The organism is Streptacidiphilus sp. MAP12-33, from assembly GCF_041261265.1.
GTDB lineage: Bacteria > Actinomycetota > Actinomycetes > Streptomycetales > Streptomycetaceae > Streptacidiphilus.
The window spans coordinates 1-55,783 of record NZ_JBGCCA010000047.1; the positions used below are offsets into that span (position 1 = coordinate 1).

A 55,783-nucleotide genomic window follows, 5' to 3' on the forward strand; every position below is an offset into this window, starting at 1 on the left:
CCCGCGGGGTCCCGTGGGTGCCCTGGTATTCGGCCCGCTCGGGTGCCCCCGGGTGGGGGCTGCCCGGCCGGGCCCTGGGCCATTCCCGGTAACACAGCCCCCCCAAGCCCGCCGGCGGCCCGCCCCGCGCCGCGGCGCGCCCCGACTGCGGTCTTCGGCTGCTTGTGTGCCAGGCATGGACCCTGTGCCGGCCGTGAAGGCCAGACCCAGGGTCAGCCCTCTCGGGCGAATACCGTGCCGACCTCGGTCACCCCGGTGACCCGCCGGTGGCCGCCCTCGCCCCGGTCCGTGATCATCTCGTTCTCGGCCAGCGTCCGCAGTACCTGCCGCACGTCATCCAGGGGCATGCCGGAGCGCTCCATGATGTCCCGGTCCGTGGGAAAGTGCCCTTGGTCCTCGACAGCGTCGGCGATCACCCGAAGCACCGCCCTCAGGTCTTCTGCCGTGACATCCCTGTCCACCTCTCAACCGTAGGCCGGGGCCGGCCACTCCGCCTCCGGAGCGGCGCCGTCAGAACATCACCTCGGACGGAAGCGCTCGGTTCGTGGGGCTGGCTGCGCACCAAGGGACGTCTCGGGCTGGGTATCTCGGACGTCTCGCGCGCGAGTCCGGCGAGTCGTCGGATCGCGGCGGTCGTGCCGGTCGCGTGTGCGGACCCGACGCGCGGGTAGGTGTCGGTCGTGCCGAGAGGCGATGCGCTTCGGCACGCACCGGTTCGGAGGTGGTCATGGCGCGGCTGACGACTCACCGCGGTGACATGGTGGTTCGGCCCGCGTATGCTCCGGCGGCACTTTCCCGCGCGCCGGCCTCGCACCATCGCGTGCGTGGGCGGGCGAGGGTCCCCGTCGGGGCTGGCCGGCCGTGACGGTCTCCGCTGCGACGGCGCAGCCGGCTGGTCCGGTGGCGGGAGTCGTGACCGCGGCGACCCGATCGGGGGACGGGGTCCTCCAGGAGTGGGGTGTCGATCCCCACCGAGGGCTGAGCGCGGAGGAAGTCACCAGGCGCCAGGCCCAGTTCGGTCCCAACGCGGTCTCCTCGCACCGGGCCCGGTTCTTTCCCGTGTTGTGGCACCAGCTGCGATCCCCGTTGCTGGGCCTGTTGCTCGGTGCCGCCATTGCCTCCTTCCTGGTCGGCGAACGCAGCGATGCAGTGATCATCGGCGTGATCGTGGCCGTGTCGGTGGGCCTCGGCTTCGTCAACGAGTACCGGGCCGAGAAGGCCGCTGAGGCGCTGCACTCGCAGATCCGCCACGAGACCGTGGCGGTGCGCGACGGGCGGGCGGTGTCGGTGGACGTCACGGCCCTGGTGCCGGGGGACCTGGTGGAACTGCGTCTCGGGGACGTGATCCCGGCCGACCTGCGGCTGTTGGAGGTCACGGGCCTTGAGTGCGACGAGTCGGTGCTGACGGGGGAGTCGCTGCCGGTGGTCAAGGACACCGGCACCGTACCGGGCGGGACCCCGCTGGCGGAGCTGTCCGGGTGCGCCCTCATGGGGACGGTCGTGCGGACCGGCGGTGGGCGTGGCGTCGTGGTGTCCACCGGCGCGCTGACCGAGTTCGGAAAGATCGCCGCCGGGCTCGGCACGCACCAGCTCGACACCGAGTTCCAGGTCGGCCTGCGCCGCTTCTCGCTGCTGCTGGTCTACGTCGCCGGCGCGCTGACCACGTCGATCTTCGTGATCAACGTGGTCCTGCACAAGCCGATCATCGACGCGCTGCTGTTCTCCCTCGCCATCGCGGTGGGCATCACCCCGCAACTGCTGCCCGCCGTCGTCTCCACCAGCCTGGCCGCGGGCTCGCGGCGGATGAGTCGCCGAAAGGTCCTGGTCAAGAGGCTGGTCTGCATCGAGGACCTCGGCGATGTCGACGTCCTGTTCACCGACAAGACCGGCACCCTCACGCTGGGCCGCATCGACTACATGCGCGCGGTGCCCGCAGGCGACTCGGATCCCGGCGAGGTCCTGCGCTGGGGGCTGCTGTCCACCGAGAACGTGGCGCAGGACGAGCAGGACGTCGGCGGCAATCCGCTCGACCAGGCGCTGTGGCGCTCTCCGGCGGCAGCCGGGGAGCGGACCGCACTGGTCGGCTACCACCGCCTCGCGGTGCTCCCCTTCGACCACGAACGCCGCATGGTCTCCACGCTCGTACGCGACGCCTCCGGCCGGTCGACCGTGGTCACCAAGGGGGCTCCGGAGAGCGTCCTGGAGCGCTGCGTCGAGGTGCCGCCCGCCGCGCGCGAAGCGCTGGCCGCGGAGTTCGCCGCGGGAAACCGGGTGGTCGCCGTCGCGACCCGACCCGCCGCCGCCGGGCCGCCGGTGATCCGGTCCGAGGACGAGAACGGCCTGCGACTGGCCGGCCTGTTGGTCTTCCTGGACCCGCCCAAGCCGGACGCCGCCGTCGCCCTGGGCAGACTGGACACCCTCGGCATCGCCGTCAAGGTCGTCACCGGCGACAACGCAGCAGTCGCCGCCAAGGTCTGCCACGACCTGGGACTGGGCGAGGGCGACGCCATGACCGGCGCCGAAGTCGACGCGCTGGACGACACGCAGCTCGGCGAGGCGATCACCGGGACCACGATCTTCGCCCGGGTCAGCCCCGAAGCCAAGGCCCGCATCGTGCACGCCCAGCGGCTCAGCGGCGGCGGTGTCGCGTTCCTGGGCGACGGCGTCAACGACGCGCTGGCCCTGCACGCGGCCGACGTGGGCATCTCGGTCGAGTCGGCCACCGACGTCGCCAAGGACGCCGCGGACGTGATCCTCCTGGAGAAGGACCTCGACGTGCTGGCCGACGGCGTGGCCGAGGGCCGGCGGATCTTCGCCAACACCATCAAGTACGTGCTGATGGGCACCTCCAGCAACTTCGGGAACATGGCCTCGGCGGCGGGCGCCTCCCTTTTCCTCTCCTTCCTGCCGATGCTGCCCTCGCAGATCCTGCTGAACAACCTGCTCTACGACAGCAGCCAGCTGGCCATCCCCACGGACAACGTGGACGAGGAGCAGTTGCGCAAGCCCTCGCACTGGGACATCGCGTTCATCCGCCGTTTCATGATCTCCTTCGGGCCGCTCAGCTCGGTGTTCGACTTCGTCACCTTCGGCGTCATGCTCTGGGTGTTCCACTCCGGTCCCGCGCAGTTCCGCTCCGGTTGGTTCGTGGAGTCACTGGCCACCCAGACCTTGGTGATCTTCGCGATCCGCACCCGGCGCATCCCGTTCTTCCGCAGCCACCCCAGCCTCCCGCTGACCCTTGCCGCCCTGGGGGTGGTCGCGGTGGGCGCGCTGCTCCCCAGCACTCCAGTGGCCCACACGCTCGGCTTCCAGCCACTGCCCGGTGGGTTCTTCGCCGCGCTCATCGGCATGATCATGGCCTATCTCGTCCTGGTCGAGATCGGCAAACGGCTTTTCTACGGCGCCGCGGCCACCTCCGCACCCGCACGGCACCGCTACGGCGCCCACCGCCATCTGCGTCGCCGCGCCGCCTACTTCAGCACTGCCGCGCGAACCACCCCCGCCTCCGGCCGGCCATGACGGACTCCTGCTGCGCCGGCCGTGCATCGAGGCGGACAATGGAGGGGCTGCGGTGTGGTCGGCCGAGGAGAAACCGTCACCTCGAGTGAGGGGCATTCCATGGAACAGGCCGCCATCAGCGTCGCCGGCCTCAGCAAGCGCTTCGGGTCCGTGATCGCGTTGGACCGGGTCGATTTCGAGGTCCGCCCGGGGGCGGTGTTCGGCCTGCTCGGGCCCAACGGTGCGGGCAAGAGCACGGCGATCCGGATCCTGACGACCATCCTGCGGCCGAGCGCCGGCCATGCCGAGGTGCTGGGGCGCGATGTGGTGAGGGAGGCCGCCGCGGTCCGGCGGCTGATCGGACTGGCGGGTCAGTACGCGGCCGTGGACCCGAACCTGACCGGGCGTGAGAACCTGCGGCTGATCGGCCGGCTCACCCAGCTGCCCCATGCCAGGATCCGGCCCCGCGCGACCGCGCTCCTGGATCGCTTCGACCTCACGGCGGCGGGCGACCGCCCCGTGCGCACCTACTCGGGCGGGATGAGGCGCAGGCTGGACGTCGCGGCCGCGCTGGTCCCCGAGCCACCGGTGCTCTTCCTCGACGAGCCGACCACGGGACTGGACCCGCAGAGCCGCAACGCCCTGTGGGAGCTCATCCGCGAACTCGTGGACGACGGGACCACCGTCCTGCTCACCACGCAGTACCTGGAGGAGGCGGACCGTCTCGCCGAACGGGTCGTGGTCGTGGACAAGGGCCGCGTCATCGTCGACGACACCCCGGCCGCGCTCAAGGCGCGGCTGGGCAACACGGTGATCGAGCTGGGCATGGGAGACCAGGAGCGGGCGGCGAGAGCACTCTCCGTCATCGGCGGACGGATCTCCCCGGCACCGGAGTCCGAGGGCGCGCGGCTCACGCTCGCGTCCCGTGACGGCTCCGGGATGCTGCTCGAGGTGTTGCATCTGCTGGACACCAACGCACTCGCCCCGCGGTCCGTCGCGGTACGCGAGTCCAGCCTCGACGACGTCTTCCTGGCCCTGACCGGCCACCGTGCGGAGACCGGTCGGGCCTCCGACTCCCCCACCGAGGGAGACTCACCATGACCGCGACCACCGCCCCGCGCGCCCTCGCCGCCCCACGGCCCGGCAGCCGGATCGCCGCCACGGCCCGCGACGGTCTCGCGGTGGCCTGGCGCAACCTCATCGCGCTGCGCCGCGTGCCGAGGCTGCTGGTGTTCTCGACGATCCAGCCGCTCGTCTTCGTGCTCATGTTCCGCTTCGTCTTCGGCGGGGTGGTGGGGCCCTCGCTGCCGCCCGGCGTCTCCTACGTCGACTTCCTGCTGCCGGGGATCTTCGTGCAGACCGCCGTGTTCGGCTCGATGAACACGGCCATCGGGTTGGCCACCGACATGCAGACAGGCTTGATGGAGCGGTTCCGCTCGCTGCCGATGGCGCGTTCCGCCGTCCTGGTCGGCCGCACGACGGCCGACCTGGCACGCAATGTCTTCGTGGTGGCGCTGATGACCGCGGTCGGCTTCGCCCTCGGGTTCCGGATCCACGCGGGGGTCCTGGCCTTTCTCGGGGGCGTGCTGCTGGTCCTCGCGTTCGGCTTCGCGATGTCGTGGATCTTCGCTGTGGTGGGCATGGCGGTCGGCGATCCGGAGACCGCGCAGGCCGCCGCCTTCCCGGTGCTGGCGCCGCTGGTCTTCGCCTCCTCCGCCTTCATCCCGCTGCACACCATGCCCGGTTGGCTGCAGGCCTTCGCCGGCCACCAGCCGGTCTCGCAGACCGCGCAGGCCGTGCGCGTCCTGGTGCTGGGCGGACCGGCCGTCGGCGCGGTATGGCAGGCGCTCGCCTGGGACGCGGGCATCGTCGCGGTCTTCGCGCCGCTGGGCGTGTGGTTCTACCGCAGAGCGGTGTAGCGCTGTCCGACACCGCACCAGGATGCGACGTGCCGCCGCCCTGGAGCGGCGGACGGCGGCGTCCGGCGTCGGTGCTTCGCCCCCGGCTCTCCTCGCTTCGGGGTGCGAAGCGCAGTAGGTTGGAGTGGTCAGAGCGTCCTGGACCCCGGCGTCACCTTTTCGCGCGTCGCGCGGTGCATCACCCGGAGTCGTCGTGGACCCGACCGGCACGTCCGCAGCTCTCGCTCCCCAGCCAGTTCCCGCCCCATCCTCGGTCGAGACCCGCGGCTGGGACGTCCCTGCCCGGCAGCCGTTGGTGGTGGTCGCCTGGTGCGACCGTCACTTCGCCGCAATGCTCAGTGTCCTCGTGATGATGACCGACCAGCCGCGTAGTTGGGGCGAAGCCCTGGCCGAGGCGCTCACCGCTCCCCGTTCGGCCGCCCCGGACGACGCGGCGCCGGGGCGTTGTCCCTCGCACAACCTGTTCGGGCATCGTTGTCCGGACGGAACCTCCGCCACCGATCGGGTCGAGTTGACCCTGCTCCTCATGGACGGTCATAGCCCTGCCGAGGGCGCCCGGATTCTCAGGCTGCCGGAGCTCTCGGTCAGTGCGGAACTGCAACGCGCCCTGCGCGTCCTCAGGGACCCCTGCGAGGGCACGGAGAGGGGTCAGGAGGATGGCAGGGGGCCCAGTGTTTCCGTGCCGTCGACGAAGGCCCGTGCCAGTTCGGACAGCGGCCGGTTGTGCGCGCGGGCGTAGCCGCGCAGGGCGGTGAAGGCCTGCTCCATGTCGATGTCGAGGCGTTCGGAGAGCTTGCCCTTGGCCTGTTCGATCAGGACCCGGCTGTTGAGGGCCGTCTGCAACTGTTCGTTGAGCAGGGTGCTCCGTGCGGCCGAGCGTTGCTGTAGCACGCTGATGGTGGCCACGTCGGCCAGTGCCTGCCCGAGGGGGGCTGTGGCCTGCCCGAAGACGCCGGGGCCCGCGCTGAACAGGTTCAGGGCGCCGACCACTTCGTTGCGCAGCCGCATCGGCAGTGCCTGCACCCCGGTGAAGCCGCGCAGACGGGCCTGCCGGACGAATCGCGGCCAGCGGTGTGCCTGGCCTGTCAGGTCGGGGACGGTCACCACGGTGTTGCCGCGGAAGCACTCCAGGCAGGGACCTTCGTCGTTCTGCAGCTGGAAGAGTTCCAGCAGGCGCACCTGCTCGTCCGAGGCCGCCATCACCCTCAACTCGCCGTTGCGGTCCGCGAGCAGGACGCCGGCCGCGCCGGCCCCCAGCACCTCGACGCAGCGGTCGGTCAACAGGCGAAGGAAGTCGATGAGGTCGAAGTCGGCGACCAGGTTGTCGGCCAGCTCGACGAAGGTCCTGGCGAGCAGTTGTTCGTCCATGAGGATCACCCTGGTTCGAGAGTAGACCGATTCGGCGCGTGCGGGCGGTGCTTCGGGGCTCAGGCCGGGGGCCGTCAGGCCGTCCGGTCCGGCTCGTCGTCGGGCGGGAACCTGAGCCGGCGGTCCACCACCGCCGCGGCGACGTCGGACAGTCGCTCGCCGTGCGCATAGGCGTAGGCGCGCAGTCGGAGGAAAGCCTGTTCGATTCCGACTCCGAGCTGTGCGGTGAGCATGCCGCTGGCCTGGTCGATCTGCGCGCGGTAGCCGTCCGGCGCGTCGCCGTCGCCGATGGTGAGGCCCTCGCGTCGTGCGGTCAGGGTGCCGAGCAGGACCCGGGTGGCGCTGTCGGCGAACCCCATCGCCTCCGCCAGCTCGTCGGGGCTGAGGTCCAGCGGCGTCGGGGCATACAGGTCCAGCACGCCGGGGCGGATCGCGCCGAGCTGGAGCGGGAAGGAGTAAACGGCACCGGCGCCGGCCTCCGCCGCGGCGGAGGCGAACACCGGCCACCGCACCTGCGCCCGACCGCCACGCAGGTCCGCCGTGGACACCGAGGTCTGCCGGGTGAACGCATCCATGCACGGCCCCTCGCCGAGCGTCAGTTGGAGTTCCTCCAGCTGCTCGCTGATGTCGTCGGTGCTGCACAGCGGATAGCTGGCCACGGTGGGTGACATGGCCGACAGGCCTGCGCCGCCGACCGGCAGCGCGGCCACGGCCGCCGTGCACACATCGACCACGGCGATCGTGGCGCCCCGCCGGCCGGCCTCTTCCGCCACGAGGATCGCGATCCGCGCCGCGCGGTTCATGGGCATCATTCACCACCTGGGGGACGGCGGCACCCGGTCAAAGGGGGCTTCGACCGGGCGTCGCCACCCTTGGCTCTAGACGGCCTCGGTCGTCCTCGCGGGTTCCGGCACGTGCAGCGGCTTGCTCAGGGTCGGGATGCCCGGCGAAGTCGGCCTCGCGGACGCGGACGCGGACGTGGTGGCGGTGGCGGCGGCGGCCTCGCGGGAGAGGAAGGAGCCGAGTTCGCCGATGGTGCTCATCAGCGGCGCGGGGAAGACGACGGTGCTGTTCTTGTCGACGGCGATCTCGACCAGGCTCTGCAGGTTGCGCAGTTGGAGGGCGAGCGGGTGCTCCATCATGGTGTCGGACGCCTCGCCCAGCGCGGAGGCGGCCAGGGCCTCTCCCTGCGCGTTGATGATCTTGGCGCGCTTCTCCCGCTCGGCTTCGGCCTGCTTGGCCATCGCGCGCTTCATGGTGTCGGGCAGTTGGATGTCCTTGAGCTCGACCAGGGTGACCTCCACGCCCCACTCGGTCGTGGTGACGTCCAGGATCTGGCGGATGTCCAGGTTGATGCGGTCGGTCTCGGACAAGGTCTCGTCCAGCGTGTGCTGCCCCACGACCTTGCGCAGCGTGGTCTGGGCGATCTGGTTGATCGCGGAGCTCACGTTCTCGATCGCGATGACCGACTTGACCGCGTCCACGACGCGGAAATAGGCGACCGCGGAGACGTCGACGCTGACGTTGTCACGGGTGATGATGCCCTGGGACTGGATCGGCATGGTGACGATCCGCAGCGAGATGTGGTGCATGACGTCGACGAACGGGATGATCAGGCGCAGGCCCGGGGCGCGCGCCCCGGTGATCCGGCCGAACCGGAACACGACCCCCTTCTCGTACTGCCGGACGACGCGGATCGACATCGCCAGCCCGATCAGGATGAGCACGGCGAGCACCACCACGATGATGATCAAGGCGGTCATTTCGGCTCCCTCGGAATGCGGACCCCACGTCCATGGAACGTCGGGGCCCTGGGAAAGCGTCGCCGCAGCGGACCACCGGGAGGCGCAGGGCTGATCTGCGGCCCTACCGTGAGCCTGCTCCGCCCGCAGCACCCGGGACAGGGCCGAACGGGCCCTGCTCCCGCCGTGACCGGCCCACCCGAGCGCGGCCGGGCCCGCCGGTGCGGGGCGCACGGGAAGCCGAACCGTCGTGGCGTCCGTCACCGGGCCTCGTGGTCACAACGACCTGGGCTTGTCCCGCGCCTGCGCGGTCGGCGAACCGTCGATGCGCGTCGGCTGCACGGCTCGCTGCCGGGCGGGCCGTCCATCTGACGCATGAGGCAACCCGCCCCGGTGCGGGGCCACCAGCGTGCCGCGTCCCGGCTCGCCGGGTGCGGGGATTCCCAGCAGTTCGTAGACCGCGGCGCCGTCGACGGTCTCCTGCGTCAGCAGCAAAGCGACCAGGCTGTCCAGCTGGGCGCGGTGCTCGCTGATGAGTTTCGTCGCCGCCTGCTGGGCCTCGCCGAGCAGGCGCGCCACCTCGGCGTCGACGACCGCCTGGGTGGCCTCGGCGTAGGGGCGGCTGGAGAGCGGGGCGCCTCCTCCGAGGAAGACCGAGCCGCCCTGGGGGTAACCGACCGGGCCGAGCGCCGGGGAGAGCCCGAACTCGCGCACCATCTTGGTGGCCAGTTCGGTGGCCTGGGCGAGGTCGTTGGCCGCGCCGGTGGAGCCCTGGCCGAGCTCGACCAGCTCGGCCGCCCGCCCGCCCAGCCGCACCGCGAGCGTCTCGGTCAGGTAGTCCTCCCCGTACAGGTGCCGTTCCACCAGCGGCAGTTGCTCGGTGGCGCCGAGGGCCTGGCCGGCCGGGAGGATGGTGACCTTGGCGACGGGATCGGTGTGCGGCAGGAGCGCCGCGACGAGGGCGTGTCCGGACTCGTGCACGGCGACGGCGTGTTTCTCCGAGGGCAGCAGCACGTTGGAGCCCTCGCGGCGGCCGAGCAGGATGCGGTCGCGCGCGGTCTCGAAGTCGTCGGCGGTGAGGGTGTTCCGGTCGGCTCGGACCGCGGCGATGGCGGCCTCGTTGGTCAGGTTGGCGAGGTCCGCTCCGGAGAAGCCGGGCGTGCCGCGGGCCACGACGTCCAGGTCGACTCCGGGGGCGAGGCGCTTGCCCCGGCAGTGGACGGCGAGGATCGCGGCCCGCTCGGCGAGCGTGGGGAGCGGGATCACGACCTGCCGGTCGAAGCGGCCGGGCCGCAGCAGGGCCGGGTCCAGCACTTCGGGCCGGTTGGTGGCGGCGAGCACCACGATGCCCTCGGCCGGATCGAAGCCGTCCATCTCGGACAGCAGTTGGTTGAGGGTCTGCTCCCGCTCGTCGTTGGACACGGGGGCCCCGCTGCCGCCGCGTCGCCCACCCAGGGCGTCGATCTCGTCGACGAAGACGATGGCGGGCGCGCGCTTGCGTGCCTCGGCGAACAGGTCGCGCACGCGCGCGGCGCCGACCCCGACGAACATCTCCACGAAGCTGGAGCCGGCCACCATGAGGAAGGGCACCTCCGCCTCCCCGGCGACGGCGCGGGCCAGCAGCGTCTTGCCGGTGCCCGGCGGGCCGACCATGAGCACGCCCCGCGGCGCGGTCGCGCCCGCGCGGCGGTAGCGCTCCGGGTGCCGCAGGAAGTCGACGACCTCCGCGATCTCCGCCTTCGCGCCCTCGTAGCCGGCGACGTCCGCGAACCTCGTGGCCGGCCGCTCGGTGTCGAAGACCTTCATCTTCGACTTGCCCACACCGAGCGCGCCCTGCATCGCCGCGCCCGCCCGGCGCGAGATCCGCCGCCAGAACCAGACGATCAGCAGGAACGGCGCCAGCAGCAACACCCAGGTCAGCACCTGGGAGCCCACCGAGGCGCTCGACGACGAGGTCGTGGCGTCGATGGTGACGTGCCCGGCCTCCAGCCGGTCCAGCAGCGCCGGGCCCGCCAGCTGGACCGGCACGGTCGTGACGTACGTGTGGCCGTTGGTGAGCGTGCCGGTGGCGGACCCGTTGGTGGCCAAGGTGACGTCCTTGACCTGATGGGCGTCCACGTCGGTGAGGAACTGCGAGTAGGAGAGCGTCACCTTGGCCGGATGGCTGCCTGGGTGCAGCGAGGGAACAGCCACCCACACCACCAGCGTCATCAGCATGGCGATCGGCCACAGCCAGTTGCGCCAACTCGGCGGTGGCGGGGGCGCCGTCGGCGTGGGCTTGTCCCCGGGGGGCGGCGGCGTCACCTGCCGCGTCATGACGGCCCTCCCGGTGCGCGCGCCGGCGCCCTGGCGGGGCCGAGACCCATGGCAGTGGACAGCATGGGCAAAACCTTCCCGGAAGACGGCGAATCCTCGTTGCAGCTCCCATCCTGCGACCGTCCCAAGCCGTTTTCGTAGGGCCGGGTCGGCCGGATCGAAGGGCCGAACGGGCCCCACCACCGTGAACGCGGCCGAGAGTCCGGCGGCCCCTCGTGGATCGGGTCGGCTCGCGCCGTTCGGAGGGCCGATGTGTACTGGACCCGACGGTCGCCACCCGTGCCGTAGCACGTCAGCGCGGACGCGAGGCCGGGGCAGAACCGTCGCGGTCTCGACCGCACCACCGGAGGAACCCATGTCCACGAGCCGCCGTGTGATCCGGTTCTCCGACCTCGGCCGTGAGGATATGGGCCGTGTCGGGGGAAAGAACTCGTCGCTCGGGGAGCTGATCGTCAACCTCGGCCCGGCCGGTGTCCGCGTGCCGGACGGCTTCGCGACCACCGCCGACGCCTACCGGGAGTTCCTCGACACCTCTGGTCTGCGACAGCGGATCGCCGACCAGATCGGCCTGCTGAACGGTGGTGTGCCGCTCGCCGAGGTGGGCGCGACGATCCGCGCCGCGATGCTCGGCACACCGTTGCCGCCCGCCCTGGAGCGGGAGCTGACCGAGGGCTACACCCGGCTCGGCCGCGAGGCCGGCCGCGAGGACCCGGACGTCGCGGTACGCAGCAGTGCCACGGCCGAGGACCTGCCGGAGGCGAGCTTCGCGGGACAGCAGGACACCTACCTCAACGTCCGCGGCCACCAGGCCCTGCTGGACGCCTGCCGACGCTGCTACGCCTCCCTGTTCACCGACCGGGCCATCGACTACCGCGAGCGGATGGGCTTCGACCAGCTCGCCGTGGCGCTCTCGGTCGGCGTGCAGCTGATGGTCCGCTCCGACCTGGCCGGGGCCGGGGTGATGTTCACCCTCGACACCGAGAGCGGCTTCCCGGACGCCGTCGTGGTCAGCGCGGCCTGGGGGGCTGGGTGAGATGGTGGTCAGCGGGCAGGTCGACCCCGACGAGTACGTGGTCTTCAAACCGCCGCTCGCGAACCCCGGACTCGACCCGGTCATCCACACCGGGATCGGCGCCAAGCGCGTCAAGGCCGTCTACGCCGACCAGGGCCTCACCCGCATGGTGGACACCAGCGCCGAGGAGCGCGTGGGCCGGGTGCTGGACGCCGCGGAGGTGTGCCTTCTCGCGCGCTGGGGCGTGGCCATCGAGCGGCACTACGGCTGCCCCATGGACATCGAGTGGGCCAAGGACGGCCGGACCGGTGAGGTGTTCATCGTCCAGGCGCGTCCCGAGACAGTGGTGTCCCGGCGGCGCGCGGCGATGCTGCACCGCTTCCGGCTGACCGGCTCGGGGGAGTCGCTCGTCGAGGGGATCGCGGTCGGCGAGGCGATCGGGGTGGGCGCGGTCTGCGCGCTGACCACGCCGGTCGAGCTGGAGCGCTTCCCGGCGGGGGCCGTGCACTGGTCCACTCCGACCAGCACGGATTTCGGCCGCTCAGTGCTCATCGCGGGCTCCTGTCACAGGTGGGCGCTGCCTTAGGCTCTTGTCACCTCCAGCTTCGCCCCCAGGGTCCCTGGCCCGCATCCGCGCAGCCGCCCCAACGTCCTCCTGACTGGATCGCGCGGCAGGCCGGTGGCGGATCAGTGGCGTCCGACGTCGCGGGCGAGCTCGAGAGCGAGGATCCGGTCGAGCCACAGGAACGCCTCGAACCTGGCCCCGTCCTCGAGATCCGGGTCGAGGGCGGTCAACCGGAGTAGGGCCGGCAGGTCGTGGGTGGCCGGTCCTGTGTCGAGCGCGGCACGCACCTGCTCGCGCAGGGCGGGCGGGACGGGCGCGGACGGGGCCCGCGACCACGCGGCGACCAGGACCCGCCAGCCCGCGAGCTCGGCGGCGGAGTCGCGCAGGACATCGAGGTCGATCCGGGCCGCTTCCTGGTAGGGGGTGCGTAGCAGGGCCAGCCGCCGCGCGAGCGGGTCCTCCGTGGGCTCGAACGCCATCGCGTCCGGCACGCCGGTGCCCACGGTCACCCGGCCCACCAGCAGGTCCACCCCTGACCGGGAGTCCGGTGCGGGGCCGCCGGACCGAAGGTGCACGTCGGTGGCCGGGCTGTCCTCGGCGGCGGGGACATGGATCCCGTAGCCGTGCAGGGCCCTGTCCAGGGCCTCGGCCCGGTCCGGCGGGAGTTCGGGCACGGCCATCGTGGGGAAGACCTGTGTCCCTGCGGCTTCCACGGTCCGCAGCAGGACATCCGCCACCAGCAGCACCCGGAGTTCCTGCCACCCGGCCCGCCGCCCTGGGCAGTCGAGGCGAACGCGCAACCGCAGGCCGCGTCGGCCCGCGGGCGGAACCTCGACGGGCCGCCCGGTGCGAGCGTCGAGCACGTGCACCACCTGGCTGACGCTACCCGCATCAGGGCCCGTCCGCAGGCGAAACGCCCCGCACGCGGAGCGGGGCAGCGGCGGACCGTGTCGGTAGACTCGCCATGCCCTGGCTTCCTGAACACCTCGGTCGGCGGTTGAGCCGGAACCGGAGCTCGTATGACCGCACACGGGTGCGTCGCGTTCCGGTCCGTCGCGCCGCGTGGGCGGTAGCCGTGCGCATCGGCGTCCTCACCAGTGGCGGTGACTGCCCTGGACTGAACGCCGTGATCCGTTCGGTCGTCCACCGGGCGGTCACCGCGTACGGGGACACCGTGGTCGGGATTCTGGACGGCTACCGCGGCCTGCTGGAGGGCCGGGCGCGACCGCTCGAACTGGACGACGTGCACGGTGTCCTCGCCCGGGGTGGCACCATCCTCGGCTCGGCCCGGGTCGAGCGCGAGCGGATCCGCCAGGGAGTCGAGCAGAGCGCGAAACTCGCGGCGGTCCTCGGCATCGACGCCCTGATCGCGATCGGGGGCGACGGCACCCTGACCGCCGCGGAGCTGTTCAGTGGGGCCGGACTGCCCGTCGTGGGTGTACCCAAGACCATCGACAACGACGTGGAGGCCACCGACGCAACCTTCGGCCACGACACCGCGGTACTCGTCGGCACCGAGGCCATCGACCGGCTGAAGACCGCAGCGGAGTCCCACCAGCGGGTGATGGTCGCTGAGTTGATGGGCCGCCATACCGGCTGGATCGCCCTGCACGCGGGCATGGCGGGCGGCGCCCACGGCATCCTGATCCCGGAACGGCCCTTCGACATCGAGGAAGTGTGCCGTCTGATCGACGAACGCTTCACCCGGGGGAAGAACTTCACGGTGCTCGCGGTCGCCGAAGGGGCGACCCCGGCTCCCGGCACCATGGAGTTCCAGCACGGCGGCCGGGACGTCTACGGGCACCAGCAGTTCGGGGGCATCGGCCACCGGCTCGCCGCCGAGATCGAGAACTGGCTGGGCAAGGAGGCGTTGCCGGTGGTGCTGGGACACGTGCAGCGGGGCGGCACCCCCACCGCACTTGACCGGGTCCTGGCCACCCGATTCGGCTGGCACGCCGTCGAGGCCGTCCACCAGGGTGCCTTCGGCCACCTCACCGCGCTGCGCCACACCCGGATCCGGCTGGTGCCGCTCACCGAGACCGTCGGCAGGTTGAAGACCGTGCCGCCGGGCCAGTGGGTCGAGGCCCGCGTCGTGCTGTGACCGGGCAGCGCGTGTGGGCGGCGCGGCGCCGGAGGCGCGGGGTCGGAGGGGCCGTCCACCGCCATCCGGGCTGGCGTGGAACGTACCCGCAGCGTGGGCGCGGAGCTGACCTGAGGCGCTCGACTCTGCCGCGTTCGGCCGCCCCGGCGGGGGCGGCGGAGAGGTGGTCGTGTGGACGCCGGTGAGTCGGCCGTTCGGGTGGCCCGTCCGGCCAGTGGGCACGAAACGGTTCCGTCCCCGGCGGACCTGCGGATCGAGGCGTGGTCTCCCACCATCACGGTTGCCTCGCCGAGGCGGTCTGCGGCATGGTCGAGGCGATCGCGGACATGGCCTGCCTCGACCCGGCCGGTCGCCGAACGCGCTTGCGTGTTCGCCGCCGCGAGCCCGGCGGACCTGCTCGTGGACGTCCTCGACGAGGTCGTCTATCGGCTGGACACCCACGGCGAACTGCCGCTCGACGCGGCGGTGGACCAGGTGCGCGTGACTGCGGACGGCTGCCGTGCGGCGGTGCGCCTCCGGATGGCCGCCGGGACGGCGACGCTCGTGGGTGCGGTACCCAAAGCGATCTCCCTGTACGGCCTCTGCTTCGCCAAGGACCCCGAGGGTTGGCGGTGCCGGTTCGCTCTCGACGTCTGACCCCGCCCGAGGGAGCCGGCGCCCGACGGAGCAGCAGTCGGGGGACCGAGCAGCCCGGACCGGGAGGAACGGAGCCTGATCAGGACGTTCAGATTGGCGCTCGCGGGGGACACGATGCTCGGCCGAGGCGTCGCGCGTCGGCTGGGGCCGCATCCGCGGGCCGCCGCGGTCCTCTCCTCCTGGGGGATCACGGCGTGGGCACGACGGCCACCGGGCAGCGGGAGTACTGGACGACGGTCTGGCCGACCGACCCCAGGCGGCCGAGCGGTCCGGTGGGGCTGCCGTGTCGGCCGACGACGACCAGCCGGGCCTGTTGGGAGAGAGCGACCAGGTACTTGGCCGGGGTGGAGTGGACCGTCTCGGGACGCAGTCGCACCTGCGGGTAGCGCTCGATCCACTGGTCGAGCAGCCGGTTGAGGACGCGGTCCTGCTCGGCAGGAACGCGGGCCTCGTCCGCCAGTGGGCCGACGTGGTCGGAACCGCCGCCGGTGAGGGTGTGGTGCCAGGCGTGCACGACGCGCAGCCGGGCATGCTCGCGCTGGGCGGCCTCGAAGGAAAAGGCCAGGCAGGCGTCCGCACGGTCGGGTCCGTCGACGCCCGCGACCACTTGTCCATCACCTCGCTCAGGCTGTTCCGATCCGCTGCCGGGCACGATTACGACGGGACAGTCCGCCGTGGCAGCGATGCGCAACGCGGTCGAACCGACCAGCAGACCCGGGAAACCGCCCGTCCCACGCGCCCCGACGACCAGCAGCCGCGCGCCGGTGCTGTGCCGTTGCAGCGCTTCGTGCGCGTCCGCGTCGGCGGCCGCGGTGGCCAGTTTCAGCCCGGGGTTCCAGCGCTCCAGTTCCTCGGCGAGGGTGTCGAGGCCGCGCCGCACGCCGTCCTGGAGGAAGCCGTCGCTCAGCAGATGCGCGTCGCCGTGTGCGGCGCCGATCCAACCGGTGACCAGGAGCAGGGGAGCGTCGCGCAGGACGGCCTCCTGCGCGGCCCAGGCGACCGCGCGGGTGTGCTGGGCCGGGTAGTCGACACCGGCGACCACAGCGGAGGACGGCGGAGTGGACATGGCGCTCCTTCACGCGCCGCCCACGCTCGGCAAGGCCCGCGCGGTGCCGTGCCCGGCGGCGCTTCGGACGTTCGCTCGGGCAACTGTCCTCCTCATCGTGGGGCACCGGGCCGCACCCCGCCCGCCGCGCGGTCAGGGGCAGCGTCCGTTCGGGGGCGCCTCGCACGTCTGCCGGCACCGGTCGTTGGTGACTGAGCTGATCACCTCCTTCGGCGCCGGTCTCGCCCGGGGCACCGCGCTCCTCACCTGGCCGGCGCTCGAAGCAGAAGCACGGCACTGGAGTTGGACCAGCGCGTGGCCACGCTGGTCACCGGACAGGCGTGATCAGGCCGTAGTGCCCAGGGGATCCGTCGGGCGAGGCTGTAGCTCTTGTGCCGGATGACGCGGCGCTCCTCCGGGTCGCGGGGGAGCCGGTCCGGCCGGTGCTCAGGGCCGTCCCCGGTCCACGGGTTCTCCGGTGGGACGGAGGAGCGCCGGTCGGGGTGCCGGTGGTGCCGGGCCTGCTCGATCCGGGTGCGGAGCCGGTGCTGGAGCAGGTCGATGGCCTCCCGCATGGTCGCGGCGGCGACGTGGGCCCGCACCGGGCCGCCGAGCAGCTGGACCGTCGCCTGGGCGAGCGAGGGCCTGGCGATCGTGTGGTGCGCCTCCTGGGTCAGCTTCACCCGCACGGCCAGGACGGGCTCGTCCACCCGCCGCAGCAGCGCGAGCAGTTTGGTTCTGGATCACTTTTGGTGCTGATGCCACGGAGGGTCACCGGGCCCGCGATCATGAACGGTCGTGACCCACGATCTGCTCCAGGACCTCTGGCTCCACCAGACCACCGACGTCGCGGTCAGCGCCGTCACCATCCACGCCGACCACATCACCGTCCACGCCGCCACCACCCGGGCGGGCGCGCACTGCCCGACGTGCGGGACCTCCTCGGGTCGCGTCCACAGCAGCTACTTTCGCAGGCTCGACGACAGCGCCGCAGGCCAGCGCCGGGTCATCGTCGAGTTACGTGTCCGCCGGTTCCGCTGCCGCCAACAAGCCTGCGAGCGGGCAACGTTCGTCGAACAGGTCGAGGGCATCACCTTCCGACACGGGCGACGAAGCCAACAACTCCAGGCCGCGCTGCAGCGACTCGGGCTGATGCTCGCCGGCCGGGCCGGCTCGCGCCTTGCCGAGGCGTTCGCCGTCCCGGTCAGCCGCTCCACGCTCCTTCGCCTGATCCGTGCTCTGCCTGAAGAAGCCCCGCCGGTGCCGCGAGTGCTCGGGATCGATGAGTTCGCCCTGCGCAAAGGCCATGTCTACGCGACCATCCTGGTCGACATCGAGACCCGCCGACCGGTCGACCTGCTGCCCGACCGCACCGTCGAGACTGTCCGCTCATGGCTGGCCGCCCACCCAGGAGTGAAGGTCATCTGTCGCGACCGCTCTGCTCTGTATGCCGAGGCCGGGCGGCTCGGCGCCCCGGACGCTATCCATGTCGCCGACCGCTTCCACCTGTGGCAGAACCTCGCCGACGCCGTCGGGAAGACCGTGCTCCAGCATCGAGCCCTGCTGCCCGAACCACCGCTACCCGCCGGGCCCACCGAGCCCGCGACCTTGCCGGTCACCGCGGCCGAGCCCCGCCGGACCGGACGCCTTTCGGACCGCGTCCGCGAACAGCACGCGGCCGTCCATGCTCTGATCAGCGAGGACGTCAGCCTGCGCGCCATCGGACGACGACTGGGCCTGGCCCGCGGCACCGTCCGCCGCCTGGCCAACGCCGCGGACCCCGACCAACTGCTGGTCGGCCGCTGGACCGGACGCGCCAGCATCCTCGACCCCTACAAGCCCTACCTCAACCAGCGGTATGCCGAGGGCTTCACCGTCGCCCGCCGCCTGTTCGAGGAGATCCGGCAACGCGGATTCCCGGGCCAGGAGCAGATCGTCCGCGTCTACGTGCGGCAGCTGCGGGAGGCGTTCCCTCACCAGGACCTGCCCCGCCGCAAGCCCTCCGTGAGGGACGTGACCGGGTGGATCACCCGCCACCCCGACCGGCTCGACGCCGACGGCGCGCAGCAGCTCAAGGAGATTCTCGCGCGCGTCCCGGCGCTCGCCCGCACCGCCGAGCACGTCAGAGACTTCGCCGAGCTGATGAACGACCGCCGAGGCCACCAACTCAAAGACTGGATCGCCCGAGTCCAACAAGACCAGGTCCCCGCGCTGCAGAGCTTCGCCGCCGGCCTGCTGCAGGACCTCGACGCCGTCGTCGCCGGGCTCACCCTGCGCTACAGCTCAGGAGCGGTCGAGGGCCACAACAACAAGATCAAGATGCTCAAGCGTCAGATGTTCGGCCGCGCCAACTTCGACCTGCTGCGCAAACGCGTCCTCCACGCGACATGACCCGGGTGGTGGCGGCGTGGACGGTGATGTGGTCGGCGTGGATGGTGACGGCGCTGACCGCGACGTCGGTGGTCTGGTGGAGCCAGAGGTCCTGGAGCAGATCGTGGGTCACGACCGTTCATGATCGCGGGCCCGGTGACCCTCCGTGGCATCAGCACCAAAAGTGATCCAGAACCAGCAGTTTGGCCCGCGCGTAGTCGGGTGCGGCGAGGGAGACAGCGCCTCGGGTCTCCACCTCGACCTCGACGGCGGGCGGGGACGGAAGTCGGGTCATCGGTGCGGTCCTCTCAGAGTGCTGACGGGTTGCCGGCAGGAAGGCTCCGGGGCGGCTCACGGGTGGGGCACGACGACGACCGGGGCGTGTGCGTGGTGCAGGGCCGCGTGGGCCGTGAAGCCGAGGTGCCCTCCGGGCGCGTGCTTGCGTGCGCGGCGCCCGATCACCAGCATCTCGGCCCGCTCGGAGGCGTCGACCACGGCCTTGGCGGGCCCGGCGCCGTCGAGGCGGACCACGACGGACACCTGCGGGTACTTGTCCTGCCACGGGCGCAGCGTCTGCACGAGGTGCGCGCGGGCGGCGTTCTCCAGCGTCTCGGAGTCGATCGGCGGGACGATCGTTCCGGGCGTGGCCCACAGGGCGGGCAGGTTCCAGCCGTGCACGGCCACCAGGCGCGCGCCTCGGTCCTGGGCCCGCGTGAACGCGAACTCCAGCAGCTCGTCGGCGGCCTCACCGGGGCCGACACCGACCACGACGTCGCCCGCACGGCTGGTGCCCTCGGCGCTGTCGCCGTCCACGTCGGGACGCACGACCACGACGGGGATCGGGGACCGGCCCGCGACCGCGAGCGAGACCGAACCCACCAGGAGGCCGGTGAAACCGCCCAGGCCACGGGTTCCCAGCACCAGCAGCTGCCCCTCCCGCGCCGCTTCGAGCAATCCGTCGACGGGCGAGGCCCCCAGCAGGACGGTGTCGACCTCCAGCTCCGGATACCGTCCGCTGATCTCCTCCTGGGCACGGGAGAGCAGGGCGTCGCCCTCGTCCCGCAGCTGCTCCAGGTAGATGCCGACGGTCCGGGGCCAGACGTGCACCAGCCGCAGGGCCGCGCCGCGGCACTGGGCCTCGGCGGCAGCCCAGCGGGCGGCGGCGAGACTCGTCGGGGAGCCGTCGATCGCGGCGAGGACCGGACGTGCGGTCATGGCGGGGTTCCTCCCAGCTCGGTCGGCCGGACTCTGTCGACCGGCACAACCTCACCCTGGCTCGCGGCGGTACGGGCGGCCGAGGGCCACAGGTCCCTGCGGGGCGGCCGGACGGCCCTGGTCTGCGGAGGCCGCCTCACGGTCGTGGGAGTGACGCGGCCTGTCTCGTCGCGGCCGGAGACCCGCCCCGCGGCCCGCTGCCGACTGGACAATTCGGTCGAGGGTGCACGAGATCCGCTGCCGCCCGGTGACCCGTTCAGCCGCAAGCTCGCGCTGCCCCGCGGGCGTCGGATCTCCCGCTACCGAAACCACACCGTTCGGTGTGGTGGCGCTCGCCGACCTCGCTGTCGGCTGCCGACGGAGTGATTGACCGCGTCGCGGCCCCGCTGACCTCAGTCCGCCGAGCGCGCCCGGACGCGGTGGCGCGCGTCCGACGGCTACGGGCGAGCCGTCGTTCGTGTTCCTTCTGTCGTGTCCTCGATGGTCACGTACAGTGCGGCCAAGAGGGCGATCTCGGACATCCTCGAGACGGAGGGAAGGGGCGGGCATGGGGGAACTGGACGGCAGGACCGCGCTGGTGACGGGTGGCTCGCGGGGGATCGGGCGCGCGGTCGCCGTGCGGCTGGCCGCCGAGGGGGCTCTGGTGGCGGTCCACTACGGCAGTGACGAGGCCGCCGCCGCGGAGACGGTGGCGCTGGTCGGGAAGGCCGGCGGGCGGGCGTTCGCGGTGCAGGCCAGGTTCGGTGAGAGCGGGGCCTTGGACCAGTTGTTCGAAGAACTCTCCGCCGGGCTGGCGGACCACGGTGCCGACGGCCTGGACATCCTGGTCAACAACGCGGGTATCCACTCCGTCGGCACGATCGGGCAGCTCACCGAGACGGAGTTCGAGCGGATTCTTGCGGTCAACGTCAGCGCACCGCTCTTCGTGGTGCAGCGGGCATTGTCCTTGCTGCGGGACGGCGGACGGATCGTCAACGTGGGCTCGGCAGCGACCCGGATCGCCAACCCCCTGCAGATCGGCTACACCGTCAGCAAGGCGGCGCTGGCCGCACTCGGCCCGTCGCTGGCCAACCAGTTGGGGCGGCGCGGGATCACCGTGAACACCGTCGAGCCCGGGGTGGTGCTGACCGACATGACCGCCGGGTGGACGGGCGCGCCCGAGGCCATGGCCGGACTGGAATCGATCACGGCGCTCGGGCGGATCGGCGAGCCGGAGGACATCGCGGACGTGGTGGGCTTCCTGGCGGGTCCGAGGGGCCGATGGGTGACCGGCCAGACCGTCGACGTCTCCGGTGGTACCTATCTCGGCCCGCTCATCGGGACGTGAGGCCTGTTCACCGACGGCGGTCGCGGTACAGACTGGCCCAGCCCTGGTCGCCGCACCGGGCCGCGCGTTCCCCTGCGCCGCGCGGTCCGGTGTGGGCGTGCAGCGGCTCCCGCGCTCGTCGGGGGAGCGGGCGCGGGAGCGCTCCCAAGAGGATCCCGTGCTTCCGGAGGGCTGTCCAGAGGCCAGGGGCAGCACGTTCGTGACCGGCCGGTTCAGGCGTGGACGAAGGCCGCCGTCAGCAGTATCACGACGGCCAGCGTCAGGGTCACGAGCGCGATGCCGGCGGCCAGCTTGCCGGGGGACACCGCCGGAAGATCGTCCGCCCGGTCCAGGTCGAGGACGTGGCTGCGCCGGCAGGCGATGCAGGGCCTGGACGGGTAGGGGACGCGGACCGGGCGGCTGCTGAGGCCGGGGAGCGGGAAGGTGGCCTGGACGCCGGGCGAGGTGGGAGTGAGTCCGTGCAGGTAGATCGCGGTGCGTTCCGGGTCGAGGATGCCCGCGCGGTCGCTCTCCGGGTGCGCCAGCGCCGTCACGACCTGCGCCGTGGCCAGGGCCACGAGCTGGATGTCCACGCGCGCGCCGCGTGCCGCCTGGGTGTCGGCGGCCCCCCGTCGGAACGCCGCCGCGCACTGGTAGCACGGGGTGGGCCGGTCGGGGTCGACCCAGAGGATCTCGCCGACCTCCGCGTCGCGGATCCGCGGGTCCACCCACACGCCTGGGAACACGGCCGGCCTGCCGACCTCCAGCGCCACGAGGTTGACCAGCCGCTGGCAGTCGGCCGAGTCGGTGGCAGCCACCACCACGTCGGCGGCTGCGACCAGGGCCCGCTGCTCGTCGCGGGGAATCAGCGTGAAGTCGGCCTGAAGGCCGGCGGCCCGGCAAAGGGGGAAGTCGCGGCTGATCCGTGCCGCGAGAGCGGGCGCCTTCGGCTGGTCCAGGCAGGGGGCTCCGAGCGGGTGCCGCACCAGGTTCTCCACCGCCAGCCGCTCGGGATCGACCAGGACCAGGGGGCTGAACCCGATCCGGGCGAGCTCGTCGGCGAGGAAGCCGCCGACGGCCCCCGCGCCGACGATCAGGACGGCACCCGTGAGCGGATCGTGCCGCGCCCAGACGCGGTCGTGGTCGAGGCCGGTCAATCGAAGATCCAGCGCGCCACCCGGACCGGGCGCGGCAGGTCCTCCGTCTCGGCGTCGGAGCTCCACTCCGGCTTCAGTTGGCCGGTCTCCGTGTCGAGGAACCACTCCTGACCTGTGTCCCGCGCCTCTTGCGGCGTCAGTTCGGCTTCCTGCAGGGTCTCCGGTGCCGCACCCATGAGGATCCCTCCTTCCAGCCCTCGCGGGCTGCCGCGGACCGTCGAGGAGGAACAGGTCCGTTGCCTCCACGCTACCGCGCGGTACGATCCTCGGCTCCTTGTGGTGCTTGCCCGCCCCGGCGTCATCGAGTCGCCTTCTGCTCGGCGTCCCAGGCGAGGGGCCGGCGGCGACCGGCGCCGACCTGGCTACTCGGGAAGGTCCAGGGGGTTGCCGGGACGCCAGACCACCTGGGGGCCGAAGCCGCGTCTGGTCCGGCTGAGCAGGCCCGCGATCTGCTCGTGCAGCAGATCGCGGACCCGCTCCGGCGTGCCGGGCGGCAGGTAGACGGCCAGGGTGGAGCCGGAGCCGAGCGCGGTATCGCGGGCAGGCGGAATCGCGAGCACCGGGTCTCGGTGGACCGCCGCGCGCGCAGGGGGGTGGTGACGGCCCGTCGTGCCCGCTGAGGGAGTAGGGGTATGGTCCACGCGGGCGAGGGTATGCCAAGGACCCACGAGTTGTCTGCACACGGGCAGGTTTCGCGATGATCTCTGAGCGGGCTCTGAGGAAGGGGCTCTGGCCAGGCTGAGCTTCATCGAGGGAGCGGCTCGGGCTAGAGGGGAGGCTGCCAACCACGCCAGTTCGGCGTACACGGCAGGCTTTGCGGACCCGTGCCGAACTCCAGGCCCAGGACCCCAGGAAAGAAACCGAGGCCGAAGCCGTGTCCGTTCCAACGGGAGCTTCGGATGGTGTGCCAGAGGCATGCCGGGACGAAGGGGCCGGGCGGAGCTGGTCGCATCCCTGGCGGGGGATCGGTAACGTGGCCTTGACCGGGGGAAACAGCAGGCAATCTGGTGGGGTGGAGGGCCGGTGTCCGAGGAACCGTCGTCGGTGGCGGACAGGGACAGGGGAGCTGACAAGGGAGCCCTGGGGCTCCCCGACCTGCGCCTGGACCAGCTCCTGGCGGAGCTGCAGACCAGGCTGGACGCCGCCCGCGGCACGCGGGACCGGGTGCACTCGCTGCTGGAGGCCGTCCTCACGGTCGGCCGCGAGCTCGACCTGGACCAGGCACTGCAGCAGATCGTCGAGTCCGCCCTGAGCCTGGTCGACGCCCGGTACGGGGCCCTCGGCGTGATCGGCGACGACGGCATGCTGGCCAAGTTCCTGACCACCGGCATGACGCCCGAGCAGGTCGAGCGGATCGGCCCGTTCCCGACCGGGCACGGCATCCTCGGCGAGCTGATCCGGCGCCCGGAGCCGCTGCGTCTGCGCGACATCGGCGAGCACGTCGCCTCCGTCGGGTTCCCCGCCAACCATCCGCCGATGCACAGCTTCCTGGGCGTGCCGATCCGGGTGCGCGGCGACGTGTTCGGCAACCTCTACCTGACCGAGAAGCGCGGCGGCGGCCAGTTCGACGCCGAGGACGAGTCGGTGTTGCAGACACTGGCCGTGGCCGCCGGGGTGGCGATCGACAACGCGCGCCTGTACCGGGAGGCCCGGCTGCGGGAGCGCTGGCTGACGGCCAGCGGTGAGATCACCAGTCGGCTGCTGTCCGGGGCTTCCGAGCAGGACGTGCTCGCGGAGCTGGTCCAGGCCTCGCTGGAGCTGGTGGAGGCCGACCTCGGCGTCATCGCGCTGGCGCTGCCGACGGCCGCCGGCACGGAGCTGACCGTCCAGCTCGCCGAAGGCCTCGACGCCGAGGCGCACCGTGGGCTGCTGCTGCCGCTGGAGGGCTCCTTCATGGGCGCGGCCTTCACCAGCCAGACGCCGGTGACCAGCAACGACGTCGCCAAGGACCCGCGGATCACGACCGGCCCGCCGCGCTGGCAGGGGTTGGGCGCGGCCCTGGCCGTCCCGATGGGCTCCGGCCCGGAGGGTCCGCGCGGCGTGCTGATGCTCGCCCGCCGGGCCGGGCTGTACCCGTTCTCGGCCGCCGACGTCACGCCGCTCAAGTCCTTCGCCGACCAGGCCGCGCTCGCGCTGGAGCTGGCCGCCCGCCGCAGCGACGCCGAGCAGCTGGCCCTGCTGGAGGACCACGACCGGATCGCCCGCGACCTGCACGACCTGGCCATCCAGCGGATCTTCGCCACCGGCATGACCCTCCAGAGCGCCCAGCGCTTCATCACCCACCCCCAGGCGGCCGACCGGGTCGGGCGCGCGGTGGAGGACCTCGACGAGACCGTGAAGATCATCCGCACCTCGATCTTCGGACTCCGTTCGCGCGCCTCCGCCCAGGAGTCCGCCGGGCTGCGCGCACGGCTCGTCGACATCGTCTCCCGCTTCATCCCCACCTTCGGGTTCACGCCGTCGCTGCGTTTGGAGGGTCTGCTGGACACCGACGTGTCGGCGGAGATCGCCGAGGACGTGCTCGCGGTGGTGGAGGAGGCGCTGAGCAACGCCTCCCGGCACGCCGCCGCGAAGTCGGTCGAGGTCTCGGCCAAGGTCACCGGGGGCACCGCTCCCGAGGTCGTGCTGACCATCAGCGACAACGGTGTCGGCCTGCCCGAGGGCGGCCGCCGCAGCGGCCTGGTCAACCTCGCCGAGCGGGCCGCCAAGCACGGCGGCACGCTGGAGACCGAGACCCCGCCGAGCGGCGGCACCCGCCTGGTCTGGCGGGTGCCGGTGGTGACGAGCCCCTGACCGCAGTGGGTCTCAGCCCGCGCTGAGCGCCGCCCGGCCCGCCTCCAGCCGGGCCACCGGCACACGGTGCGGCGAGCAGGAGACGTAGTCGAGCCCGGCCCGGTGGAAGAACCCGATCGAGGCCGGGTCACCGCCGTGCTCGCCGCAGACGCCCGTGGTCAGGTGCGGACGGGCGGCGCGCCCCTCGCGGACCGCGAGGTCGACCAGACGCCCGACCCCCTCCACGTCCAGCGACTCGAACGGGGAGACCCGCAGGATGCCGCGCTCCAGGTAGGCGGAGAGGAACGCCGCCTCGGCGTCGTCGCGGGACAGACCCCAGGTGGTCTGCGTCAGGTCGTTGGTGCCGAAGGAGAAGAACTCGGCCTCGGCCGCGATCCGCCCGGCGGTCAGGGCCGCGCGCGGCAGCTCGATCATCGTGCCGATCGGCAGTTCCACCGCGACGCCAGTCTCGGCGCCGACCTCTCCCAGTGCCCGGTCCACCTCCGCCTTGACCTGCCGCAGCTCCTCGACGGTGTCCACCAGCGGGACCATCAGCTCCGCCCGCGGGTCGCCGCCCGCGAGCCGCCGCGCCGCGACCGCCTCGGCCAGGGCCCGTACCTGCGTCGCGACCAGGCCCGGGACGAGCAGTCCGAGCCGCACGCCGCGCAGGCCGAGCATCGGGTTCTCCTCGTGCATCCGCTCCACGGCGGCCAGCAGCCGCTCGCGTTCGGCGGAGACGGGCCGTCCGGCCGCGCGGTCGGCGGCGACGGAGACGGCCAGCGCGGTGCGGTCCGGCAGGAACTCGTGCAGCGGCGGGTCCAGCAGACGGACCGTCACGGGCAGGCCGTCCATGGTGGCCAGGATCGCCTCGAAGTCGGCCCGCTGCAGCGGGAGCAGACGGGCCAGCGCGGCGTCGCGGTCCGCGTCGGACTCGCCCAGCACCATGTCCTCGACCAGGGGCCGGCGCTCGCCCAGGAACATGTGCTCGGTCCGGCACAGGCCGATGCCGCGCGCGCCGAGCGTGCGGGCCTTCGCGGCGTCCTCGGGGGTGTCGGCGTTGGCCCTCACCCGCAGCCGCGCGCAGCGGTCCGCGTGCTGGAGCAGCATCCCGACCGCGCCCAGCAGGTCGACGGTGTCGTGGTCGGCCGACTCGGGGTGCCCGCCTCCGCCGAGCAGGAAGGCGCTCACCGGCGAGTCGTAGAGCGGCAGTTCGCCCAGGTGGACGGTGCCGAGGGTGCCGTCCACGGAGAGCAGGTCGCCCGCGGACACCACGGTCCCGTCCGCGGTCGTGAAGCGCCCGCGGTCCGGCTCCACCCGCAGCGACTCCGCCCCGCACACGCAGACCTTGCCCAGGCCGCGCGCCACCACGGCGGCGTGGCTGGTCCGCCCGCCCCGGCTGGTCAGCACCGCCTCCGCGGCCAGCATGCCGGGCAGGTCGTCGGGGGAGGTCTCGGGCCGGACCAGCACCACACGCTCGCCCGCCGCCGCCCGTCGCACCGCCTCGGCGGAGCTGAACACCGCCACGCCCACGGCCGCGCCCGGCGAGGCGGCCAGGCCCGTGGCGAGCGGAGCCCGGTCGGTCGCGCCGGTGAAGCGGGGGACCATCAGGCGGGTCAACTGCTCGCCGCTCACCCGCAGCAGCGCCTCGTCGAGGCCGATGGTGCGCTCGACGACGAGCTGCGCGGCGATCCGGAAGGCCGCCTCGGCCGTCCGCTTGCCGATCCGGGTCTGCAGGATCCACAGCCGCCCGCGCTCGATGGTGAACTCCACGTCGCACAGGTCCCGGTAGTGGTCCTCCAGGGTGCGCAGGTGCGCGAGCAGCTCGCGGTGGCAGTCGGGCGAGAGCTCCGCGAGGCGCGCCAGCGGGACGGTGTTGCGGATGCCCGCGACCACGTCCTCGCCCTGGGCCTCCGCCAGGTAGTCGCCGTAGACGCCGGGACGGCCGGTGGCCGGGTCACGGGTGAAGGCGACGCCGGTGCCGGAGTCGGGGCCGAGGTTGCCGAAGACCATCGCCTGCACGTTGACGGCCGTGCCGAGGTCCTCGGCGATTCCCTCGCGGCGCCGGTAGACGCGGGCCCGCTCGCCCTGCCAGGAGCCGAAGACCGCGCGCACCGCCAGGCGCAGCTGCTCGCGCGGGTCCTGCGGGAAGTCGCGGCCGGCCTGCTCGCGCAGGACACGCCGGAAGGTCGCGGTCAGCTCGCGCAGGTCGTCGGTGGTCAGCTCGACGTCGCTCGCCGCGCCGCGCCGCTCCCGCTGGGCGGTCATCGCGTCGTCGAAGAGCCGGTCGGGCACGCCCAGCACCGTCGCGCCGAACATCTGCACCAGGCGGCGGTAGCAGTCCCAGGCGGCGCGCTCCTGGCCCAGCAGCTTGGCGAAGCCGGTCACCGTCTCGTCGGTCAGCCCCAGGTCGAGGATGGTGTCCATCATCCCCGGCATGGAGAAGCGGGCCCCGGAGCGCACCGAGAGCAGCAGCGGCTCGTCCGGGTCGCCGAAGCGCCGGCCGATCGCCGCCTCCAGTGTGGCCAGCCGGGCGTCGATCTCCGCGGTCAGGTCCTCGGGCTCGCGGCCCTCGGCGAGGAAGAAGCGGCAGGCCTCGGTGGTCACCGTGAAGCCCGGCGGGACGGGCAGGCCGAGCCGGGTCATCTCCGCCAGCCCGGCGCCCTTGCCGCCCAGCAGATCGGCCTCCTCCGCCCGTCCGTCCGCGAAGTCGTACACATAGCGCTTCATGGTGCCTCCTCTCGCCTCGTGCTCCTCCCTCGCACTCTCCGCCTCGCACCCGCCCGTCGCGAAGGGCCGATCGGCCCCGGAGCCAGGGCCGGTTCGGCTCACGCCCCGGCCGCTCCGCCGGAGAAGGCTGGAGGTGTCCGGACCGAGGAGTCCGGAACGCGACGGACCACGACCGGAGGGAGGCCCGGCGATGACCGCGGTCGAGAACGTGCCGGGGCGACGGGTGCGGGACGTGATGACCCGCACCGTCGTCACCGCGCTGCGCGAGACGCCGTTCAAGGAGCTGGTGCGGCTGATGCGGGACAACGCCGTCGGCGCCGTGCCGGTGCTGGACAGCCGGCACCGGGTGATCGGCGTCGTCTCCGGGGCGGACCTGCTGCTCAAGGAGGCCGGGCACGACCGACGGCTCGGCCTGCGGCAGGCACTGCTGCGGCCGGACGAGGCGGGCAAGGTGGCCGCCCTGGTCGCCGCGGACCTGATGTCCGCACCGGCGGTCACCATCGGACCGGACGAGACCCTCGCGGCCGCCGCCCGGCTGCTCGGCCGACGCGGCGTCAGGCACCTGCCCGTGGTCGACGCCGCAGGACGGCTGCGGGGCATCGTCAGCCGCAGCGACCTGCTCACGGTCTTCCTGCGTGACGACGCCGCCCTCGCCGCCGACATCCGCGGCGCCCTCGCCCGCGAACTGGGCGCGGGCCCGGCCGAGCGGCTCACGGTTGCGGTGACCGAGGGCATCGCCTCGATCGGCGGCAGCCTGGCCGACTCGTCCCGCATCCCCCTCGTCGCCCGCACCGTGCGCGGCGTCGACGGCGTGGTCGACGTCGCCTTCGCGCTGGAGTCCGTCCCGCGCGGGCCCGTCGCACCGCTGCCCCTCGGGCCCCTGTACTGAACCCCACCTGATCAGTCGACCCGCACCTGTCGATGCACCTGTCCTGCACCAGCCGTCACACACCACCGGAAGGAACCTGACCCCATGTCCACGCACTCCCACGCGACCCACGGTTTCCACCTGCCCGCCTTCGCGCGGCGTCCGCGCACGGCCGAGGCCGAGGAGGCCGCCACCCTGTCCGCCGTCGACTACGCGCTGGCGACGCTGCGTGTGCTGGTCGGCTTCGTCTTCCTGTGGGCGTTCCTCGACAAGACTTTCGGTCTCGGCTACGCCACCCCCTCCGCCAAGGCCTGGATCCACGGCGGCTCGCCGGCCAAGGGCTTCCTGGCGAGCGTCTCCGCCGGTCCGCTGCAGTCCACCTTCCACAGCTGGGCGGGCCAGGGCTGGGCCGACTGGCTGTTCATGCTGGCCCTGCTCGGCATCGGACTGGCCGTCATGAGCGGTGTCGCGCTGCGCCTGTCGGCCGTAGCCGGGACCGCGTTGCTCGGCCTGATGTGGCTGGCCGAGTTCCCGCCGGCGCGGCACCTGGCCGGCGGCGCCCCGAGCATGTCGTCCAACCCGTTCGTCGACTACCACGTCGTCTACGCCGCCGCCCTGATCGCGGTGGCGGCGGTCGCCACCGGTTCGCGGCTGGGCCTCGGCCGGCTGTGGGCGCGGCTTCCGGTCGTCCGCGACCACGCCTGGCTGCGCTGAAAGCCCGACCCGTCCCCTGCCGCTCCGACACCGAGAGGTGAAGAACAATGAAGGCACTGACCTACCACGGCCCCGGCCGCCGCGTCTGGGGAGATGTCCCGCACGCGGTGATCCACGAGCCGGAGGACGCTGTCGTCCGCGTCGACGCCGTGACGATCTGCGGCACCGACCTGCACATCCTCAAGGGTGACGTCCCGGAGGTGGCGTTCGGCCGGACCCTCGGCCACGAGGCCGTGGGCACCGTCGTCGCCGTCGGCGACGGCGTGCGGAGTATCGCCGTCGGGGACCGGGTCCTCGTTTCCTGCATCTCGTCCTGCGGGCGCTGCCGCTACTGCCGCCTCGGCGCCTACGGTCAGTGCACGGGTGGGGGCGGCTGGATCCTCGGCCACCTGGTCGACGGCACCCAGGCCGAGTACGTGCGCACCCCGTTCGCGGACAACTCCCTGCACAAGCTCCCCGACGAGGTCACCGACGAGAGCGCCCTGCTGCTCGCCGACATCCTGCCCACCTCCTTCGAGGTCGGCGTGCGCAACGGACAGGTCGCACCGGGGGACACCCTCCTCGTGGTCGGCGCGGGCCCGATCGGGCTGGCGGCTGTCATGACCGCCCAGCTCTACAGCCCCGGCCGGATCGTCGTGGTCGACCCGGCCGCGAGCCGCCGCGAGGCGGCCAAGCGGGTCGGCGCGGACATCGTGCTGAGCGCCGCCGAGGCGACCCCGGACGCGCTGCGGCGGCTCGCCGGCGACGGCCTCGGCGTCGACGTCGCGATCGAGGCGGTCGGCCTCCCGGAGACCTTCGAGCTGTGCGCCGCCGCCGTCCGCCCCGGCGGGCACGTGGCCAACGTCGGCGTGCACGGTCGCCCGGCGGTGCTGCACCTGGAGGATCTCTGGATCCGCAACGTCACCATCACCACGGGTCTGGTCGACACCCGCACCACCCCGATGCTCCTGGAGATGCTCGCCGCGGGCCGGCTGCACACCGAGGGCCTGGTGACGCACCGCTTCGGACTCGACGAGATGCAGGAGGCATACGACGTCTTCGGCGAGGCGGACAGCAACGCCGCCCTGAAGGTCGCGCTGTTCAGGTCCTGACGCGACGCCGTACGCCCGCGGGCCCGACACCGAGGTGCCGGGCCCGCGGACGTACGGTCAGCTGTCGGGAGCAAGCTGCGCGGAGAGGTGGTCGGGCACCTTGCCCATGAGACGGCCGAGCCAGGGCCCGGCCTTGCGCCGCAGCAGGGCGTCCAGGCTCCAGGTCGCACCGGCCGAGGCGTGGAACAGGGCCAGCGCGGCGAAGATGTACGCCACGGCCGGACCGAGGTCGGTGATGCCCGGTGCGCTCCAGGGCAGGCCGAAGGCCTCGGCGCTCGACCAGACGCCCAGGGCGTAGACGGCGCTGCCGAGGAAGACGAGGTTGCTGAACAGGCCCGTGACCATGGCGAGGGCGATGCAGGTCTCGATGACCGCGGTGCCGACGGCGAACGCGCCGGGCGCGGAGGTGGCGACGGTGTGCCAGGCCTGGATCCACTGGTGGACGACCGGGGTGTGGATGGTGCTGCCCTGGCCGAGTTCGTCGCTGAGCGTCTGGCCGTGGATGAAGCCGGGCAGCCACTTGAAGGAGGCGTCGACGGCCCAGACGAGCCCGAAGGCGATGCGGACCGCGGCCGCCCGGTGGAGGGTGCGTAAGGCGCCGGAGCCAGAGGCTCCTCGGCCGGTGAATCGTCGTCTTGTCGCTGCTGCGGACGTCGACATGGGGGTACGTCCTTTCCGGGGTGAGGGAGGGGCGCCGGAAAAGCGGGCACGTCGGAGCTCGTCGGACATGTCCTCGCACGGGTGCGGCGCTTGCCTCCCCGTGAGGTGGTGTCATATTGACACTGGCGAGTAATACATGGGCATGTCAATGAATCCGAGGGTCTTCAGAGACCCTTGAGAGACCCCTCAGAGACTCAGCAGACCCGTCGGGGCCCCGGGTCCAGCAGATGCGCGGCAGCAGTTCACCGAGCGGAAGCCGCGCCCGACGACCTTGGTTTCGGGCAGCAGCAGGCCTTCCAGCAGCTCCGCGGGCAGGCGTCCGCCCGCGCCGTGGCCGAGCAGGACGCCCTCGTCGTCGCGCAGCGGCGCAGGGCAGCTCGGCGCGAACGGGTCGGCAGGGCAGGGGAGGCGGCGGTCATGGCAGGGACCTCTCTGCGGTGGCCGTCGTGCGGCCGGAGGCGCCTTCGGGGAGCTCCGGCGCGGCGCAGCCCGTGCGCCGAGCCCCAGCCCGTGGGTGCTCGCCCCGCCGCGCAGCAGCGCGGCCCGCGCCAAATCCAGGCGGTGGATGCGGCCCGGCTCGCCCGGGTGGGCGTGGACCGCGTCGATGACGACCACCAGGTCGCGGCCCTGCCACAGTCCGAACAGGCGGGTCGCCTCGCCGTCGGTGTGGCCGAAGCGGTCTGCGGGCGTGCCTTCGTCGCACAGCAGGCGCAGCGCGGCGCGTGCCGCGCCGTCGTCCAGATGGAGCCGCTGCTGGACGAACTCGCGCAGGTCCGCCTCGATCGCGGCCTGGTTCTGCGCGGTCGGCGGAACGATGTTCGCGGAGACGACCGTGCCGTCGGCGGCGATCTCGTAGCGGTGGTAGAGCAGCCGCCGTGGCGCCTCCGTCGCGGCGTGGCCGACGCCCGCGCGCGGCAGGACGGGGACGGACAGGCCGGGTGGCGGCTCGTAGGCGTCCAGCAGGCGCTGGGCCTTCCACACCGCCCACAGCACCTCGACCGCACGCACCACGATGCTGCGGAACGGGTTGTCACACGCGGGCTCCAACCCGGCGAGGGCGCCAAGGCGCCGTAGTTCGGGCGGCAGCAGATCGGCGGCGATGCGCCAGTGGGCGAGCGGGCCGGTCAGGTGGCGGCCGTCGGCGGTCGCCTTCGGCGCGGTCGAGTGGGGCACCTGCGCCTTCACGACGTGCTGCTCGAACTCCGCGACCGGGAACACCGCCAGGGGCGCCGAGGCGGCGGCGTAGCCGCTGTGGAGCGTGGGCGTTCCGGAATCGAGCGGGTAGGACCCGGCCGGCCGCAGGGCCAGCAGCGCGTGCTGGACGGGCAGGTCGGGGAAGTCCAGCCCGGCCGTCCAGGCCACCGTCTCCTCCGCGCCGCGCGGGGCTGTGGGCGGAGATCAGCAGCCGCATGCCGTCTCGGTCGGCGATCTCGTGGACGGCCAAGTCGCAGGGGGCGAACGGCGCCGGGTCCTCGCGGTGCCGCAGCCGGTAGCCCGTAGCCGCCGGGTGCGAGCGCGACGCCCACGCCGTAGGGGAGGTCGGCGGCGCGGGCCAGTTCGGCGAGCACCACGGCGCCGTCGCGCTCGGTCGGGCCGACCACCGTCCAGCCGCGCGCGGTGAGCGCGTCGAACAGGGCCTGGAGGTCCTCCTGCGCGAGCTCGCGCGCTCCCGCGTCGTTCGCGGTCCGGCTCTGCGACGCCATGGTGTCCACCTCCTTCTGCCGGTCGGCGGTCTCAGCCGTGGAACCGCTGCGGCTGCATGACACCGCGCACGATCGGCGGTTCGAGGTCCTGGTGGGTGTCGTCGAAGGCGAAGCTCAGCTGCGCGTGCAGCGCGACGACGCCGTCGACGGACCGGCACAGCCGCTCCACGATCGGGATCATGCTCTTGCGCTCCAGTTGGCCGCGCATCGTCACCACGCCGTCCTTCACCTCGACGGAGACGGTGGCGGGCTCGATCATCATGACCCGCTGGAGCACCTCGGCGATGATCTCGCCGCGGATGGCCCGGTCGTTGCGCAGGAACACCCGCAGCAGGTCGCTGCGGCTGACGATGCCGACCAGGCGGTCCGTCTCGTCGACGACCGGAAGGCGCTTGACGTGGTGACGGTCCATCATGCGGGCGGCCTCCACCACCGACCACTCCGGGCGGGCGGTGAACACGGTGCGGGACATCAGGCCCGCGGCGTTCTCGGCGTGGGAGCGCTTGCGGTTGCCCGGGCTCATCCACAGCGCCGGCGTGTGCCCGTCGGGGTCCGGCTGCCCGGACTCCTTCCGGAGCAGGTCGCCCTCGGACACGACGCCGAGGACCCGGTCGGCGTCGTCGACGACCGGCACGGCGCTGACGTCGCGTTCGGCCAGCAGTTCGGCGACGGCCTTGAACGAGGTGTCGCGGCGGACGGTGGCGACCTGGTGGGTCATCACGTCGCCGACGGTGCGGTGCTGCATCGCGGTGCTCCTTCGCTGCGGGCCGCGTCCGGTCTCGGGACGCACGTCGGCCGGGGCTCTTGGCCCTCGGCACCACGGTCCGCCCGCGCCGGGCCGGGCGCGATGGGCCGAACGGTCCCCACCGCTGGGCCGAGAAGGCACCTCCGCGTCCCCGGCCCCGGCCCGGGACGCTCGGCGCGGGAGCCGGGACCGTTCGGCCCCGTGCCCGGAGCGGTCCGCCGCGGCGATGCTCGGTGCGTCGGTCCGAACCGGACGTGAAGCGAGGGGTGGGGATTGTGATGGCCGTGCTCGATCCGGAGTTCTGGGTGGTCCTGGTCACGCTCACCGTGCTCGGCGCCGCGACGGCCATCGGCCTCACGCTGCTGCTGGAGCGGTGGACGGAGCGCCTGGCCGCCCGGCCGCCGCGCCCGGCGCCCGCGCGGCCGGCCCGCGCGGGCCGCCACCCGCGTCGCCACCACCACGGTGTGGGGCACGCCCACTGAGCTCTCTCGGCTCTCTCGGGGCCGCCCGGCCTCACGGACGAGGCCGGGCGGCCCTTTCCATGCCCTCGGCCACGTGGCGCACTGGAGCCGAGGCGAGACTCGCGATCCGCCCGCACCGGACGAAGGAGGCAGCCATGTCGTACGCCGACAGCGCACCGAACCGCATCGTGGTCGGCGTGGACGGCACCCTGGAGAGCCGTCACGCCGTGGCCTGGGCCCTCGACGAGGCGAAGCGCCGCAACGAGGCGGTCGAACTCGTCCACGCCTACGAGTACCCACCGCCGCTGCTCCCGTTCTACGACGCCGCCACGGAACTCGGCGAGGACCACCTGCGCGAGGTCGCCCGCGCGGCGCTGAAGCGCGAGGTGGCCGAAGCCTGCGCGCGGGAGCCGGCTGTGTCCGTCACCGGCGAGGTCGGCGAGGGCGCCCCGATCGAGGTGCTGCTGGACGCCGCCCGGGAGGCCCAGCTGCTGGTCGTCGCGACGCGCGGCACCGGAGCCCTGGGCGAGCTGGTGGTGGGCTCCACCGGCACCGCCCTGGCCGGCCAGGCCGCCTGCCCGGTCGTCCTCGTCCCCTCCCCGAGAGGGGGCACGAGGGCGGGTGACACCGGCCCGGTCGTCGTCGGCGTCGACGGCTCTCCGCACGGCCAGGCGGCCCTGCGGCAAGCCCTGACGGAGGCGTCCCTGCGCGGTCGCTCCCTCGTCGTCGTGCACGCCTGGCACGCCGTCCCCGGCGGCCTGTCCGAGTCCGCCGCCGCGCAGCGGCGCCGCTTCCGTGCCGACGAGCTTTCCCACCAACTGCTCGTCTCCGAGACGCTGGCGGGCGAGGGACAGCGGTTCCCCGAGGTCGCCGTCACCGCCCACGTCCTGCAGGACCACCCGGTACGCGCCCTGCTGGAGACGGCCCGCAACGCCTCCCTGCTCGTCGTCGGCGCCCGCGGCACCGGCGGCTACCCGGGCCTGGCGCTCGGCTCGGTCGCCCTCGCGGTGCTGCACCACGCCACCGGCCCCGTCTGCGTCGTCCCGGACTGACCGGGAGCGACCCGCGTACGGCCACCCACCCGCCAACGACCCGAGGACCCACGATGAAGAGCGATCCGCGCCCGACGCCGGGCGGCTACCACACCAAGACCTGGACCGTCCGCCTCGACCTCTTCGAGGAGGGCGACACCACCCACGCCCATGCCGTGCTCGACACCGGCGACAACCGGCTCGAGGCCGGCAGCGCCTCCCTGCGCGACCCCGTCGACCGCCCGGTCCCGGAGATCGGCGACGAGTTCGCCGCCGGGCGCGCCCTGGTCGACCTGGGCTACCAACTGCTGCGCGCAGGCAACACCGACTCGGAGGGCAACACGGTGGACACGGCGTGAGCCCGACTGCGGCGAGCTCCCTCCCGGGCGATCCGGGAGGGGGTTCGTCCGTCACGTTCCACGGTCGGTGCCTCCTCCGGCGGGGGACGGCCGGGCCCGCGCCGACGGCCGTCCTTTCAGCGTGAGCGCAGGGCGTCACCGGACCGAGGGCCCTTCGGACCAGACGCGGGGGACCGAGCGGCCCGGCTCGGGCCAACGGGGGAGGCGTCCGGAGCCGGCAGTGGGGACCGGTCGGCCCTGTGCACCACCGGGAGCGGGGCGAACTCTGGGAGAGGAGGAACCCAGCCGGTTCCGCCCGGCTGGCGCCGGATGGACCGGCCGCCTGAAAGGAGCGGGGACGATGACCCTTCCCCTGATCGTCGGGGTGGACGGCTCCGACACGAGCGCAGCGGCCGCCGGATGGGCGGGCCGCGAGGCCGTCGCGACCGGCCGGGACCTGCGGTTGCTGTACGTCCGGCCCACCGACTTCTGGACCCGCCCTGAGGACGAGCGTGTCGTGGAGGAGCAGTCCGCCCTCCACGCCATGACCGAACTCGCCGCCGACCTGCGCCAAGCCCACCCCGGCCTCCACGTCGACGTCGAGGAGAGGACCGGGCCGGTCGACCTGACGTTGCTGCGCACGGCCGACGAGTCCGGCACGCTCGTGCTCGGCACCCGGGGCAGCGGCGGCTTCGCCGCACTCATGCTCGGCTCGGTCGCCCAGTCGGTGGCCGCGCGCGCGGAGAGCCCGCTCGTCCTGGTCCCTCCGCACGCCACCGCCGGACCGGGCTACCGGGTCGTGGTCGGTGTCGACCCGTCCGGTGACTGCGCTCCGGTGCTGGAGTACGCCCTGCGTTACGCCCAGGACCACGGCGTGGTGCTCCGCGCGGTCCACGCCTGGCAGCCGCCCGTGCCGTGGGGCGCGGGGCCGGTGCAGCCCGGCGAGGTCGAGCGGCGCGGTGTCCAGCACCAGCACGCGGTCGCCCTGCGCGAGGCCCTGGCCACCGCGCACAACCGCTTCCCCGCCGTCGACGCGACCAGCGCGGAGGTGTCCGGTCCGCCGGCGGGCGTCCTGGTCGAGGAGACCGAGAAGGCCTCCCTCCTGGTCGTCGGGCGCCGTAGGCACCGCCCGGTCTCCGCACTGGGGCCGGTGGCCCACGCCGTCCTCCAGCACGCGTCCTGCCCCGTCGCCGTCGTCCCGCACTGGTGACGGACCGAAAGGAAGTCCCACCATGTTCGCAGCAGCATCCTCAGGAACGCAGCACTCCCCGCGCCGCGCGCGCCCAGGCGACCTCGGGCGGCGCATCACCCACCGTCGGGAGGAACTCGGCCTGAGCGTCGAGGAGCTGGCCGAGCGGGCCGGCATGGCGCCCGCGTTCCTCGAATGGGTCGAGACGCGGCCCGCCGACCTCGGTACGAGCGGGGTCGCCCGGATCGCGGCCGCACTCGGCACCTCCCGCCAGGAGCTGATGGGTGGAACCCAAGGAGCCCCGCCCGGCCGCGGTGGACCGGACCGCCGTGCCGTCCTGGCCGAGCTGACGGACGAGGAGTGCCGCAGCCGCCTCGGCACGCAGGGAGTCGGCCGGGTGGTCTTCGAGATGGGCGGCACGCTCGTCGTCAGGCCGGTCAACTACCGGGTCGTCGACGGCTCCTTCCTTTTCCGCACCCAGCCCGGCGGCGCGCTCGCGGCGGCGGTGGGACGCCGCGTCGTGCTGGAGGTCGACCGCCTCGACGAGGTGCTGTCGCACGGCTGGAGCGTCCTGGTGGCCGGCTCCGCCGAGCGGGACCGACGGGACGTCGACCGCCCGGGAACCCGGCGCGAGGAGCCGCAGCCCTGGGCGGACGGACCGCGTGAACTCCTCGTGCGGATTCACCCCGCACGGATCACCGGCCGCGAGATCCGGCCCGGCGACGAGCCGGCCTCGCCGGACCGGGCCTGAGAGGAGAGCGGTCATGCACGCGCTGCCCGGAGACCAGATCGTGGTGGACGGCACCAGACCGGGCACCACGCGCAGGGACGGCGAAGTCGTCGGACTGCACCACCCCGACGGCACCCCGCCCTTCGACGTCCGCTGGTCGGACACCGGCCGGACCACGCTGTACTTTCCCGGCCCCGACGCCCATGTCGTCCACTTCGACCACGCCATCACGTCAGGAGGCGGCAGCCATGTACGGAAGCGGTAGCCCCCACGTCGTCAGCGACGTGATGACGCACACCGTCGTCTCGGTCGGCCAGGACGCCCCGTTCAAGGACATCGTCGCGCTGATGGCCGAGTGGCAGGTCAGCGCCCTGCCCGTCACCGCCGGCGAAGGCCGGGTCGTCGGTGTCGTCTCGGAGGCGGACCTGCTCCACAAGGAGGAGTTCCGTGACGCCGAACCCAGCCCGCCCGAGCGGCGGCGCCGTCTGGGCGACATGGCCAAGGCCGGAGCGCTGACGGCAGCCGAGCTGATGACCGCGCCCGCCGTCACCGTGCACGCGGACGCGACCCTCGCTCAGGCCGCGCGTCAGATGGCCCTGCACCACGTCAAGCGGCTGCCCGTCGTCGACCCGTTGGGCATGCTGGCCGGCGTCGTCAGCCGTGCCGACCTGCTCAAGGTCTTCCTGCGCCCGGACGCGGAGATCGCGGAGGAGGTCCACCGGGAGGTCGTCGCCTACCTCTTCGGGGACGAAGCTCCGGGCGTCGTGGTCGAGGTCGCGAACGGCGTCGTCACTCTGACCGGTCGCCTGGCCGACACCACCCTCGTCCCGGTCGCCGCACGCCTGGTCCGCGCTGTCGAGGGCGTCGTCGACGTCCAGTGGGACGTCAGCGGCCAGACGCTCGTCGACCGCTGAACCCCGCCCACCGCACCATCGAAGGAGGCGGCCGCCATGACCGAGAAGTCCCTCACCAGCAGCGCCCCACTGACGCCGGAGCAGTTCGGCCGGCTGGCGGCCGCCGGGGGCGCCGCGCCCTCGCTGCACAACAGCCAGCCGTGGCGCTTCCGCGCCACCGACGACCGCACCGGGATGCTGGTCTTCGCCGACCGCTCCCGCGCGGTGCCCGCCACCGACCCGACCGCACGGGCCCTGCACATCTCCGTCGGCGCCGCCGTGCTGAACATCCGGGTCGCCGCCGCGGCGCTCGGCCTCTCGACCCGCCTGCGCCTGCTCCCCGACGTCGCGCAGCCGGACCTGGTGGCGGAACTGCGGTTCGTCCCGCCCGGTCCCGGCGAGCACTCCGCCGCCGACGCGGAGCTCCACCCCGCGATCGGCGTGCGCCACAGCAGCCGCCGGCCGTTCACCAACCGCGACGTGCCCGAGCGGCTCGTCGGCGACCTGATGGCGGCGGCCGACCACGAAGGCGTCGTGCTCGCCATGCTGGAGGAGGCCGAGACCCGACGGGTCCTCGAGCTCACCGCCGACGCCGAGCGCCGCACCGCCGCCGACATCGCCCGCGAGGCCGAGCTTCGCAGCTGGGTGCGGCTGGAGGCCCCCGCGAACGACGGCATCCCGGCTGCCGCCCTCGGACCGCTGGACCGCGACGCGCGTGTGCCCATGCGCAGCTTCACCGGCCACCCTCCGACCGGTGTGCCCGCCTCCGCCCGTTTCGAGCCGCTGCCGCAGCTCGCGACGTTCACCACCGCGCACGACGACCGCAGCGCCTGGGTCCGCACGGGCATGGCGCTGGAGCGCGTGTGGCTGCTGGCGACCCTGCACGACGTGCGCGCCTCCGTGCTGCACCAGGCCGTCGAGTGGCCGGACACGCGCTGGCAGTTGCGCGATCCGGAGACCGGGCCCGGTTACGTTCAGATCGTGCTGCGACTGGGCTTCGGCCCGCCCGGAGCCAAGACCCCGCGCCGCCCGGTCGCGGAGATCCTGGAACTGGACTGAGTCCGGGCCGGGCCGCCCGGCCCGCCAGGAAGGGACCGTCCGGCCCAAGGAGGGTCGGACGGCCGCCTGCTGGGATGGGGTCCGACCGCACGCCCCGGCCAGGTCGGGGCGGCAAGGTGAGGAGAGAGCGATGAAGGCTGCCGTCGTCCGTGACTTCACGGCCCCGCTGACCATCGAGGACCGCCCGCTGCCCGAGCCCGGCCCGCACCAGGTGCGGGTCCGCATCGAGGCGTGCGGGCTGTGCCACACCGACATCCACGCCGCCCGCGGCGACTGGCCGGTCAGGCCCACCCCGCCGTTCGTCCCCGGCCACGAGGGCGTCGGCATCGTGGAGGCCGCGGGCCACGAGGTGCGGTACGTCCAGGTGGGGGACCGGGTGGCGGTCCCGTGGCTCGCGGAGGCGTGCGGTCGCTGCGACTACTGCGTCACCGGCTGGGAGACGCTCTGCCTCCAGCAGCACAACAGCGGCTACTCCGTCGACGGCGGCTACGCCGAGTACGCGCTGGCCCACGGCGACTACGTGGTCCCCGTACCGGACGGCGTCGACCCCCTGGACGCGGCGCCGCTCACCTGCGCCGGGGTGACCACCTACAAGGCCGTCAAGGTCTCCGGTGCCCGCCCGGGCGCGCGGGTGCTGGTCTCCGGTATCGGCGGGCTCGGCCACCTGGCGCTCCAGTACGCGCGGATCGCCGGCGCCGAGACGATCGCGGTGGACGTGACCGACGAGAAGCTCGCCCTGGCCCGCGAACTCGGCGCCGACCACGTCATCGACGCCCGCACCCAGGATGTCGCCGCCGAGACGCAGCGGCTGGGCGGTGCGGACGCGGCGATCTCCCTCGCGGTGAGCAACGACAGCTTCCAGGCCGCCTACGGCGCGCTGCGGCGCGGCGGCACGCTGGTCCTGGTCGCCCTGCCCGCCGGGGGCAAACTGGAACTGCCCGTCTTCGACACGGTACTGAACGGCACCAGGGTGGTCGGCTCCATCGTCGGCACCCGGCAGGACCTCGCCGAGGTCTTCCGGCTGCACCAGCTGGGGCGCACCCGGGTGATCCGGGAGAGCCGTCGCCTGGAGGAGGTCAACGCCTGCATCGAGGAGGTGCTGGCCGGCAAGGTCTCCGCCCGCCTCGTCTTCGACCTTCGCTGACCGCCCGCACGGCGGCACGGACGCAACAGGAGGAAGCCATGCCCCGAACCGTCGTCCTCGCAGTGGACGAATCGGCCGACGAGGGACCCGCACTCGACTGGGCCGCCCAGGAGGCGGCACTGCGTGGCAGCGAGCTGAGGCTCCTGACCGCCTGCGGCGACGCGGCCCCGGACTACGCCCGCCAACTGCTCGACTCACTGGCCGACGGGCTGCGCAAGCACATGCCCGAGCTTCTCGCCGTCAACGTCGAGGCCGTCCCCGGCGAGGTGCGTGACGTGCTCGACGCCGCCACGTCCTCCGCCGAACTGGTCGTCCTCGGCGCCCGCGGCTCCGGCGGGTTCCCCGGCCTGCTGGTGGGCTCGACGAGCCTGCACGTCGCCGGGACAGCGGGCTGCCCGGTGGTCGTCGTCCCCGACCGGGAGCGAGCCGGGGACAGCCCGAGCGGTCCGGTGGTCGTCGGCATCGACGCCAAGGACCCCGACGTGGCGGTCCTGGAGTTCGCCTTCGAGGCGGCCGAACGCCGGGGGCTGTCGGTGCACGTGGTGCACGCCTGGCGCTACCCCCTGCTCTCCCAGGGCCGCGCGACGCCGCCCGTGTACGAGAAGGGCCACATCGAGGCCGAGCAGGAGCGCCTGCTCGCCGAGGTGCTGGCCGGATGGCGCGAGCGGTTCCCGGGGGTCGAGGTCGGCGAGGTGAGCGTCCGGTCCGGCGCGGCCAAGGAGCTGGTGGGACTGTCCGCCGATGCCGCGTTGGTCGTCGTCGGGCGCCACGGCGGTCACGCCGGGCCGTTGGCCCGGCTCGGCTCCGTCAGCCTGGCGGTGGTCCAGAACGCGTTGTGCCCGGTGGCCGTGGTGCCGGTGTGAGCTGACCGCGGTCAGCGGGTGACCGTCAGGTCGACCCGGAGGGTCTCCCCGGCCCGCAGCGTCGCCTCCGTCCCGTGGACGCGCACGTGGATCGGCGCGGCGGTCCCGGGCGGCACGGTGACGGAGGCGTGGCGGTGCGTGAGGCGCACCAGCACGCCGTCGTGCCCCCGGTGCCGCAGCGTCAGGTCCAGCTGTCCGAGCTGGGGCGGCAGTGCCGGGTCGAGCACCAGCGTCTCCCTGTGCAGGGACAGGCCCGAGTAGCAGCGCTCCAGCAGGTCCACCGCCCCGGCCATGGCGCCCAGGTGCACGCCCTCGGCGGTCGTGCCGCCCTGGATGTCGTGGGCGTCGCTCGCGACGGCCTCCTGGAAGAACCGCCAGGAGGCCGGCCGGTCGCGCCGGGCCAGTACCCAGGCGTGAACGACGGCGCTGAGCGTCGAGCCGTGGGAGGTGCGCGGCAGGTAGTAGTCGGCGGTGCGTTCCATCAGCTCCGTGTCCGCCGGCACGCCGAGACGGGTGAGCAGCCGCCGTACCTCCGCGGGTGGGAACAGGTACCACAGCATCAGCACGTCCGCCTGCTTCGAGGCCCGGTAGCGGTTGACCGAGTCGCCCTCGGCCTCCAGGATCCGGTCCAGGCGGCGGATGTCGCCGTGGCGGCGGCGCAGGCCGGCCCAGTCCAGCTCCTCCAGACGCTCGTAGCCGTCGAACTGGCTGATCACCCCGTCGTGGAGCGGGACGTGGAGCCGGTGCTCGACGTCGGCCCAGCGGGCCAGCTCGGCCGCGTCGATGCCGAGCCGTTCGAGCAGCTCCGCGCGGCGACCGCCGGGTACGAGCGGGAGCAGTCGCCGGGCGGTGTGCAGGGTCCAGGACGCCATGACGTTGGTGTAGGCGTTGTCGTCGATGCCGGGGCCTGACGCCCACGGGTACGCGTCGTGGTACTCGTCCGGGCCCACCACGCCACGGATGTGGTAGCGGCCGATCCCTTCGTCGAACTCGGCCGAGTCGGCCCAGAACCGGGCGATCTCCAGGACCAGTTCCGCGCCCGCCTGGGCCAGGAACTCGGTGTCGCCGGTGGCCTGGTGGTACTGCCAGACGTTGTAGGCGACCGCCGAGCCGACGTGGTGCTGGAGCCGGCTGTGGTCCGGAAGCCAGCGGCCCGAGCGGGGGTTCAGATGCAGCTGCTGGGTCTCCTCCGCGCCGTCGCTGCCGCTCTGCCAGGGGAACAGGGCGCCGCGTCGGCCTGCCGCCGCGGCGGTGCGCCGGGCCCGGTCCAGGCGGTGGTGCCGGTAGCGCAGCACGGCCCGACTCAGCTCGGGCAGGTGCCGGTTGAACCAGGGCAGGATGAACAGCTCGTCCCAGAAGACGTGGCCGCGGTAGGCCTCGCCGTGCAGGCCGCGCGCCGGGATGCCGACATCGAGGTCGACCGAGTGCTGCGAGTAGGTCTGCAGCAGGTGCAGCAGGTAGAGGTGGATCGTACCCGCGCCCTCGAAGTCCGCGCCGATCCGGCAGCGGCGCCACAGTTCGGCCCAGCGCAACCGGTGTTCGCGTTCCAGCGCGGCCGCGTCGCCTGCCTCCGCGAGGAGTTCGCAGGCCGCCGTCGCCGGCTCGGTGGTCAGCCGGTCCCGGGAGGTGAACAGCGCGACGGTCTTCTCCACTGTGAGCGAGTGGCCCTGACGCACCGCCACGGTGAGCAGCTGGTCGACGCGCCCCGGTGTGTCCAGCCGGGCCACGAGCGGGGCGGGCACCTCGCTGTCGCCCGAGCGCACCCGGGTGCGCGCGGCGAGGCCGATCCGCAGGCCGGAGTCGGGGGTCGCCACCTGGAGCCGGACCAGTTCGCCCGCCGCGTCCTGCCCGGTCGGCACGAGGTGGCGGTTCTCCAGCCCCCGGTAGCGGGCGACGCCGTCGTTGACGACGCGGCCCTCCAGGCCGGAGCGGATCTCGACCGTTCCGGACCAGTCGACCGGCGTGAGCTGGGTGACGAGCACGCCCAGATGCGGTCGTCCCATGTGGGCGAAGACGCGCTGCACGACGTCGGTGGTGCGTCCCCGGCCGTCGCGACAGCGGCGCCGCCGGGTCAGGATCGCGTGTCGCAGGTCGAACTCCAGACGCTGGTCGAGGGCGGAGAACCCCGGCTCGCCGAACCACGGGACACTCGCGGCAACACCGTCACCGTCCCCGTCGACGGCGCGGAACGCGAGCGGGAGCCAGTTCGGGCAGTTGACCAGGTCCTCGTTGGCCACCGCGCGTCCCTGCACGGTCGAGACGGTGCGGTGGTAGACGCCCGCCAGGTAGGTGCCGGGGTAGTGGACGCCGTCGGCGACCGCCTCGGGGGCGGCCGCGCGCGTGACGAACCAGCCGTTGCCCACGGCGCACAGCGCCTCGCGCAGGCCTTCCTGCGCCGGGTCGAGACCCTGGTAGCGCAGGTTCCAGGCGTCGCCGTTCACGAAGGCTCCAGGTGCTGCCCGAGGACCCTCTCATCGTCCTCGGCCGCGCGCCGCGCCGCACCTCGGCCCGGCCGTGACGGGGGCGCGCTTGCGGCGCCGGGGCGCCGGGGGGACCGTCGAGGGGAGAGGGATCGGCGAGCGGAGGCAGGTGGGCCGGTGGTCGCGGCGGGGCGCGAGACGGACGCGTGGGTCGTGGAGCGGCCGGGCCCGATGGCCACCGGGCCGCTACGGCCGGTCCGCAAGACCGTGCCCGATCCTGGACCGGGTGAGCTGCTCGTCGAGGTCGACGTCTGCGGCGTGTGCCGCACCGACCTGCACCTCGCCGAGGGCGATCTGCCGCCGCGCGCGCCGGGCCGCACCCCCGGCCACGAGGCCGTCGGCAAGGTCGTCGCCACCGGGCCGGAGACACCCGGGTTCGTGCCCGGTGTCCGGGTGGGCGTGGCCTGGCTGGCCGGGACCTGCGGCGAGTGCCGTTACTGCCTGGCCGGGCAGGAGAACCTGTGCCCCTTCTCCCGCTACACCGGCTGGGACCGCGACGGCGGCTTCGCCCGTCACCTGCTGGCCGACGCCCGCTACGTCTACCCCCTGCCGCCCGACGAGCGCGACGAGGCAGAGCTCGCCCCGCTGCTGTGCGCGGGGATCATCGGCTACCGCGCCCTGGAGCGGGCTCAGCTGCCGTCGGGTGGGCGGCTCGGCCTCTACGGGTTCGGCGCCTCGGCCCACCTGACCGCCCAGTTGGCCATGGCCCGGGGCGCCACCGTGCACGTGCTCACCCGTGCTGAGGAGGCCCGCAGGCTCGCGCTTGAGCTCGGCGTGGCGTCGGCGCGCGGCGCCTACGACTCGCCGCCCGAACCCCTGGACGCGGCGATCCTCTTCGCACCCGTCGGCGACCTGGTGCCGACCGCGCTCGCCGCGCTCGACCGCGGCGGCACCCTGGCCGTGGCGGGCATCCACCTGACGGACATCCCGGTCCTGAACTACGCGGCCCACCTGTTCCAGGAACGCACGCTGCGCAGCGTCACCGCCAACACCCGCGCGGACGGCCGTGCGTACCTGGCCGAGGTCGCGGGCCTGCCCCTGCGTGTGCAGACCGTGCGCTACCCGTTCGCGCAGGCCGACCGCGCCCTCGCGGACCTGGCCGCCGACCGGGTCACCGGCGTGGCGGTGCTGGACCTGCGGGAGTGACGTCCGCGCCGTCCGCCCCGCGCCCGGCGTGGCCACCGTCTCCCGCCCCGGCCGGCCCGAGGCGCGATCGCCCAGAACCCTCCGGCCGGGTACCCCGTGTCACAACCCCAACAACGGCGGCAGCTCGGTGAGGGCGTCGACGACGACGTCCGCGCCGTTCGCGCGCAGCTCCTCCGCGCCCGCGCCCCGGTCGACCCCGACGACCGGCGAGAAGCCTCCCCGCCGTCCGGCCAGGACGCCGACCAGCGCGTCCTCGACCACCATCGTCCTCGCGGGCGAGGTGCCGAGGCGCCGCGCCGCCTCCAGGAACAGGGCCGGATCGGGTTTGCCGGCCAGGCCCAGCCGGGCCGCCTCCACGCCGTCCACCCGGGTGTCGAAGAGGTCCGCCAGCCCGGCGGCGGCCACCACCCGGGCGCAGTGGCGGCTGGCCGAGACCACCGCCGTGAGCACCCCGTGCCCGCGCAGCGCGGTGAGCAGGTCGACCGCGCCGGGCCGTGGGACCGCGCCCTCGCGGCGCAGCAGTGCGAGGTAGATGCGGTCCTTGCGCTCGGCGAGCCGGGTGACGGCGGCCGGATTCAGGTCGGTGAGGCCCCGGGAGGTGAGGAAGGCCAGCACGCCGTCCTCGCGGGAGCGGCCGTCGACGTGGCGCGCGTAGTCCGTCGCCAGGTCGAACGGCGCCCGCGTCTCCTGCGCGGTGCCCGGTGGCAGCGCCCGCAGCAGGTCGTCGAAGGCCGCCTTCCACGCCATGGCGTGCAGCGCCGCGGTGTCGGTGAGCACGCCGTCCGTGTCGAAGACGGCCCCGGCCAACTCCTCGATCCCGATCACACCGTCAGTACAACACCGGTGCGGGCCGGGCGCGGTCCGGGGCAGGGCCGGTCGGCGGGCTGAACGGCCCTGGGTCGACGGTGCCCGTCGGGCCACGATCGAAGGGACGGAGCCGTCAGCCCCGTGGGAGGAGCCCACCATGAACGTGCCGAACGACCGCGCCCCCGTCCTCGTCGGTGTGTCCCGCTCCGCGGCCACCGTCTGGGCGGTCAGCTGGGCCGCCGACCAGGCGGCGCGACGGGGCCTGCCGTTGCTGATCCTGCACGCCCAGGAGTGGCCGTCCGCGATCCCGCCCGGGGTGACCCCGGGGACCGGCGGTCACCTGTGGGCGTCGCACTTCCGGGCCGCCGGACAGGGGCTGGTGGACACGGCCCGCGCTGAGGCGTTGCACCTGCACCCCGAGCTGGACATCAGTGTCGCCGTCGCGGAGGGCAAGCCCAGCGAGGTCCTGCGCCGCATCGGCGGGGAGGCGTCGCTGGTGGTCCTGGGCACGCGGCGACTGAGCGAGACCGACGCGGCCTTCGTCCGCAGCCGTGGCGCCGGACTCTTCGGCGAACTGCCCTGCCCGGTCGCGCTCGTGCCGCGACCCGAGGAGCCTCGGCCGGACCACGGTGGCACCGTCGTGGTCGGTGTGGACGGATCGGCGGCCTCCGAGGCCGCCGTCGCCTGGGCGTACGAGGAGGCGGCGCTCACCGGATCGGATCTGGCGGCGGTCGAGGTCCGCCGTCCGCACAGCGCCGCCCGCGCGGGCTTCTACGAGGAAACCCGGCTGGACCTGGCGGAGGCACTGGCCGGCTGGCACGAGAAGTACCCGCAGGTCGCGGTCGAGCGCCAGGTCCTCACCGGCCACCCCGCCCACCTGCTTGCCGAGGAGGCCCGGCAGGCGCGCTGTCTGGTCGTCGGCAGCCACGGACGTGGCGGCTGGCGCGAGGCGCTGCTGGGCTCCACGACCCGCTCGCTCGTCCACCACACCCACGGACCGCTGGTCGTGGTCCCGCCGCAGTACCCCGGGAGGTCGTGATGTCCCTGCCGCTGACCGTCGCCTTCGACGGATCCGAGACGGCCGCCGCGGCGGCGCGCTGGGCGGCCGCGTACGCCGCCGCCACCGGCGCGCCCGTCCGCCTGCTCCATGTGCGGCCGCCGCTGGACCAGGGGCCCGAGCCCCTGCGCCCGCGCCGGCCGGACGTCGAGATCGACGCCACGGACGCGATGGCGCGCACCGCGGCCGAGCTGAGCCGCGTCCACCCCGGCCTGCCGATCGACGCGACGACGCAGGAGGGCGGCGACGTGGCCGATCTGCTGTGCCGCGCCGCCGACCGGGCCGGGACGCTCGTCCTGGGTACGCGGGGCGCCGGGCCGGCCGCGCTGGTCCTCGGGTCCGTCGCGCTGGCCGTCGCCTCGCGTGCGGAGAGCCCCGTGGTGCTGGTTCCTCCGGGGACGGCCGGGGCACCGCCGGACCGTGAGGTGCTCGTCGGCGTCGACCTGGCTGGCGACTGCGGGCCGGTCCTGAGCTTCGGCTTCGAGCAGGCGCGGTGTCTGGGTGTCCGCCTGCACGCCCTGCACGTGTGGCGGGCGGCAGGGGCGCTGTCAGCCGCCGTGCACGCGGGGCCCGGAGCCGATCCGCGCGAGGTCGAAGGGCATGTCCTGAGCACCGAACTCGCCGCAGTCCAGGCGTTCTTTCCCGGGGTCGAGGCCGTCAGCGAGGAGCATGACGGCGTGCCCGCGTGGGTGTTGCCGCCGGCCACGGAGAAGGCGTCGCTGCTCGTCCTGGGGCGTCGGCGCCGTCGCACGCCTCCCGCGAGGCTGGGGCCCGTCGTTCCCGCCGTGCTCGGCCGGACGGCCTGCCCGGTCGCGGTGGTCCCGCACCGGTGACACCGACGAGGGCCGCTGACCGGGCGAAGGCCCGGTCAGCGGCCCTGGGTCTCACTGGCCCGGCGTCGGCAGGTTCTCCGCTTGCAGGGCCTCGGCCCGGCTCTTGATGCCCAGCAGCATCCGACGCTCCATCACCAGGCTTCCCGGCTCCATGACGTACAGGGAGAAGAGCCGGTACAGCGGTGACGGGTCGGGCGGCTGGATCCGGTTGCGGCTGACCAGGCGCGTGCTGTGGCCGCGCGGGTAGAGGCCGAAGGACCACACCCAGGCCCCGTCCTGCGAGTGGAACGCCAGGGCGTGCTCGGGTTCGAGCACGGCCACCTCCAGCACCGGTCCGGTGCGCCCGAGGCGCATGGTGTCGCCGAGCCCGAGCTTCTGGAACCGGGGGAGGATCCGGTAGGCGCTGTGCATGTCGAGCCCCAGCAGGTTCTCGATCCAGTCGTACGTGTAGGCGCCGCCGCGGCCCGGCCCCATCTGCACCAGCCACGGCCACACCGCCGACGGCCACGCGTCGATCGTGATCGCGCGGGTCGTCACCAGCGGCGCGGCCGGCAGCAGCGTGTCGCCGGGCATCTCCCGGCAGACCTCCACGGCGCTCGACCCCCAGGTCAGGCAGGCGTGGCGCCACAGCCAGGGATATCCGGCCGCCAAGCCGGCGACGGTCGCCGCCCCGGCGCCGATCAGGGTCCGGTGGTTCACCACGGCCTCCCTGGCCGCGTCCGCGTGGCGGCCGCGCCGTGCGAGGTGCTCGGGACCGGTCGCCGACCGGACGGGTCCGGCTCCGGGCGAGGGCGCGCGATGGCGGCCGCCGCGCGCAGCAGTTCCAGCAGTTCCGGGTCGTGGCCCAGCCGGCGGTGTCGGCGGCGGGACTCAGCCCGGCGTCGGGCGGCAAGTCGGTACTTGGCGTTCATCGCGTGCCACCTCCGTCCGGCGCGGCCGGTCGGCCACCCGACCTCCACCGTGCGTCCGCGCGACGTCACGGCGGGAGGTCCGGGCGGGCCCTGTTCGACGGCCGACCGGCCCCTTCCGCGCCCGCCCACGTCGTGCGCGGGCGCGGACCGGGACCATCGGCCCACCGGCCGTGGTCCGCCCGGCCACTGCGCCGGGCGGGAGGCGGGGTGACGCTGGAGTCAGGCAAGGAAGAGAGAGGATCGGTGGGCGAGATGAGACACCGCGTCGTCGATGACCTGATGACCCGCGACGTGATCACCGTGCAGACGGACACGCCGTTCAAGGAGATCGCGGAGATCCTGACCGAGCAGGAGATCAGCGCCGTACCGGTGCTGGACGGCTCGGGCCGCCTCGTCGGCCTCGTCTCGGAGGCGGACCTGCTCCGCAAGGAGGCCGCCCAGGCCGATCCGGGCGGGCGCGAGCCCGTTCGGCGCTCCGTCTCGGAGTTCGAGCCCGGCACCGCCGCGGCGACCGCCCGCGACGTCATGTCCGCGCCCGTCGTCACGGCGCGCACCGGCTGGAGCGTGGTGGAGACCGCCCGCGCGATGAAGCAGAACAGCGTCAAGCGCCTGCCCGTCGTCGACGACACCGACCGTGTCGTCGGCATGGTCAGCCGCCGCGACCTGCTGCGTGTCTTCCTGCGCAGCGACCGGGCGATCCGCGAGGAGATCGAGTACGACGTGCTGCGCGAGACGCTGGCGCTCGACCCCGGCGCCGTCCAGGTCCATGTCGTGGACGGCGTGGTCACCCTGGAGGGCAAGGTGCCGCGGCGGAGCCTGGTGCCTGTCGTCGAGCGGCTGTGCCGTGGGGCCGACGGGGTGGTCGGACTGGATTCCCGGCTGGCCTTCGCCGAGGACGACACACTGGGCGAGGGGTGAGCGGCGATGCGCGTCAGCGACGTGATGAACGCTCCGACGGTCACCGTCGGCCCCGGTGACACGGTCCGTCAGGCGGCGGTCTGCCTCGACACCCATGGCGTCGGCTGCGTCCTGGTCACCGTCGACGGCGTCCCGCTGGGCGTCGTCACCGACCGCGATCTGGCCGTCCGTGCGCTCGCGACAGGGCTCGAACCGCAGGCGCCGGTGAGCCTGGTCATGTCCGAGCCGGTGGTCACCCTCGACGCCGAGGCGGACCTGGCCGAGGCGTACCGGATGTTCCGCCGCAGCGGGGTGCGGCGGCTTCCCGTCGTCTCGGGCGGTCGCCTGGTCGGGCTGCTGGCCGTCGACGACCTGTTCCTCGACGTCTTCCAGCGGTACGCCGACCTGCTCGGACCGGTGTCCTGGAGCGCCCTGCGCGACGGCCCGCTCGACGAGGGTCCGCTGCGCGAGCCCGCCTGAGGAGGAGTGGTGACGGTCCACCCCGGTGGACGGACCGTGACCGGCCCGTCCACCGGGGTGCCGCTGGTCGCCTCTCAGCTCGCGGTGAAGACCGTCACCGCCTGGGGGTCGCAGGAGCTGCCGGTCGAGGAAGTGGCGCCGCTCGCGTTCAGCACCTTGGTCCAGGTCCCGGTCGGCAGGGTGGCGTTGTAGGCGCTGGTGGTCGGGTTCACCACGATCACGGTGTCGTACGTCGTCGGCGCGGCCGGGTTCGAGCTGATCTCGGCGATCACCACCGAGCCGTTGACCTGCGTCGCGATCTGGTTCTTGACGGCGGACCAGGTCGTCAGCCGCAGCGAGGCGGTGGCCTTGCGCAGTGCGATGGCGTCCCGGTAGTAGCTGACGATGTTCGCGTTGGTGATCATGTCGCCCCAGTGGATCGCGTTGACCGTGTCGGGGGCGTCGTAGGAGTTCATCGCCGTGGTGTAGTCGCCGTTCACCACCTTCGAGCGCAGGAACTCGTCGCCCTCGGCGATGATCGGCACCCCTTGTGAGGCGAGGATGGTTCCGACGGCCAGTTTGTCGATCGCCCCGGCCGTGCCGGTGGCCCCGCCGGTCGCGCCCGAGTAGGTGATCTTGTCGTAGAGGTTCAGGTTGTCGTGGATGGACACGTAGTTCATCGTCTGTTCGGGGTTGACCGCGAACGCCGGGGTCCACAGGTTGGAGACGGTGGCCGTGCTGTCGGCGTCGGTCGGCGAGCCGGTCATGCCGAAGGCGATGGCCGAGGGGTTGCCGTTGTTGCCCATGTATCCGAAGACGTTGTCGTTCGTGCCGCCGCGGATCGCGTCGCGGTAGACGCCGTTGAAGGCGCCGAAGTGGACCGGCGACAGCGCGGGCATGTTCCCGTAGCGCACCTTCTGCGGCTCGTTCGGGTCGCTCGCCCCGCCGTTCCAGGGCTCGCCGTACATCATCAGGTCGCGGTCGGCGTAGGTGGTCTGGAGGTAGTTGGCCCACTGGTAGACGTTGTTGTAGTAGTGCACGCCGGCCAGGTCGAAACGGAAGCCGTCGACGTTGTAGTCGCGCACCCAGTGCTCCAGGGAGTCCTGGATCATCTGGCTGACCATGGGGTTGCCGTCGTCGATCGAGTCGCCGGTTCCGGACAGGTCGGTCGAGTTGTAGTACTTTCCGGTGATGTTGCCGAACACGCTCTTGGTGTAGGTGTGGTTGTAGACCACGTCCATGATCACCCGGATGCCGTTCCTGTGGAACGCGTTGACCATGTCCTTGAACTCGCGGATGCGGTCCTCCGGCGCGGTGAACTGCGAGTACTGCTCCTCGGGGACGTTGTAGTCCACCGGGTCGTAGCCCCAGTTGGGCACGGTGCTGCCGAAGTCGAACGAGGGCATGATCTGGACGGCCGTGACGCCCAGCTGCTTGAGGTGGTCGATGCCGGTGCTGACGCCGTCGTAGGTGGTGCCGTTCTCGACCAGGCCGAGGAACTTGCCGCGCTTGGCGGCGTCCACGCCCGAGCTCGGGTCGACGGTGTAGTCGTGCACGCTCAACTCGTAGACGACCGCGTCCGTGCGGTTGACCAGGGCGGGCCGCGGGTCCCAGCCGCCGTCCGTGGGGGTGACGGCGGCGGTGTCGACGACGACGCCCTGGGTGGTGTTCGGCACGACCATCTGCGCGTACGGGTCCGGGACGGCGACGCCGTTGACGGAGAACTGGTAGTCCTGGTCCAGCAGGTTCCCGCTGACCACGGCCTGGTAGACGCCGGAGTAGCCCGGCAGCGTGGTCGCGCTCATCGGGTGGCTGGTGCCGCCGACCGTGACGGTGACGTTGGAGCTGTCCGGTGACCAGAGCCGGAAGGTGGTCGCGGACGAGCTGTAGAGCGCGCCGAGCGTGTTGAGCGGCGCGGTGGCCCCGGCGTTGCTCACCACCGTCATCAGGTGCGTGGACTCGTTGTACGAGAACGTCGTGGTGTCCCCGGCGGCGGGCACGGTGAACGGGATGTTGACGCCGTTCGCGGCGCCGCCGGCGCCGTAGTTGGTGGTCCAGGACTGTCCCAGGGTGACCTTGGTGTTCCAGCTGCCTGCCGGGATGGCGGTGGTGGACCAGGTGGAGACACCGGTGCCGTTCGGGTCCGTCATGATGGTGTTCGCACAGGTGGCGGACCAGGTGGTGGTGCACCCCGCCGCGGTCTGCCAGTCGCCGGTCGCGGTGACGACCGGCATGGCGGAGTTGTCGGTGACGACGTGGGTGTCGGGGTCGTAGACGAAGGTCACCTGCTCGCCGCCGGTGGGCACGGTGATGTTGATGTTGGCACCGCCGGGCGCCCCGCCGGCGCCGTAGTTGACGGTCCAGCCGTTGTTCACGGCGATCTTGTACGACCAGCTGCCGGCGGGCAGGTTCAGCGTCGCCTTCCATCGGCCGTCGCCGGCGAGCGTCATCTCCGCCTGGGAGCAGGCCGGTTGCCAGGTGGCGGAGCAACCGATCGCGGTGTCGAAGGTCGCGGGCAGGCTGACCTGCGCCGGGGTGTCGGCCAGGGCCGGAGCGGAGCGGGTGACCGCGCCGCCGCCGAGCAGTGCGAGGGTCGCGGCGAGCGTCGCCGCGCGCGTGAAGAAGGTGGGTCTCATGAGAGGGCGCCTCGGGTGGGGTGGGGGATGGCGATGACCATCTCGCCCGCCCGGCGGCGCGTCAAGACACTTGCAGAAACTTCTTTGTAACTTGCTGCAAACCCATTCAATCGCCCAGGTCCCGGCCGCGCGTCGACCCGGCATCCGCCCGCGCGGCGCCCCGGACCGGCGGAGCCGTCGCAGAGGCAGACCGACCGCCCGGGTGATCCCGTGCGGCCCGCGCCTCGGCAGGGGCGAACCCGGTCAGACCTTGCCGTCGGCGTAGAACTTGCTCCTACGGGCCGACCTGCTCGCCCAGCTCCTTGGAGAGCCGGGCGAGTGCGTCGAGGCGCTTCTGCAGGCTCGGGTGGGTGGAGAAGGCGGCCACCAGGGGAGAGTCCCCGGACAGCGCCGGAGTGAAGAAGAACGCGTTGAACGCCTGCGCGGTCCGCAGGTCCTGGCTGGGGATCCGGGCGATGTCGCCGCTCACCTTGACCAGCGCGGAGGCCAGCGCCGAAGGGCGGCCGGTCAGTTGGGCCGCCGATCGGTCAGCCGCCAGCTCCCGGTACCGGGAAAGGGCGCGGATGAGCATGAGGCTGATCAGGTAGACGGCCCCGGAGACGACCATGACCAGGGCGAACAGCGCGGCCGTGTTCTGGTCGCGGCGGCCGCGGCCGCCGAGCAGCTCGGAGTAGAAGGCCATCCGCACCATCAGCCCGGCCAGCACACCGAGGAACGAGGCGATGGTGATCACCGAGACGTCCCGGTGGGCGATGTGCGACAGCTCGTGGGCCAGCACGCCGTCGAGTTCGTCGCCTTCGAGCCGGCGAAGCAGGCCACGTGTCACGCACAGGACGGCGTGGTCCGCGCTGCGGCCGGTGGCGAAGGCGTTCGGCAGGTCCGTCTCGGACACCGCCACCCGGGGCTTGGGCATGTCAGCCAGCGCGCAGAGCCTGTCGACCGTGCCGTGCAGCCGGGGTTCCTCCTCGGCCGTGACCTCGTGGGCGCGCATCGCGAACATGGCCATCCGGTCCGAGAACCAGTACTGCGTGACCAGAACCCCGGCGGCGATGACCACGATCAGCACGACGGACTTGAGCAGCAGCACCAGCGCGGCGACGAACGCCGCGTAGAGCAGGACGAGCAGCACCAGCACGACGACCATGCGCGTGGTCAGCTGCCGGTCGGGAGCGAAGCGTGAGCGCACCGGGACCACCTCTCCTCGGAGCCTTGCTCTCCCCGCCACCGGACGCGAGCTCGGCCTTCTTCGCCGCGGGCTCCGTCCCGACGCGGGGTGACGGAGGCCCGTCGGTGCATGCCTCAAGCGGTTGCGGTGGCGCAGACCGCCTCGACGAGATGGCCGACACGCCACTCGCCGAGGTGCCGCGACAGGTCCGCCTCGGTGATCATGCCGACCAGGCGGTGGTCCTCGGTGACGGGCATCCGGCGGATGCGGTACTCGGCCATGAGCTCCAGCACCTCGTCGGCCTCCGTCTCCACGTCGACGGTGACCGGCTTGCCCTGGGCGAGGGCGCCGGCGGTCACCGTGTTCGGGTCCATTCCGTCGGCCACGCACTTGATGACGATGTCACGGTCGGTGACGATGCCGTGCAGCCGCTCGTCGGCGCCGCAGACGGGCAGTGCGCCGACGTCGAGTTCGCGCATCCGCCGCGCCGCCGTGGCGAGCGTCTCCTCCTCGCGTACGCAGGCCACGCCCGCGTGCATCAGGTCTCTCGCATGGCTCATGACCGGCTCCGTTCCTCGTTGTGCACGGGGGATGTCCGAGGGAGTGCCGGGCCGGAACGTTTCGGTCCACCATGGCTCCTGCCCCGTGACGCGAGGGCTACGCTTCGCTTGGGGGGCGGGATCCGACGTGCCGCCCCTGCACGCCGCCGGGTTCGGGCGCTGGGCGGCGCGCCCGCGTCCACCCGGCGCCCGCTCACTCTTTCGGAGAGCGCGGCGTGTGGAGGGTGAGCGTCAGCCAGCACGACCAACCGACCGGCTGGAGCGCCCAGAAGCTCAAGCCCCGGTACAGCAGGGTCGCCGCGATCGCCTGACCGGCCGGCAGGCCGTACAGGACCAGCAACGCGGTCAACGACGCCTCGGTGACGCCGAGATTCCCCGGTGTCAGCCGCAGGCTGCCCAGGAGCTGGGTCAGCGTGTAGGCCAGCAGGAAGCCGCGCCACGGGATCGGGAGGTGCAGCGCCCACAGGCAACAGAGCAGACAGGCCGCGTCGCCGCCCCAGTTCAATGCGGACAGCAGCAGCGGACGCCCCCAGCCGCGCGGACCGGGGCCGAGGCGGCGCAGCTCGTGTCCGATGCCCTCGACCGAGTCCTGGAACCGGACGACACCGGCCCGGCCCGTCCCGAGGTGTCGCCAGCCGTGGACGACGGCGCCGCGCAGCCGCGACGACAGCGTCAGCGTGCCCAGCAGCAGCCCGAGCGCCGCGCACGTTCCGACGCCGATCAGCACGCCCTGTCGCAGGCCCGGCGCGGGGCCCGCGGGATCGGCGATCAGCGCGCCGAGCGTGAGCAGCGCCACGAGCACGGTCACGCTCACCGCGCCTGCCGCCGCGAGTGCCGCCGCCGCGGACGCGAAGGCGATGCCACGGCGCTGGAGCTGCCGCACCGTCCACCCCAGTGACAGCACGCCGCCGCCCGGCAGCACCCCGGTCATCGCGTTGGCACCGGCGACGACCGCGGTCACGACACCCAGGCCGATTCGGAAGCCTGCCGCCCGCAGCAGCCGCCGTTCCAGGGCGGCCAGGGCGAGCACTGAGGCGGCCTCCAGCGCGCCGGCTGCGGCGAGCCGGTTCAGGTCGACCTGGTTCAGCAGTCCGAGCGCGGCATGCAGTTCGCTCCGGTGCTTGGTCGCCAGCAGCCCGCCGGCCGCCACCACGGCGGCCGTGCTGAGCCACCACAGCCAGCGCCGCCAGGTTCGGCGTGGCGGATCGGGGCCAGGGGTGGGGGCACCCGACCCCGCCGTCCCGGTCAGCCCGGACACCTTCCCGTCGCCGCTGACGTGGGCCGGTCAGTTCGCCGGCGACGGCGTCGAGGGGCGGCGGTGCAGGTTGTCGGGCATGGCGGCCGGCTTCCCTGGGATCGGCGGAGCGTGGGGGCATCAGCGACTCGCACGGCGTCTCGCCTCTCGATCGTAGTCCGCGTGGCCGCCGCATTCGCGGTGGCCGCGACCCACGTGTGGACGGGTGTACGAAGCATGCCGTCGTGCACCATGCGCTGTCGCCCGTCGCGGTCGTCCCACAGAGCGGATTCCCGCAGGGGCCGTCCGGCGGTCGGCCGGGGGCCGTGAGGCCCATGTGAGGGGAGGGGTTTCGAA

53 protein-coding genes are annotated in these 55,783 nt (G+C 73.1%); 28 read left to right on the forward strand and 25 right to left on the reverse strand.

From position 1 onward, the window contains the following. Nucleotides 1-212: 212 nt before the first annotated feature. Nucleotides 213-416 (reverse strand): hypothetical protein, encoded by a 204-nt coding sequence (locus ABH931_RS34980; RefSeq protein WP_370122733.1) that lies wholly within the window; start codon nt 414-416, stop codon nt 213-215. Between the two features lie 496 nt (nt 417-912). Here ABH931_RS34980 and mgtA point away from each other — a divergent pair, with 496 nt between their 5' ends. The 3 genes from mgtA (at nt 913) to ABH931_RS34995 (ending at nt 5,420) form a co-directional block, all read left to right on the forward strand. Then, the gene (mgtA, locus tag ABH931_RS34985) at nt 913-3,522 is read left to right on the forward strand and encodes a magnesium-translocating P-type ATPase (protein WP_370122735.1); all 2,610 of its coding nucleotides are present in this window, start codon (nt 913-915) and stop codon (nt 3,520-3,522) included. Nucleotides 3,523-3,621: 99 nt separating this feature from the next. Further along, complete coding sequence (locus ABH931_RS34990; protein WP_370122738.1) at nt 3,622-4,602, forward strand: ATP-binding cassette domain-containing protein; 981 nt, start codon at nt 3,622-3,624, stop codon at nt 4,600-4,602. Beyond that, nucleotides 4,599-5,420 (forward strand): ABC transporter permease, encoded by an 822-nt coding sequence (locus ABH931_RS34995; protein WP_370122741.1) that lies wholly within the window; start codon nt 4,599-4,601, stop codon nt 5,418-5,420. The genes ABH931_RS34990 and ABH931_RS34995 overlap by 4 nt, the downstream gene beginning before the upstream one ends. Nucleotides 5,421-6,068: 648 nt before the next feature. Here ABH931_RS34995 and ABH931_RS35000 read toward each other — a convergent pair. The 4 genes from ABH931_RS35000 to ftsH form a co-directional block, all read right to left on the reverse strand. Next, nucleotides 6,069-6,788, reverse strand: coding sequence for an ANTAR domain-containing protein (locus ABH931_RS35000; protein ID WP_370122744.1), 720 nt, complete (start codon nt 6,786-6,788; stop codon nt 6,069-6,071). Nucleotides 6,789-6,862: 74 nt separating this feature from the next. Further along, nucleotides 6,863-7,591, reverse strand: a complete 729-nt coding sequence (locus ABH931_RS35005; RefSeq protein WP_370122746.1) for an ANTAR domain-containing protein — start codon at nt 7,589-7,591, stop codon at nt 6,863-6,865. A gap of 75 nt (nt 7,592-7,666) precedes the next feature. Then, nucleotides 7,667-8,551 (reverse strand): slipin family protein, encoded by an 885-nt coding sequence (locus tag ABH931_RS35010; RefSeq protein ID WP_370122749.1) that lies wholly within the window; start codon nt 8,549-8,551, stop codon nt 7,667-7,669. A 255-nt stretch (nt 8,552-8,806) separates the two neighbouring features. Next, nucleotides 8,807-10,846 (reverse strand): ATP-dependent zinc metalloprotease FtsH, encoded by a 2,040-nt coding sequence (gene ftsH / locus ABH931_RS35015; RefSeq protein WP_370122752.1) that lies wholly within the window; start codon nt 10,844-10,846, stop codon nt 8,807-8,809. A 355-nt stretch (nt 10,847-11,201) separates the two neighbouring features. On the opposite strand from ftsH, the gene ABH931_RS35020 reads away from it, so the two are divergent. Both ABH931_RS35020 and ABH931_RS35025 read left to right on the forward strand, forming a co-directional pair. After that, complete coding sequence (locus ABH931_RS35020) at nt 11,202-11,879, forward strand: PEP/pyruvate-binding domain-containing protein (protein ID WP_370122755.1); 678 nt, start codon at nt 11,202-11,204, stop codon at nt 11,877-11,879. Between the two features lies 1 nt (nt 11,880). Next, the gene (locus ABH931_RS35025; protein WP_370122758.1) at nt 11,881-12,444 is read left to right on the forward strand and encodes a PEP/pyruvate-binding domain-containing protein; all 564 of its coding nucleotides are present in this window, start codon (nt 11,881-11,883) and stop codon (nt 12,442-12,444) included. Nucleotides 12,445-12,545: 101 nt separating this feature from the next. Here the strand turns inward: ABH931_RS35025 and ABH931_RS35030 are convergent, their stop codons facing one another. Next, on the reverse strand, nt 12,546-13,286 hold the full coding sequence (locus ABH931_RS35030; RefSeq protein WP_370122761.1) for a hypothetical protein: 741 nt from the start codon (nt 13,284-13,286) through the stop codon (nt 12,546-12,548). 212 nt (nt 13,287-13,498) lie between these two features. On the opposite strand from ABH931_RS35030, the gene ABH931_RS35035 reads away from it, so the two are divergent. Beyond that, entirely contained in the window at nt 13,499-14,524 is a 1,026-nt protein-coding gene (locus ABH931_RS35035; RefSeq protein ID WP_370122764.1) for an ATP-dependent 6-phosphofructokinase, read from the forward strand. Nucleotides 14,525-14,722: 198 nt separating this feature from the next. Beyond that, the gene (locus tag ABH931_RS35040; RefSeq protein WP_370122896.1) at nt 14,723-15,160 is read left to right on the forward strand and encodes an archease; all 438 of its coding nucleotides are present in this window, start codon (nt 14,723-14,725) and stop codon (nt 15,158-15,160) included. A 187-nt stretch (nt 15,161-15,347) separates the two neighbouring features. Here the strand turns inward: ABH931_RS35040 and ABH931_RS35045 are convergent, their stop codons facing one another. Next, nucleotides 15,348-16,226 carry a universal stress protein gene (locus tag ABH931_RS35045; protein ID WP_370122767.1) on the reverse strand — a complete coding sequence of 293 codons (879 nt, stop codon included), beginning with the start codon at nt 16,224-16,226 and terminating at the stop codon, nt 15,348-15,350. A gap of 242 nt (nt 16,227-16,468) precedes the next feature. Next, nucleotides 16,469-16,915, reverse strand: coding sequence for a hypothetical protein (locus tag ABH931_RS35050; protein WP_370122770.1), 447 nt, complete (start codon nt 16,913-16,915; stop codon nt 16,469-16,471). 88 nt (nt 16,916-17,003) lie between these two features. Here ABH931_RS35050 and ABH931_RS35055 point away from each other — a divergent pair, with 88 nt between their 5' ends. Then, entirely contained in the window at nt 17,004-18,596 is a 1,593-nt protein-coding gene (locus ABH931_RS35055; RefSeq protein ID WP_370122772.1) for an ISL3 family transposase, read from the forward strand. Between the two features lie 151 nt (nt 18,597-18,747). Here ABH931_RS35055 and ABH931_RS35060 read toward each other — a convergent pair whose 3' ends face one another. Both ABH931_RS35060 and ABH931_RS35065 read right to left on the reverse strand, forming a co-directional pair. Continuing rightward, on the reverse strand, nt 18,748-18,870 hold the full coding sequence (locus ABH931_RS35060) for a hypothetical protein (RefSeq protein WP_370122775.1): 123 nt from the start codon (nt 18,868-18,870) through the stop codon (nt 18,748-18,750). A gap of 56 nt (nt 18,871-18,926) precedes the next feature. Next, nucleotides 18,927-19,790, reverse strand: a complete 864-nt coding sequence (locus tag ABH931_RS35065; protein ID WP_370122777.1) for a universal stress protein — start codon at nt 19,788-19,790, stop codon at nt 18,927-18,929. A 547-nt stretch (nt 19,791-20,337) separates the two neighbouring features. Here ABH931_RS35065 and ABH931_RS35070 point away from each other — a divergent pair. Continuing rightward, on the forward strand, nt 20,338-21,117 hold the full coding sequence (locus ABH931_RS35070) for an SDR family NAD(P)-dependent oxidoreductase (RefSeq protein WP_370122780.1): 780 nt from the start codon (nt 20,338-20,340) through the stop codon (nt 21,115-21,117). A gap of 212 nt (nt 21,118-21,329) precedes the next feature. Here the strand turns inward: ABH931_RS35070 and ABH931_RS35075 are convergent, their stop codons facing one another. From ABH931_RS35075 to ABH931_RS35085, 3 genes are all read right to left on the reverse strand, one after another. Then, nucleotides 21,330-22,253: a ThiF family adenylyltransferase gene (locus ABH931_RS35075; RefSeq protein ID WP_370122783.1), complete on the reverse strand. Its 924-nt coding sequence runs from the start codon at nt 22,251-22,253 to the stop codon at nt 21,330-21,332. Further along, nucleotides 22,250-22,429, reverse strand: a complete 180-nt coding sequence (locus tag ABH931_RS35080; protein ID WP_370122785.1) for a hypothetical protein — start codon at nt 22,427-22,429, stop codon at nt 22,250-22,252. Before ABH931_RS35080 ends, ABH931_RS35075 begins: the two co-directional genes overlap by 4 nt. 186 nt (nt 22,430-22,615) lie before the next feature. Beyond that, on the reverse strand, nt 22,616-22,894 hold the full coding sequence (locus tag ABH931_RS35085; protein WP_370122788.1) for a hypothetical protein: 279 nt from the start codon (nt 22,892-22,894) through the stop codon (nt 22,616-22,618). Nucleotides 22,895-23,297: 403 nt separating this feature from the next. Between ABH931_RS35085 and ABH931_RS35090 the strand changes: the two genes are divergently transcribed. Continuing rightward, nucleotides 23,298-25,046, forward strand: coding sequence for a GAF domain-containing protein (locus tag ABH931_RS35090; RefSeq protein WP_370122899.1), 1,749 nt, complete (start codon nt 23,298-23,300; stop codon nt 25,044-25,046). A 12-nt stretch (nt 25,047-25,058) separates the two neighbouring features. On the opposite strand, the gene ppdK is transcribed toward ABH931_RS35090, so the two are convergent. Continuing rightward, a complete protein-coding gene (ppdK, locus tag ABH931_RS35095; RefSeq protein ID WP_370122791.1) occupies nt 25,059-27,752 on the reverse strand; it encodes a pyruvate, phosphate dikinase in 2,694 nt (897 codons plus the stop codon). A 190-nt stretch (nt 27,753-27,942) separates the two neighbouring features. Between ppdK and ABH931_RS35100 the strand changes: the two genes are divergently transcribed. From ABH931_RS35100 to ABH931_RS35110, 3 genes are all read left to right on the forward strand, one after another. Further along, a complete protein-coding gene (locus ABH931_RS35100; protein WP_370122793.1) occupies nt 27,943-28,641 on the forward strand; it encodes a CBS domain-containing protein in 699 nt (232 codons plus the stop codon). An 84-nt stretch (nt 28,642-28,725) separates the two neighbouring features. Continuing rightward, nucleotides 28,726-29,334 carry a hypothetical protein gene (locus ABH931_RS35105; RefSeq protein WP_370122796.1) on the forward strand — a complete coding sequence of 203 codons (609 nt, stop codon included), beginning with the start codon at nt 28,726-28,728 and terminating at the stop codon, nt 29,332-29,334. Nucleotides 29,335-29,381: 47 nt separating this feature from the next. Beyond that, on the forward strand, nt 29,382-30,425 hold the full coding sequence (locus ABH931_RS35110; RefSeq protein ID WP_370122799.1) for an alcohol dehydrogenase catalytic domain-containing protein: 1,044 nt from the start codon (nt 29,382-29,384) through the stop codon (nt 30,423-30,425). A 57-nt stretch (nt 30,426-30,482) separates the two neighbouring features. Here the strand turns inward: ABH931_RS35110 and ABH931_RS35115 are convergent, their stop codons facing one another. The 3 genes from ABH931_RS35115 to ABH931_RS35125 all read right to left on the reverse strand — a co-directional run bounded on the left by ABH931_RS35115 (nt 30,483) and on the right by ABH931_RS35125 (nt 33,533). Further along, the gene (locus ABH931_RS35115) at nt 30,483-31,085 is read right to left on the reverse strand and encodes a hypothetical protein (RefSeq protein ID WP_370122802.1); all 603 of its coding nucleotides are present in this window, start codon (nt 31,083-31,085) and stop codon (nt 30,483-30,485) included. 186 nt (nt 31,086-31,271) lie between these two features. Next, nucleotides 31,272-32,447 carry a hypothetical protein gene (locus ABH931_RS35120; protein WP_370122804.1) on the reverse strand — a complete coding sequence of 392 codons (1,176 nt, stop codon included), beginning with the start codon at nt 32,445-32,447 and terminating at the stop codon, nt 31,272-31,274. Nucleotides 32,448-32,819: 372 nt separating this feature from the next. After that, nucleotides 32,820-33,533 carry a CBS domain-containing protein gene (locus ABH931_RS35125; protein WP_370122807.1) on the reverse strand — a complete coding sequence of 238 codons (714 nt, stop codon included), beginning with the start codon at nt 33,531-33,533 and terminating at the stop codon, nt 32,820-32,822. Nucleotides 33,534-33,799: 266 nt separating this feature from the next. Here ABH931_RS35125 and ABH931_RS35130 point away from each other — a divergent pair, with 266 nt between their 5' ends. From ABH931_RS35130 to ABH931_RS35175, 10 genes are all read left to right on the forward strand, one after another. After that, complete coding sequence (locus ABH931_RS35130; protein WP_370122810.1) at nt 33,800-34,015, forward strand: hypothetical protein; 216 nt, start codon at nt 33,800-33,802, stop codon at nt 34,013-34,015. A gap of 134 nt (nt 34,016-34,149) precedes the next feature. Then, nucleotides 34,150-35,046 (forward strand): universal stress protein, encoded by an 897-nt coding sequence (locus ABH931_RS35135; protein WP_370122812.1) that lies wholly within the window; start codon nt 34,150-34,152, stop codon nt 35,044-35,046. Between the two features lie 53 nt (nt 35,047-35,099). After that, entirely contained in the window at nt 35,100-35,384 is a 285-nt protein-coding gene (locus ABH931_RS35140; RefSeq protein WP_370122814.1) for a dsRBD fold-containing protein, read from the forward strand. Between the two features lie 340 nt (nt 35,385-35,724). After that, nucleotides 35,725-36,573: a universal stress protein gene (locus ABH931_RS35145; protein ID WP_370122816.1), complete on the forward strand. Its 849-nt coding sequence runs from the start codon at nt 35,725-35,727 to the stop codon at nt 36,571-36,573. Between the two features lie 22 nt (nt 36,574-36,595). Beyond that, nucleotides 36,596-37,303 carry a helix-turn-helix domain-containing protein gene (locus ABH931_RS35150; RefSeq protein WP_370122819.1) on the forward strand — a complete coding sequence of 236 codons (708 nt, stop codon included), beginning with the start codon at nt 36,596-36,598 and terminating at the stop codon, nt 37,301-37,303. Between the two features lie 13 nt (nt 37,304-37,316). Beyond that, on the forward strand, nt 37,317-37,547 hold the full coding sequence (locus ABH931_RS35155; protein WP_370122822.1) for a DUF1918 domain-containing protein: 231 nt from the start codon (nt 37,317-37,319) through the stop codon (nt 37,545-37,547). Beyond that, on the forward strand, nt 37,531-38,196 hold the full coding sequence (locus tag ABH931_RS35160) for a CBS domain-containing protein (protein WP_370122825.1): 666 nt from the start codon (nt 37,531-37,533) through the stop codon (nt 38,194-38,196). The genes ABH931_RS35155 and ABH931_RS35160 overlap by 17 nt, the downstream gene beginning before the upstream one ends. A 36-nt stretch (nt 38,197-38,232) precedes the next feature. Continuing rightward, entirely contained in the window at nt 38,233-39,234 is a 1,002-nt protein-coding gene (locus ABH931_RS35165; RefSeq protein ID WP_370122828.1) for a hypothetical protein, read from the forward strand. A gap of 130 nt (nt 39,235-39,364) precedes the next feature. Beyond that, on the forward strand, nt 39,365-40,378 hold the full coding sequence (gene adhP, locus ABH931_RS35170; protein WP_370122831.1) for an alcohol dehydrogenase AdhP: 1,014 nt from the start codon (nt 39,365-39,367) through the stop codon (nt 40,376-40,378). A 38-nt stretch (nt 40,379-40,416) separates the two neighbouring features. After that, nucleotides 40,417-41,241, forward strand: coding sequence for a universal stress protein (locus ABH931_RS35175; RefSeq protein ID WP_370122834.1), 825 nt, complete (start codon nt 40,417-40,419; stop codon nt 41,239-41,241). Between the two features lie 11 nt (nt 41,242-41,252). Here the strand turns inward: ABH931_RS35175 and ABH931_RS35180 are convergent, their stop codons facing one another. After that, complete coding sequence (locus tag ABH931_RS35180) at nt 41,253-43,682, reverse strand: glycoside hydrolase family 65 protein (protein ID WP_370122837.1); 2,430 nt, start codon at nt 43,680-43,682, stop codon at nt 41,253-41,255. A 156-nt stretch (nt 43,683-43,838) separates the two neighbouring features. Here ABH931_RS35180 and ABH931_RS35185 point away from each other — a divergent pair, with 156 nt between their 5' ends. Next, nucleotides 43,839-44,867: a zinc-dependent alcohol dehydrogenase family protein gene (locus ABH931_RS35185; protein WP_370122839.1), complete on the forward strand. Its 1,029-nt coding sequence runs from the start codon at nt 43,839-43,841 to the stop codon at nt 44,865-44,867. 99 nt (nt 44,868-44,966) lie between these two features. Here ABH931_RS35185 and ABH931_RS35190 read toward each other — a convergent pair whose 3' ends face one another. After that, a complete protein-coding gene (locus ABH931_RS35190; RefSeq protein ID WP_370122841.1) occupies nt 44,967-45,692 on the reverse strand; it encodes an HAD family hydrolase in 726 nt (241 codons plus the stop codon). Between the two features lie 139 nt (nt 45,693-45,831). Between ABH931_RS35190 and ABH931_RS35195 the strand changes: the two genes are divergently transcribed. Both ABH931_RS35195 and ABH931_RS35200 read left to right on the forward strand, forming a co-directional pair. Continuing rightward, nucleotides 45,832-46,713 carry a universal stress protein gene (locus ABH931_RS35195; RefSeq protein WP_370122844.1) on the forward strand — a complete coding sequence of 294 codons (882 nt, stop codon included), beginning with the start codon at nt 45,832-45,834 and terminating at the stop codon, nt 46,711-46,713. After that, the gene (locus tag ABH931_RS35200; RefSeq protein WP_370122847.1) at nt 46,713-47,564 is read left to right on the forward strand and encodes a universal stress protein; all 852 of its coding nucleotides are present in this window, start codon (nt 46,713-46,715) and stop codon (nt 47,562-47,564) included. Before ABH931_RS35195 ends, ABH931_RS35200 begins: the two co-directional genes overlap by 1 nt. Before the next feature lie 51 nt (nt 47,565-47,615). Here the strand turns inward: ABH931_RS35200 and ABH931_RS35205 are convergent, their stop codons facing one another. Continuing rightward, complete coding sequence (locus ABH931_RS35205) at nt 47,616-48,263, reverse strand: hypothetical protein (RefSeq protein WP_370122850.1); 648 nt, start codon at nt 48,261-48,263, stop codon at nt 47,616-47,618. Continuing rightward, nucleotides 48,260-48,475 carry a hypothetical protein gene (locus tag ABH931_RS35210; protein ID WP_370122853.1) on the reverse strand — a complete coding sequence of 72 codons (216 nt, stop codon included), beginning with the start codon at nt 48,473-48,475 and terminating at the stop codon, nt 48,260-48,262. The genes ABH931_RS35205 and ABH931_RS35210 overlap by 4 nt, the downstream gene beginning before the upstream one ends. A 252-nt stretch (nt 48,476-48,727) precedes the next feature. Here ABH931_RS35210 and ABH931_RS35215 point away from each other — a divergent pair, with 252 nt between their 5' ends. Both ABH931_RS35215 and ABH931_RS35220 read left to right on the forward strand, forming a co-directional pair. Then, the gene (locus ABH931_RS35215; protein WP_370122856.1) at nt 48,728-49,393 is read left to right on the forward strand and encodes a CBS domain-containing protein; all 666 of its coding nucleotides are present in this window, start codon (nt 48,728-48,730) and stop codon (nt 49,391-49,393) included. A 6-nt stretch (nt 49,394-49,399) separates the two neighbouring features. Next, nucleotides 49,400-49,852 (forward strand): cyclic nucleotide-binding/CBS domain-containing protein, encoded by a 453-nt coding sequence (locus tag ABH931_RS35220; protein WP_370122859.1) that lies wholly within the window; start codon nt 49,400-49,402, stop codon nt 49,850-49,852. A 74-nt stretch (nt 49,853-49,926) separates the two neighbouring features. Here the strand turns inward: ABH931_RS35220 and ABH931_RS35225 are convergent, their stop codons facing one another. From ABH931_RS35225 to ABH931_RS35240, 4 genes are all read right to left on the reverse strand, one after another. After that, nucleotides 49,927-52,467 (reverse strand): alpha-amylase family glycosyl hydrolase, encoded by a 2,541-nt coding sequence (locus tag ABH931_RS35225; protein WP_370122862.1) that lies wholly within the window; start codon nt 52,465-52,467, stop codon nt 49,927-49,929. A gap of 274 nt (nt 52,468-52,741) precedes the next feature. Then, entirely contained in the window at nt 52,742-53,653 is a 912-nt protein-coding gene (gene htpX, locus ABH931_RS35230) for a zinc metalloprotease HtpX (protein WP_370122865.1), read from the reverse strand. A gap of 113 nt (nt 53,654-53,766) precedes the next feature. Then, the gene (locus ABH931_RS35235) at nt 53,767-54,192 is read right to left on the reverse strand and encodes a CBS domain-containing protein (RefSeq protein ID WP_370122868.1); all 426 of its coding nucleotides are present in this window, start codon (nt 54,190-54,192) and stop codon (nt 53,767-53,769) included. 193 nt (nt 54,193-54,385) lie between these two features. Further along, nucleotides 54,386-55,450, reverse strand: coding sequence for a YbhN family protein (locus ABH931_RS35240; RefSeq protein ID WP_370122871.1), 1,065 nt, complete (start codon nt 55,448-55,450; stop codon nt 54,386-54,388). Nucleotides 55,451-55,783: the final 333 nt, after the last annotated feature.

Bases quoted from the DNA above. Each gene is read 5' to 3' on its own strand.
- ABH931_RS35235 (WP_370122868.1), bottom strand. From the start codon at position 54,192: ATGAGCCATGCGAGAGACCTGATGCACGCGGGCGTGGCCTGCGTACGC.
- ABH931_RS35100 (WP_370122793.1), top strand. From the start codon at position 27,943: ATGACCGCGGTCGAGAACGTGCCGGGGCGACGGGTGCGGGACGTGATG.
- ABH931_RS35025 (WP_370122758.1), top strand. From the start codon at position 11,881: ATGGTGGTCAGCGGGCAGGTCGACCCCGACGAGTACGTGGTCTTCAAA.
- ABH931_RS35060 (WP_370122775.1), bottom strand. From the start codon at position 18,870: ATGACCCGACTTCCGTCCCCGCCCGCCGTCGAGGTCGAGGTGGAGACC.
- ABH931_RS35150 (WP_370122819.1), top strand. From the start codon at position 36,596: ATGTTCGCAGCAGCATCCTCAGGAACGCAGCACTCCCCGCGCCGCGCG.
- ABH931_RS35160 (WP_370122825.1), top strand. From the start codon at position 37,531: ATGTACGGAAGCGGTAGCCCCCACGTCGTCAGCGACGTGATGACGCAC.
- ABH931_RS35175 (WP_370122834.1), top strand. From the start codon at position 40,417: ATGCCCCGAACCGTCGTCCTCGCAGTGGACGAATCGGCCGACGAGGGA.
- ABH931_RS35145 (WP_370122816.1), top strand. From the start codon at position 35,725: ATGACCCTTCCCCTGATCGTCGGGGTGGACGGCTCCGACACGAGCGCA.
- ABH931_RS35105 (WP_370122796.1), top strand. From the start codon at position 28,726: ATGTCCACGCACTCCCACGCGACCCACGGTTTCCACCTGCCCGCCTTC.
- ABH931_RS35135 (WP_370122812.1), top strand. From the start codon at position 34,150: ATGTCGTACGCCGACAGCGCACCGAACCGCATCGTGGTCGGCGTGGAC.
- ABH931_RS35000 (WP_370122744.1), bottom strand. From the start codon at position 6,788: ATGGACGAACAACTGCTCGCCAGGACCTTCGTCGAGCTGGCCGACAAC.
- ABH931_RS35125 (WP_370122807.1), bottom strand. From the start codon at position 33,533: ATGCAGCACCGCACCGTCGGCGACGTGATGACCCACCAGGTCGCCACC.
- ppdK (WP_370122791.1), bottom strand. From the start codon at position 27,752: ATGAAGCGCTATGTGTACGACTTCGCGGACGGACGGGCGGAGGAGGCC.
- ABH931_RS35115 (WP_370122802.1), bottom strand. From the start codon at position 31,085: ATGTCGACGTCCGCAGCAGCGACAAGACGACGATTCACCGGCCGAGGA.
- ABH931_RS35005 (WP_370122746.1), bottom strand. From the start codon at position 7,591: ATGAACCGCGCGGCGCGGATCGCGATCCTCGTGGCGGAAGAGGCCGGC.
- ABH931_RS35225 (WP_370122862.1), bottom strand. From the start codon at position 52,467: ATGAGACCCACCTTCTTCACGCGCGCGGCGACGCTCGCCGCGACCCTC.
- ABH931_RS35200 (WP_370122847.1), top strand. From the start codon at position 46,713: ATGTCCCTGCCGCTGACCGTCGCCTTCGACGGATCCGAGACGGCCGCC.
- ABH931_RS34990 (WP_370122738.1), top strand. From the start codon at position 3,622: ATGGAACAGGCCGCCATCAGCGTCGCCGGCCTCAGCAAGCGCTTCGGG.
- ABH931_RS35140 (WP_370122814.1), top strand. From the start codon at position 35,100: ATGAAGAGCGATCCGCGCCCGACGCCGGGCGGCTACCACACCAAGACC.
- ABH931_RS35065 (WP_370122777.1), bottom strand. From the start codon at position 19,790: ATGACCGCACGTCCGGTCCTCGCCGCGATCGACGGCTCCCCGACGAGT.
- ABH931_RS35080 (WP_370122785.1), bottom strand. From the start codon at position 22,429: ATGGGTGCGGCACCGGAGACCCTGCAGGAAGCCGAACTGACGCCGCAA.
- ABH931_RS35070 (WP_370122780.1), top strand. From the start codon at position 20,338: ATGGGGGAACTGGACGGCAGGACCGCGCTGGTGACGGGTGGCTCGCGG.
- ABH931_RS35020 (WP_370122755.1), top strand. From the start codon at position 11,202: ATGTCCACGAGCCGCCGTGTGATCCGGTTCTCCGACCTCGGCCGTGAG.
- ABH931_RS35010 (WP_370122749.1), bottom strand. From the start codon at position 8,551: ATGACCGCCTTGATCATCATCGTGGTGGTGCTCGCCGTGCTCATCCTG.
- ABH931_RS35210 (WP_370122853.1), bottom strand. From the start codon at position 48,475: ATGAACGCCAAGTACCGACTTGCCGCCCGACGCCGGGCTGAGTCCCGC.
- ABH931_RS35045 (WP_370122767.1), bottom strand. From the start codon at position 16,226: ATGTCCACTCCGCCGTCCTCCGCTGTGGTCGCCGGTGTCGACTACCCG.
- ABH931_RS34995 (WP_370122741.1), top strand. From the start codon at position 4,599: ATGACCGCGACCACCGCCCCGCGCGCCCTCGCCGCCCCACGGCCCGGC.
- ABH931_RS35165 (WP_370122828.1), top strand. From the start codon at position 38,233: ATGACCGAGAAGTCCCTCACCAGCAGCGCCCCACTGACGCCGGAGCAG.
- ABH931_RS35110 (WP_370122799.1), top strand. From the start codon at position 29,382: ATGAAGGCACTGACCTACCACGGCCCCGGCCGCCGCGTCTGGGGAGAT.
- ABH931_RS35155 (WP_370122822.1), top strand. From the start codon at position 37,317: ATGCACGCGCTGCCCGGAGACCAGATCGTGGTGGACGGCACCAGACCG.
- ftsH (WP_370122752.1), bottom strand. From the start codon at position 10,846: ATGACGCGGCAGGTGACGCCGCCGCCCCCCGGGGACAAGCCCACGCCG.
- adhP (WP_370122831.1), top strand. From the start codon at position 39,365: ATGAAGGCTGCCGTCGTCCGTGACTTCACGGCCCCGCTGACCATCGAG.
- ABH931_RS35195 (WP_370122844.1), top strand. From the start codon at position 45,832: ATGAACGTGCCGAACGACCGCGCCCCCGTCCTCGTCGGTGTGTCCCGC.
- ABH931_RS35220 (WP_370122859.1), top strand. From the start codon at position 49,400: ATGCGCGTCAGCGACGTGATGAACGCTCCGACGGTCACCGTCGGCCCC.
- ABH931_RS35215 (WP_370122856.1), top strand. From the start codon at position 48,728: ATGAGACACCGCGTCGTCGATGACCTGATGACCCGCGACGTGATCACC.